The sequence below is a fragment of the Faecousia sp. genome (assembly GCF_048519415.1).
Taxonomy (GTDB): domain Bacteria; phylum Bacillota; class Clostridia; order Oscillospirales; family Oscillospiraceae; genus JAZOXB01.
Window position 1 is genome coordinate 1 of sequence record NZ_DBFZUT010000015.1, and the last position, 49,139, is coordinate 49,139.

Here is a 49,139-nt window from a genome sequence, read left to right on the forward strand (position 1 = left end):
ATATAGACTCTGAAACCTGTCATTTTTGTCCTGCTGCGGCGGCGCGAGATCGCGTCCGCCGGGAATGCGCTATGCGGCAAGTGAGGGGTTCACTTGCCGTTTTTTGATCTTTCCGGGGAAATGGGGGAGCTTCCATGGAGAATAAGCTGAAGCTTTATGGGTTCAATAACCTGACAAAGGCGCTGAGCTTTAACATTTACGACGTCTGCTATGCCAAGACCGAGCGCGAGCAGCAGAAGTATATTGCCTATATCGATGAGCAGTATAATTCCGACCGCCTCGTGAAGATCCTGACGAACGTCTCGCAGATGATCGGCGCAGAGGTTCTGAATATTTCCAAGCAGGATTATGATCCGCAGGGCGCTTCCGTCACGCTGCTTCTGGCCGAGGATGCCGCCATCAAGCGCGCAGACAGCCGACTTGTGCTTGGCCATCTGGATAAAAGCCATGTGACAGCGCACACCTACCCAGAATACCACCCCGAGACCTGCATCGCTACGTTCCGCGTGGACATCGATGTGGAGACCTGCGGGGAGATCACGCCGCTTTCTACTCTGGATTATCTAATCGGCAGCTTCGATTCCGACATCATCACGCTGGATTACCGCGTGCGTGGCTTTACGCGTGACGTGTCCGGAAAAAAGCTGTTTATCGACCATGACATCACGTCGATCCAGGACTATATCGACGCCAAAATTCTGGCACGTTACGATGCCATCGACATCAACGTCTATCAGGCGAACCTCTTCCACACGAACATGCTCATCAAAGAGCTGGATCTGCAGAACTACCTGTTCAACGTGGATGCCAACGAGCTTCCGCCTCAGACCCGGCTGGACATCAGCTCCAGTCTGCGGCGCGAAATGATCGAGATCTTCAGCGGAAGGAACATCTATTGATATGGAAAACCAGCTTTCTCAGGCACGCGCGCCGATCTTCGAGGCTTTGCGTGCCTTTTCCAAAGAGCGCGTCGTTCCGTTCGATGTGCCGGGCCACAAGCACGGGAAGGGGAATCCGGAGCTGACAGAGTTCCTCGGGCAGGCCACAATGGATGCCGACGTCAACTCCATGAAGCCGCTCGACAACCTCTGCCACCCGGTGTCCGTCATCCACGACGCCGAGGTGCTGGCTGCGCAAGCCTTCGGTGCAGCACATGCTTTCTTCATGGTCAGCGGAACGACCGGCTCCGTGCAGGCCATGATCCTGAGCGTGTGCAAAAGGGGCGACAAGATCATCATGCCGCGCAATGTGCACCGCAGTGCCATCAATGCGCTCGTGCTGTGCGGTGCCGTGCCGGTCTATGTTAATCCGGGCGTCGATCCGCAGCTCGGCATCGCGCTGGGCATGTCGCTTGCCGACGTGGAGCGCGCCATCGAGGCCAATCCGGACGCGAAGGCTGTCCTCGTGAACAATCCGACGTATTACGGCGTCTGCTCTGATCTGCGAAGCATCGTGAAGCTGGCCCACGCACACGGCATGCGCGTGCTGGCGGACGAAGCTCACGGTACGCATTTCTCGTTTTCGGACGCGCTGCCCGTTTCCGCCATGGCGGCGGGGGCGGATATGGCGGCCGTCAGCATGCACAAGTCCGGCGGCAGCCTGACGCAGAGCTCCATGCTGCTCATCGGTCCTGCCATGAGCGAGGGCTATGTCCGCGCCGTGATCAACCTGACACAGACGACAAGCGCGTCGTACCTGCTGCTGGCAAGCCTGGACATTTCGCGCCGGAATCTGGCCCTGCGCGGGCAGGAGACCATGGCGCGCGTCGCTGCGCTGGCGGAATATGCCCGCGCGGAGATCAACGCCATCGGCGATTACGATGCGTTCTCCAAAGAGCGCATCAACGGAACGAGCTTTTTCGACTTCGACATCACGAAGCTGTCCGTCCACACGCTCGGGCTCGGCCTGGCCGGGATCGAAGTCTATGATCTGCTGCGCGACGAATACGGCATCCAGATCGAGTTCGGCGACATCGGCAATATTCTGGCCTATGTGTCCGTCGGCGACCGCGAGCGCGAGATCGAGCGCCTCGTCAGCGCCATGGCCGATCTGCGCCGCCGCTTCAGGCGCACCGGTACGGCCGGTATGCTGACACAGGAATACATTCCGCCGCAGGTCGTGCTTTCCCCGCAGGACGCGTTCTACGGCCGGAAGGTCCGTCTGCCGCTGGAGCAATGCGAGGGCCGCGTCTGCGGCGAGTTCGTCATGTGCTATCCGCCCGGCATCCCCATCCTTGCGCCGGGCGAGCGCATCACGCGCGACGTACTGGACTATATCACCTATGCCAAGGCCAAGGGCTGCAACCTGACCGGCCCGGAGGACCTGCACACCGAATACCTGAACGTGCTGACAAAGGAGTGAGACAATGGAGCTTTGGTTTACGGAGCGGCATACGCCGTATGTGAATTTTTCCATCAAGGTCGAGCGCCAGCTCTATACGGCGCAGAGCGAATTCCAGCGGATCGACGTGTTCGAGTCGCGGGAATTCGGCCGCTTCCTGACGCTTGACGGCTATATGATGCTGACGGAGAAGGACGAGTTCATCTATCATGAGATGATCACGCACATCCCCATGGCCGTCCACCCGAATCCCGAGAACATCCTCGTCATCGGCGCGGGCGACGGCGGCGTCGTGCGCGAGCTGACGCGCTATCAGTCGCCGAAGTGCATCGACCTCGTCGAGATCGACGAGCTGGTCATCGAGGTCTGCCGCAAGTATCTGCCGAAGACGGCCTGCCGTCTCGACGACCCGCGCGTGCATATCCATATTGCGGACGGGCTGAAGTTCATCCGCTCCTGCGAGAACAAATACGACCTCATCATCGTGGACTCCACGGACCCGTTCGGCCCCGGTGAGGGCCTGTTCACAAAGGAATTCTACGGCAGCTGCTATAATGCCCTGCGCGAGGACGGCATCATGGTCAATCAGCACGAAAGCCCGTTCTATGCCGCCGATGCGGCCGCCATGCAGCGTGCGCACAAGCGCATCGTGGAATGCTTCCCCATCAGCCGCGTCTATCAGGCGCATATCCCGACGTATCCGTCCGGCCATTGGCTGTTCGGCTTTGCCTCGAAGAAATACCATCCCGTCACGGACTTCAATCCGACGGCCTGGACGCTTCTTGGCCTTTCTACCCGCTATTACAATGCGAAGCTGCACCGCAGCGCCTTCTCCCTGCCGACGTATGTCGAGGAGCTGCTGCGCGATGTGGAGCCGCAATAAGGAGAGATCATTATGGCAAAATTACTGGTCATTGGCTGCGGCGGCGTTGCACAGGTCGCCATTCAGAAGTGCTGTCAGAATGACGGCCTGTTTACGGAGCTCGTGCTCGCCAGCCGCACAAAGGCGAAGTGCGACGCCCTCAAGGAAAAGCTCGCCGGGAAGACGAAGACCGTCATCTCCACGGCCGAGGTCGACGCCGATAACGTCGCCGCGCTGTGTGTGCTCATCCGCGACGTCCGCCCGGATGCCGTGCTGAATCTGGCCCTGCCGTATCAGGACCTTTCCGTGATGGAGGCCTGCCTCGAGTGCGGCGTGGACTATATCGACACCGCGAACTACGAGCCGGAAAACACCGACGATCCCGCATGGCGCGAGATCTACGAAAAGCGCTGCAAGGAGCTGGGCTTCTCCGCCTACTTTGACTATTCGTGGCAGTGGGCCTATGACGAGCGCTTCCGCAAGGCCGGTCTGACGGGCCTGCTCGGCACCGGCTTTGACCCGGGCGTCACGTCCGTGTTCGTCGCCTATGCCAAGAAGCACTATTTTGACGAGATCCACACCATCGACATCCTCGACTGCAACGGCGGCGACCACGGCTATCCCTTCGCCACGAACTTCAACCCGGAGGTCAACCTCCGCGAGGTCTCTGCGCCCGGCTCCTACTGGGAGGACGGCCATTGGATCGAGATTCCCGCCATGTCCATCCACCGCGAGTATGATTTCCCACAGGTCGGCAGGAAGGACATGTATCTGCTGCACCACGAGGAGATCGAGGCGCTGGCCCGCAACCTGCCGGAGGTCAAGCGCATCCGCTTCTTCATGACATTCGGTCAGAGCTATCTGACGCATATGAAGTGCCTTGAGAACGTCGGCATGCTCTCGACGACGCCGGTCGAATTCAACGGTCAGCAGATCGTCCCCATCCAGTTCCTCAAGACGCTGCTGCCGGACCCGGCTTCGCTCGGCCCGCGCACCGTCGGCAAGACGAACATCGGCTGCATCATCACCGGCGTCAAGGATGGCAAGGAGAAGACCATCTATATCTACAATGTCTGCGATCATCAGGAGTGCTATAAGGAGCTCGGCTGCCAGGCTGTTGCCTATACGACGGGCGTTCCGGCCATGATCGGCGCCGCCATGGTGCTCTCCGGGCAGTGGAGCAAGAAGGGCGTCTACACGACCGACGAGTTCGACCCCGATCCCTATATGCAGATGCTGAATGAATACGGCCTGCCCTGGGTCGTGGAGGAGAACCCCGAGACCGTCGCATGAACACGCCGTATTACCTGATCGACGAGGCCGCTCTGCGCCGGAACCTTGAAATTCTCCGCGGTGTGCGCGAGCGCACAGGCTGCAAAATTCTGCTGGCGCAGAAGGCGTTCTCCATGTTCGCCGTCTATCCGATCATCGCGGAATATCTCGACGGCGCGACGGCCAGCGGCCTTTTTGAGGCCCGGCTGGCGGCCGAGGAGCTGCAGGGCGAAAACCATGTGTTCTCCGCCGCCTACCGCGCCGAGGATATCCCGGAGCTGGCCCGCCTGTGCGACCATGTCGTGTTCAACTCCTGCGCCCAGCTTCGCGCCTACGCGCCGCAGGTCCTCGCTGCCGGGAAGCAGGCCGGTCTGCGCATCAATCCCGAGTGCTCCACACAGGAGGGCCACGCGATCTATGACCCCTGCGGCGAAAAGTCCCGCCTCGGCGTTACCCGGGCGCAGTTCGACCCCGAGGTGCTGCCGCTGCTCAGCGGTCTACACTTCCACACGCTCTGCGAGCAGGATTCCGATGCGCTGGAGACGACGCTGGACGCCGTCGAGGCACGCTTCGGCGAGTTTTTCCCCGGACTGCGCTGGCTGAATTTCGGCGGCGGGCACCACATCACCCGGCCGGGCTATGACATTCCGCGGCTCGAGCGCTGCATCGACCGCATCCAGCAGCGCTATGGGCTGCAGGTCTATCTGGAGCCGGGCGAGGCCGTCGCGCTGAACGCAGGCATCCTGCGCTGCACCGTGCTCGATATCGTTGAAAACGGCGGAAAGATCGCCATTCTGGATACGTCCGCCGCCTGCCATATGCCGGATGTGCTGGAGATGCCATACCGTCCGCCGCTGCGCGGCAGCGGCCTGCCGGGGGAAAAGGCCTATTCCTACCGCCTCGGCGGACCGACGTGTCTGGCAGGGGACATCATCGGGGATTATTCCTTTGACCGTCCGCTGGCCGTCGGCTATGTGCTGGAATTCGGCGACATGGCCATTTATTCCATGGTGAAGAACAACACATTCAACGGCATGCCGCTCCCGTCCATCGCGCTTCGCACTTTGGACGGCACGGAGCGCTGCATCCGCAGCTTCGGCTACGAGGATTTCAAGCAGCGCCTGTCATAAATTTTCCGCACCCGCATAGAGTCGAATGGGGGTGTTCGGAATGAAGAACTGGATCAAACCCGCCGGGCTCTATGCGCTGGTCTGCGCGGCGGCACTGCTGTCTGCGATGGCGCTCTCCCGCGTGGGGAGCGCCGTTGCCGTATTTTCCCGGGAAACCGGGACGACCGTCGTTGTGGATGCCGGGCACGGTGGAGAGGACGGCGGGACGCTGTCCTGCACCGGCGTGCGGGAGAGCGGCCTCAATCTGGAGATCGCGCTGCGCGTGAACGACCTGTTTGCCCTCCTCGGGCAGAGGACGCGTATGCTGCGCACACAGGATGTATCGCTGCACGACACAGACGCTGCGACGATCGCGGCGCGCAAGGCGTCCGATATCCGGGCGCGCGTCCGCCTGACGGAGGAAACGTCGAAGGCCGTGCTCCTGAGCATCCATCAGAATCATTTTCCGGAGTCAAAATACCGCGGCGCGCAGGTGTTTTATGCCGCCGCAGACGGCAGCCGCGCACTGGCGGAACGGCTGCAGACCTTACTTGGCACGCAGCTTGATCCGGGCAATCACCGGGCCTGCAAAAAAGCGGGGGAGATCTACCTTCTGAAGCATGTGAGCTGCCCTGCTGTGCTCGTGGAGTGCGGTTTCCTGTCCAACCCGGCGGAGGAGGCCCTGCTGCGCACGCCGGAATATCAGAAGAAGCTTGCGGCAGTTCTGTGCTGCGGCATGCTGGAATTTCTGGAGGAACCCTATGAAAGCTGCTAAGACCGTTTTTCTCTGCTCGAACTGCGGCAACGAGACGCCGCGGTGGCAGGGCCGCTGCCCGTCCTGCGGGCAGTGGAACACGCTGGAGGAATATACCCCGCCGCAGGCCGCCGCGCCGTCCCGCAGCAGTCTCTCCAACCGAACGTCCGCCGCGCGCGGTGTCGGCGTGCAGCCGAAGCGCCTGAACGAGGTGACGAGCGGGGAGGAGCTGCGCTTCGGGACCGGCCTGTCCGAGCTGGACCGGGTGCTGGGCGGCGGCGCGGTGCGCGGGTCGCTCGTGCTCGTGAGCGGCGCACCGGGCATCGGCAAATCCACACTGCTGCTGCAGATCTGTGCGCAGATCTGCCGGGAGCAGACGATCCTCTATGTCTCCGGCGAGGAGAGCGAGAACCAGCTCAAGCTCCGCGCCGAGCGCCTCGGCGTGCAGTCCGACGCGCTGTGGCTGCTGTGCGAGACGAGTCTGGACGAAATTCTGGCCGCGGCCGAACGTATGCAGCCCGGCCTTCTCATCGTTGACTCCATCCAGACGCTCTACACGGAGGACAAGACGTCCTCGCCCGGCAGCATCGCGCAGGTGCGCGACTGCACCATGCGCCTGATGCAGTATTCCAAGCGCTGCGGCGTGACGGTGTTCGTCGTCGGCCACATCAACAAGGAGGGCGCGATCGCCGGACCGAAGGTGCTCGAGCACATGGTCGACTGCGTCCTGTATTTCGAAGGCGAGGAGCACACGACCTACCGTCTGCTGCGCGCGGCGAAGAACCGCTTCGGCTCCACAAACGAGATCGGCGTGTTTGAAATGGATGACCGCGGCCTGCGCGAGGTCCCGAATCCCTCGGAGCTGCTGCTGGCCGGGCGGCCGCTTGGCACGCCGGGCACCTGCGTCGCCTGCGTGATGGAGGGCACGCGCCCGGTCCTTGCCGAGGTGCAGGCGCTCGTATGTCAGACAACCTACAACATGCCGCGCCGCACGAGCAACGGCTATGACTATAACCGTGCCGCCATGCTGCTGGCCGTGCTGGAAAAGCGCGGCGGCCTGCGGTTCGGCTCGGCGGACGTCTACCTGAACGTCATCGGCGGCCTGCGGCTGGACGAGCCTGCGGCCGATCTGGCCATCGCCATCGCCGTCGCCTCCGCCGCGCTGGACAAGCCTGCGCCCGACACGCTCGCCGCCATCGGCGAGGTCGGCCTGACCGGTGAGATCCGTGCCGTCAACCAGCTCAATCAGCGCCTGTCCGAGCTGCACCGGCTCGGCTTCACGCGCTGCCTCATCCCGCGCAGCGGCACGCAGAGCCTCCGCGCACCGGAGGGACTGGAGCTGCTGCGGGTGCGCAATATTCGCGAGGCCATGGCCGTCGCCCTCTAGACAAAACCGAATACGCCTGCGATCGCTCCGGCGGAACCGTCCTGCCGGAGCGATATTTTTGGGCAAAAACGCCGGGATATGCGCCGGGGCAGCCGGGAAACCGTCAAAATAACAGTAGATTTTTTCTGAGAATTATTGTATGATATTGCTTTGGAAAGAATACTGACGGGAGGGGAATCATATGCCCGGGATCAAATATATCACCCGCGTGCTGCGCGGCGTCCGCTTTGAAAAGCTGAACTACGTCATGGGCGTTGTCAAGCAGAAGAGCGGCCACAGCAAGGCGCGCACATTCTGCGACATTCTCTGGTGCGCGGCGCGCTACGGCGCAGGGTACTATGACTATGTGATGTTCGGCTTCTACGACATGAACGGCAAGCAGCGCGACACCTATCTGACGCGCGTGCGAAACAAAAAGGTCTGCGAGCTGATGAATCAGCCCGGCTATGGTGATGAGTTCGATGATAAGCTCCGCTTCAATGTCCGCTTTGCCGATTTCCTCGGCCGCCGGACGCTGAATGCCGCCGCGGCAACGCCGGACGAGCTGTCCGCATTCCTGCAGGGGCTCGACTGCTTCTTCGCCAAGCCGAGCCGCGGCACCTGCGGCAACGGCATCGAGAAGCTCCGCACGGCGGACTGGCCGGATGCGGAGAAGCTGCTGGCCTATCTGAAGGAAAAGGGCCTCGACGTGCTGGAGGAGCCGCTTGCGCAGCATCCGGATATGGCGAAGCTGCACCCGCAATCCGTCAACACCATGCGCATCGTCACGGACCGTGTCGGCGACACCGTACACATTGCCTATATCGTGCTGAAGATCGGCAGGGGAGACGGCTTCTGCGACAACTCCGGGCAGGGCGGCGTCATCTGTCGCGTGGACGAGAAGACCGGTAAGATCTGCTCCGTCGCAACGGACGATTATTTCAACGTCTACGAGACGCATCCGGACACCGGCATCCGCTTCGAGGGCTATCAGCTCCCGATGGTACAGGAGGCCGTGGCTTTTGCCAGGAAGGCCGCGCTCGTCGTGCCGCAGATCTGCCACGTCGGCTGGGATGTTGCCGTCACGCCGGACGGCCCCGTGCTCATCGAGGGCAACGATTACCCCGGAACGGATCTGTGCCAGCTTGCGCCGCACTATCCGGAGAAGCAGGGCCTCTGGCCGTATTACAAGGAAATTCTGAATATCAAATAAATAGGGAGCATTCGTCATGGAACAAGAGCTGCACCCCAATGCGGGGAAAAACGACATCATTGAGGTCGACGGCGTGCGCTATCAGCGCCTGCCCATCAAGACCCACCTGATCACGGATAAGGACAACATCCTTGACGTGGCCGAGAAGTACGGCAAGCCCGTGCTGTCCAAGCCCGGCGACGTGCTGTTCATCTCGGAAAAGTGCGTGGCCTGCACGCAGCGCCGCGCCATTCCGCTTGCGGACATCAAGCCGCGCAAGCTGGCCTATAAGCTCAGCGCCCATGTCACCAAGACGCCGCACGGCATCGGCCTCGGCATGCCCGAGACGATGGAAATGGCCCTGCGCGAGGTCGGCTCGCTGCGCATCCTGTTTGCGGCCGCCATCTCTGTCATCGGCAAGAAGATTTTCCGCAAGAAGGGCTGGTTCTACGCCGTGGCCGGTTACCGCGCCCGCTCCATCGACGGCCCGTGCCACAACACGATCCCGCCGTACAACCACTATGTCGTCCTCGGTCCGCTGAAGCCGGATCAGGTCGCAAAGGACATTGCTGCGCGCGTCGGCTATGACGTCGCCATCGTCGATATCAACGACCTCGAGGGCCAGATCCTCGGCGCTTCCTCCAAGGCCGTGAACAAGAAGCTCTATGCCCGCATTCTGAAGGACAATCCGCTCGGTCAGGACGACCAGCAGACCCCGATGGGCATCATCCGCCGCGTGGACTGATCTCCCGCCTGCACGAAAAACAGCTCCGGCACATAGACTGTGTCGGAGCTGAAATTATGCGTGCGGAGGGGATCGGAATGGACTTTTCCCGGGAAAGGGCGCAGGCCTATGCGCACCGCTGGGCCTTTGGGCGGAATCCGGAGTATCTCGCCTTTGACCGGCTCGGCGGAGATTGCACGAGCTTTGTTTCGCAGTGCCTGCTGGCAGGCGGCGCGCCGGAGGACCCGACGCCGCTGTGGGGCTGGTATTACCGTTCCGGGAACGACAAGGCGCCTGCCTGGAGCGGCGTCGAGCCGTTCTGGCGCTTTTTCACGCGCTCCGACCGCAAAGACGGCCTGCGCGGCGTAGAATGCGGCCCGGAAGATCTGCAGCCGGGCGATGTCATCCAGCTCAGCTTCGATGGGCGGCGTTATGCGCACTGCCTGCTCGTTGTGGGAACGGGGCGGCAAATTCTCGTCTGCGCCCACGATGAGGACAGCGATTTCCGCCCATTATCCACCTATGAACGGCAGAAGACCCGCTTCCTTCACTGGATGCTGCCGTCCAGCAGCGCCTTGCCGAGCGCCTCCGGCGAGTGATAGATCGTCTGCGCCCCGGCTGCGCGCAGCTCGGCCTCCGTGCGGAAGCCCCAGCCGACCGTGGCGCAGGGGAGACCGGAATTCCTCGCAGTCTGCAGATCGACCTCGGAGTCGCCGAGATAGATCGCATCGTCCGCCGTGCTGCCGAGCCGCTGCAGTGCCGCGAGGACCATATCCGGCGCGGGCTTTTTGGAACAGGCAGGGGATTCGCCGACCGCAACGTCGATGATGCCGTCAAAATACAGCGTGCGGATGAGCTGCACGGCCGGATCGGCCTTGTTTGAGACGATGGCCATGCGGAAGCCCGCCTGCTGCAGGCGCTGCAGCAGCTCCGGAATGCCGGGATAGGGGACGGTCTTGTTGTGATAGTTTTCGCAGTAGTGCGCCTTCATGCACGCCAGCGCACGCTCGATCTCGGCCTCGGAGCTGCCCTGCGGTACGGCGCGGGTCAGCAGCATTTTCAGACCATTTCCGACAAACCGCCGGACCTCCTCCAGCGAGCGCTCCGGATAGCCATAGGTCCGCAGCGCAAAATTCGTGCTGTCGCGCAGGTCCTCCAGCGTGTTCAGCAGCGTGCCGTCGAGGTCAAATAACAGGGTCTTTCTCATGATGTGTCTCCTTCGGAGCCGGACGCGAGAGGGGATTGGCCTCTGCGGCGATCTTCAGCTCGGTATTTTCGATGTGGGTGTAAATCTCCGTCGTGTTCAGGTGCTCGTGGCCAAGCACCTCCTGCACCGTTCTGAGGTCCACGCCGTTTGCGACCATCAGCGTGGCGGCGGTGTGGCGCAGCTTGTGCGCGGAGTATTGCTCCGGGTCCAGCCCGGCCGCCAGCATGTGCTTTTTGACCAGACGGTGCACGGCCGTCACGCTCAGACGCCTGTGGTCACGGGAGCCGAACAGCGCCCGATCGTCATCCAGAACGATTTTGTTGCGTTCGGGAAGGTAGGAATCCAGCGCCTCACGCGTCGTTTCGCCGAAATAGACGAAGCGCTCCTTGTTTCCTTTGCCTGTTACGCGAATTCGATCGTTGTATACGTCATTTCGATTTAAGCCCACCAGCTCCGCGCGGCGGATGCCGCAGTTCAGAAACAGCATCAGGATCGCATAGTCGCGTGCCCGGTTCGGCCCGTCGACCGCAGCGAGCAGACGGCGGCTTTCCTCGAGCGTCAGATACTTCGGCAGCGCACGGCGCATACGCGGGTATTCGATGTCCTGCGCGGGATTCTCGTCGAGCAGCTTCGTGCGGGTGGTCAGATATTTGAAAAACGACTTGATGGCCGAAAGCTTCCGCGCGCGTGCCGACGCACCGAGGCCGGTGCCGTCCTGTGTCCTGCGTTCGCGGGCCAGATAGCTCAGGAAGTCGAAGATATCGTTCGTCGTCACGCTTCGCAGAAATTCGACATCGACGCACCGGACGGAGATCGTCTCCAGATCGGTGTCGATCGGCATTTCGCTACGCATGAGCACAAGGAACCGCAGGAACATCCGCAGGTCCAGATGATATTCGTCGATGGTCTTGGGCGACTGGCCCTTGATGGTCTCGTGGTACGCCAGAAATTGCCGCAGGATCTCCGGAGTATCCGGATCGATCATAATAACACCTCCAAACAGGCGCCGGGACCGGAAAACCGGCATTCGGCTTTGTATGCCTCTATTATAGCATATCTCTGTCTCAAACGCAACAAAATTTTTATTTTGTTGCGTTCGTTCATTTCAACTGTTCGCGAGAATTCGGGACAGCATTCCGGCCGCCTCCGGTTGCTGCCGCTCTCCCTTCCGGCTGCGGGATCGTGCCCGCTGCGGCGTGAGCCTGAGCAATTCCGGAATCCGTTCGACCGGCTATCCGCAAGCTCGCAGGCCTCTCCATGAGCGCCCGATTTGTGCTTGGGGCTTGACGCCCGAACCGCGCTCTGGTATACTATAGCTGCAGACAGCGTATGACCACCGGGGAATTGGACCCCGGCCCCCCAGCGCGGTCTCCCGGGAGGTCTTCGGAATGCGAATACTGATTTGCGCCATTCGGGTTGCAGGTATTCCGCTTATAGCCGGAGGCCTCCTTCTTTTACAGCGCAGATACCCCGGCGATGGCCGGACCGGTATCTGCGTTCTTTTTATGCATTTTATACAGGAATTATATTCAGTTTTGAGTCTTGTTTTGGCGGGAAATGGTGGAAAATCCCCGGATTCCCCTGCCGATTTCTTTCATTTCTCCGTTTCAAGGTTATTTTTATGTTAAATCTTTCCATCCCCTCTTGACAAAAGGACTACTTCCCTGCTAAACTAGGTCAATAACTAACTGATATTTCGCGCACGCGTAATACACGCGTAATATCAGGAAAAGAAAAAGGGAGGTAACCAAATGAAAGCAAGATTTCAACGCGCGCTGGCGCTCCTGCTGGTGCTGGTACTGACGCTGGGGTGCATCCCGGCCGTATCCGCCGTGCAGCCGGATGAGCCGGTCGTTAACCCGGAACCGGCTGAGGAAGCGGCACAGCTTCCGGAGGGCTCCGATCTCGGCGCGATCCTGCAGGGAAGCAAGGACGCAGAGCTCGAAGCGCTGCAGCCGGAGACCCCGAAGGACACCGATCTTGTCCGCGTCATCGTGGAGCTCGACGCTCCCGCCCTGACGGAGCAGAGCGGCATGTTCGCAGGAAAGGCTCTGACGGATGCGGGCCGCACAGCGCAGCAGAACGCCATTGCGGCACAGGAGCAGGTCGAAGCGAAGATTGCCGAGGCCGCACCGGAGGCTTCCGTGCGCTATTCCTATTCTCTCCTGCTCAACGGTATTGCGCTGGAATGCGCCTATGGCCATATCGCGGAACTGGAAGCTCTGCCGGGCGTCAAGGCAGTCCATATGGTGCAGACCTATGAGCTCCCTACGGAGCCGAAGGTTACCTCCGGCGGCGGCATGATCGGCGCGCCGACAGCCTGGAATCTCGGCATGGACGGCTCCGGCATGGTCGTCGCCGTGCTGGACACCGGTCTTGACACCGACCACGCGGCCTTTGCCGTCGATCCCAAGTCGCCTGCCGTCGTGCGGGGCGACATCGATGAGATTCTTTCCGCAGACACGCTGCAGGCGCAGCGCCTTGTTATGTGTTCGACTATGCCGATCACGACACGGACGTCAACCATCACGGCGGCTCCGACCACGGCACGCACGTTGCCGGTATCGTTGCAGCCAACCCCGCGGACGGCAGCGTCACCGGCGTTGCGCCGCAGGCTCAGCTCATGATCCTGAAGGTCTTCCCGGACAGCAGCACCGGCGCAAACTCCGATGATATCCTTGCCGCGCTGGAAGACTGCGTCACGCTCGGCGTCGACGTCGTGAACCTCTCGCTCGGCTCCCCCGCCGGCTTTACTTACCGCAGCGACCTGCTGAGCACGATGGAGGTCTATGACCGTTTGGCCAAGGCCGGCATCATCGTTGCGGCGGCCGCAGGCAACGAATACTCCGCCGCCTATAAGAACCTGTGGGGCACGGACCTGTCGCTGACGTCCAACCCGGACTACGGCATCGTCGGCTCCCCGAGCTCCTATTCCCAGACCCTGTCCGTGGCGAGCGCCGACAACGTGACCGTCCGCAGTGCCTACTTTGAAGCGGCCGGACGCAAGATCACGTTCACGGATACGGCCACGACGAACAACCCCGAGGGCGGCTTCATCCGCGTGCTCGGCGGCAAGACGCTTGACTATGTCGTCGTGCCAGGCAGCGGCGAGGAGGCGGATTACGCCAACCTGAATGTCAAGGGCAAGGTCGTGCTCGTCAGCCGCGGCGTTACGACGTTTGCGGAAAAGCACGAAATGGCCCACGCCAAGGGTGCGGCAGCCTGCATCGTCTATAACACCGAGGCGGGCATGATCAACATGAGCATCGACTCGTTCCCGATCCCTGCGATCTTTATCTCGCAGGCAGACGGTCAGGCAATGGTCGCAGCCGCCAAGGACGGCGTCGGGACGCTGACCGTTTCCAACTCGACCTATGACGCTCCCTCCGAGACGGGCGGCCAGCCCTCCTCGTTCTCGTCCTGGGGCTCGACGTCCCAGCTGGAGATCACGCCGGACATCATGGCTCCCGGCGGCAACATCTATTCTTCCCGCGACAACAATTCCTATGGCCTGATGTCCGGCACGTCCATGGCGACGCCGCATCTGGCGGGTGCCAGCGCACTGATGCTGGAGTACCTCCGCACGGCGGGCATCGAGGGCGACGCCATGACGCTGGCCTACGCGCTGATGATGAGCACGGCCGTCCCGGCCAAGGGCAGCAACGGCGTGACGGCGTCCCCGCGCAAGCAGGGCGCAGGTCTTGTGAACCTTGCCTCCGCTATGGCGACGAAGGCCTATCTGCAGGTCGAGGGCAAGGAGCGCCCGAAGCTGGAGCTCGGCGACGATCCCGACAAGACCGGTGAATATCAGATGACGTTCCGCGTGGTGAACTTCGGCACGGAGCCGCTGCAGTACGCCATCACCCCGACCGTCCTGACGGAAAACGCCGAAACGAAGGGCGATTACGGCAACGTACAGGTCTATTTTGCCACGCAGACCTCGCGCGATATCACGGCGCAGACGACGTGGACGACGAACTGCGCAAACAACGTTGTGACCGTTCCCGCCAAGGGCACGGCAGATGTGACCGTGACGGTCAAGCTCTCCGATGCGCTGCGCAAGGAGCTTACGGACACGTTTGAAAACGGCATTTACATTGAGGGCTACATTACCCTGAAGCAGCAGGCAACGGCCGAGGGCGTCACGGGCTGCGACCTTTCTATCCCCTACCTTGCCTTCTACGGCGACTGGGATCAGGCCCCGGTCATCGACATCGGCTACTACTGGCAGAAGCTGCAGGGCGAGCCGAACTGGGCCAGCCAGTATCTGAACTACGGCGGCAGCATGCTCTCCGGAACGGGCAGCTTCTATGTGTTCGGCGGCAACCCCTATGCGCCGGAGCTGGCCTACTATCCGGAGCACAATACGCTCTCTCCCCTGCGCACGGACGGCTATTATGACAAGGTCGACCTGATCTACACCGCTCTGCTTCGTAATGCAAAGTCCCTGACCTATCGCATTACGGACGCCAAAACTGGTGAGACCTATTACCGCAAGACGGTCGATTATGTCGGCAAGTCCGTCTATAATGCGAATTACGACACAATCCTCCCCGCGGGCTCCTTCACCTCGACGGCCATCGACCCGTGGTACGGCGTGGATTCGGCCGGTGAGATGCTGAAGGATGACACGACTGTCATCGTCTCCATTGACGCCGAGCTCGATCACGACGGCTTCACGGCGGCGCAGAACAAAAATGCCCACTGGGAGTTCCCCGTCACCATCGACAATACGCCCCCGCAGATCCTGTCTTCGACGTCCGACGGCGAGACGCTGACGCTCGAGGTCGCGGATTCCCGTTACCTTGCTTATGTGGAGGTCTATGACGTAGAGCACATGAACGTGTTCTCCGAGCCGGTCTTCAGCCAGGGCTACAGCAGCAAGACCCCCGGCGAGACCGCGACGGTCCGCGTGAACGTATCGAGCCTCAACAAGGTCTATGTCTGCCTTGCGGACTACGGACGCAATGAAAAGGTCGTCACGCTCGATGCCAAGACCGGCAAGCTCATCGAATCCTCGCAGTTTGAGTATTTTGAGAGCAATGGCGAGATCACCATCACTGGCTACACCGGCTCGGAGCTGGACGTCGTTATCCCGGACGAGATCGGCGGCTACCCCGTCACTGCCATTGCGGAGAAGGCCTTCCAGCTCAACAAGACCGTCCGCAGCTTCACGATTGGCAGCAAGATCCGCTCCATCGGCTCGTGTGCCTTTGCTCGCTGCGCTTCGCTGACAAACATTTACGTTGACCGCGCCAACCCGTACTACCAGTCCATTGACGGCGTGCTCTACAGCGGCGACGGCAAGACGCTCCTGTCGTATCCGACCGCCAAGGCCTACAGCAGCTATCCCGTGGCCAGCGGCACGGAGACCATCGGCGAGTATGCCTTCTTCCACAGCAAGGTGCAGACGATCTTCCTGCCGGATACCGTCAGCACCATCGGTGATTACGCCTTCTACTATGCAGGCGAGCTTTCGTCCATCAATTTCCCCACCGCTCTGACGAGCATCGGCGATTCCGCGTTCTTCGCCTGCCAGAGCCTGACGGCGGTGGATATTCCCGCTACGATCACGCAAATCGGCGAGTCCGCCTGGGCGGCCTGCACGAGCCTGCCCGCCATCACCGTTGCGGCAGAGAACCCGAACTACACCGCCGTAGACGGCGTGCTCTACACGAAGGATATGACCGTTCTGAAGGTCTATCCCTTCGCCAAGTCCGGCGTCACGTTCACCGTTCCGGACAGCGTCGTGGAGCTGGAGGCTTATGCCTTTGCCTACACCGGCATGCAGTCCATTGACGGCTGCGCAAGCCTGCGCGCGATCGGCGACAGTGCCTTCTATTCCTGCACTGCGCTCAAGTCCCTGCCGGATGCCCCGAAGCTTGAGACCATCGGCGAGCGTGCCTTCTATTCCTGCAAGGCTCTGACGAGCCTGTCCTTCCCGGACAGCATGCGTTCCATCGGCGAATACGCCTTTGCATGGTGCACCGCCGTCAAGACGTTCGACTCCGGTAACGGTCTGCAGGATACCGGCAAATACTCCGTCTATTACTGCACCGCGCTGACCACCGTTCGCCTCGGCAGCGGCATGAAGACGATTGGCGAGTATGCGTTCTATAAGTGCAGCAGGCTCGCCAATGTCGACTTCGGTACCTCGGTCCGTGAAATTGGTTCCTGCGCCTTCGGCGGCTGCTCGAAGATCACGGAAATCGTCCTGCCGGACAGCGTGGAGCTGGTCGAATCCGCTGCGTTCAACAGCTGCTCCACGGCGAAAACGCTCGTGCTGAGTCAGAACCTCCGCGAGATCGGTGCACGCGCCTTCATGGGTCTGAAGGGCATCAGCACCCTGACCATTCCGGACAGCGTGCAGAAGATCGGCAACTCCGCCTTCAACGGCCTGTCCAACCTGCTGGAGCTGCACCTGTCCGCCAAAACGCAGGAATACGGCAGCGGCGTGTTCAGCTCCGCCTCGAAGCTCCCGCGCGTGGAGCTGCCTGAGGGCATGACCGCCATCCCGGAGGAAATGTTCTCCAGCTGCAATGCGCTGACTGAGGTCGTCATCCCCTCTACCGTTACCCGCATCGAAAAGGGTGCGTTCCGCTCCTGCAAGAAGCTCGGCAATACGGAGCTGCCCGCCGGTCTGACCTACATCGGCGAATCGGCATTCTATTATGCCGCCATGACATCCGTGACCCTGCCCGCAGGCGTGACGGAAATTGGCGAGCGCAGCTTCTACAACATCACCGCGCTGACGGAATTCAATTTCAGCGAATCCCTCAAGACCATCGGCGATTTTGCCTTCTATGGCTGCGGAAAGCTGACCCGCATCGTCCTGCCGGATTCCGTGGAGTCCATCGGCACGTCCGCCTTTAACCGCTGCAGCTCCCTGCAGGAGGTTGTGTTCGGCAAGGGCCTTGCCTCCATCGGCAGCATGTGCTTTAACTACTGCCACAAGCTCGAGCGCTTTGTCGTGGACGAGGCGAACCCGAACTTCAAGGGCGTGGACGGCGTGCTCTACAACAAGAACGTCGATACGCTGGTCCTCTATCCGCAGGGCCGTCCGGATGCCTCCTTTACCATGCCGGAGACCGTGAAGCACATCGGCCCCTACGGCATCTATGAGCCGCAGCTGCTGCAGGCCGTCACCGTCTCCCCCATCCTTGAGACCATCGATGAGTTCGGTATGGCGGGCATCGCACTGACCGGCGTACTGAAGCTTCCCGCAACGATCACGAGCATCCACTTCAAGGCCTTCCAGTATGACGACGGCGTCACCGCCTTCGAGCTGCCGGAGAGCTGCGCGGCCTATGCCACGGTCGACGGCGTGCTCTATGACAAGGCTGTCACGCACCTGCTTGTCTACCCGGCAGGCCGCCCGGACGTCAGCTATGAGACGCCGGACACCGTCCGCACCGTCGGCAGCTACGCCTTCCACTCCTGCAAGTACCTCGAGAATATCCGCCTGACGGGCGTTGAAAAGCTCGAGGAGCGCGCATTCTCCACTGCGAAGGCACTGAAGCATATCGACCTGGCCAATTCCGTCCAGCTTATCGATACCTACGCCTGCGCCAATCTCAGCACGCTGACGTACCTCACCGGCACCGGCGCGCTGCGAGCCATCGGCGCAAACGCCTTCTCCAGCACGGGTCTGGAATTCGTGACTCTGCCCGCCATCGAGCTGCTCGGCCAGTATGCCTTCAGCTTCTGCAAGGACATGAAGCGCTGCGTCATCGGCAGCACGGTGCAGTCGATCTATGCCAGCGCGTTCAACTACTGCAAGGGCATGCATGAGGCCTACTTCCTCGGCGACCGTCCGGACAGCGTCGGCGCGAACATCTTTGCCAAGACTGCCAGCGATTTTACCATCTACTATGACGCAGCCAAGGCTGCGACGTGGGCGCCGTCCGGCGAGATCAAGTGGGGCGAATACCCCATCGCCCCGGCCACGTTCCACACCGTGCGCTTCCTCGATGTCGATCACAGCGTCCTGCTGGAGCAGCCCGTTGCCGAAGGTCATGCCGCCATGCTGCCGCCCGAGCCGCAGCGCGAGGAAGCCGCCTTCACCGGCTGGTCCGCAGACACGTCGAACGTGCAGCAGGATATGGACGTTCTGGCCCTGTATGACGGCCTGTCCGACAAGCTGACGGTCAACGTCATCGCCGGAGAGAACGGTACCGTCGATCCGCTCGGCGAGACGGCCTGCTTCTACGACGGCGAGCTGAAGCTCACGATCCAGCCGAACGAGGGCTATCACACCGACCGTGTGCTCGTAAACGGTGAGATCACCGCCTGCGAGGACAACACGCTCACGCTTGAGCACATCCGCAGCAATACGACGGTCACTGTCCTGTTCGCGCGCAACACCTACACCGTCAGCCTTGCAGACGGTCTGACCGGCAATGTCTTTACCGCGCTGCCCGTGGAATACGGCGAGGACGCCGTCCTGCCGGAGGTCACGCCGTGGCACGAGGGTTACCACTTCACCGGCTGGAGCGCAGACGGCAGAAACATCACCGCCGACTGCACCATTACGGCAAATTACGAGCAGAATTCCTACACCGTCCGCTTTGTGGACTATGACGGCACGGAGCTCTCCGTCCAGACCGTCCTGCATGGCGAGGCTGCGGAGCTGCCCGCTTCCCCGGCACGCGAGGGCTACACCTTCGTCGGCTGGAGCGGTGATGTCTCCGCCGTTACCTGTGATATGACCGTCACGGCCCTGTATGCGGTCAAGACCTGCACCGTCTTCTTCACGGATTGGAACGGCACGGTCCTGAAGACGCAGGAGGTCAGCTACGGCGAGGACGCCGAAGCGCCGCAGGCGCCGGCGCGTGAGGGCTACACCTTCACCGGCTGGAGCGGCGACTACACGAACGTCACCGAGAGCCGCATCCTCATGGCGCAGTATGAACGCCTGTCGTTCACGGTCCGCTTCGTGGACTACGACGGCACGGAGCTGTCTTCTCAGTCCGTATTCTGGGGCGAGGCTGCCGCAGCACCGGAGGCCCCGGCGCGCGAGGGCTACACCTTCACCGGCTGGGATGCCGACTTCTCGAACATCCGCAAGGACCTCACCGTCACGGCGCAGTACCGCTTCGTGCTGAGCTTCGCCGACGTGTCCGAGACGGACTGGTTCTGTGAGGACGTCCGCTGGGCCGTGGAGAACGGCATCTTCCAGGGCGTCGGAAACGGCCTGTTCGCACCGGAGCAGGCACTCACCCGCGGTCAGCTCGTCACGGTCCTGTACCGCATGGTCGGTTCTCCGGAGCCGAAGGCAGAGGCGAACTTCCGCGATGTCGCGGCTGACAGCTACTATGCCAAGGCTGTTGCCTGGGCCAACGAGAACGGCATCGTGCTCGGCATGGGCGACGGGACGTTTGATCCGGATTCCGCCGTCACGCGCGAGCAGATGGTCACGATCTTCTTCCGCTATGCCAAGTTCTGCGGCGTGAAGACCGAGGCCGGAACGCTCGATGCCTTCCGCGATGCTGCCAGCGTCAGCGATTATGCCCGCGAGGCCATGGGCTGGGCCGTGAAGGCCGGGCTCGTCAAGGGCGACGGACAGGATCTCATGCCGAAGGCAACGGCAAGCCGCGCACAGGCTGCCGCTATCCTGCATCGCTTCGCGGCTGTCGTGGAGAAATAAACGTGGCATTTCCCGCAAGCATATGATATAATGGGCACATAAACACATAGAGCCCCCGGCATTGCCGGGGGCTCTGCTTGCTAAACATCTGCCCAGCCGAAAGTTTCGGAGGGAAGAAAAGTGTGAAAGGAGAATGCATCATGAAGCAGATCGTTTTACGCTCCCCTGTAGTGCTGTATGAGACCGTCGAGGCCCTGTATCAGCACGTAAACGGCCTGTCCGTCGAGGGGCGCAAGCGGGATCTGCTCCAGAAATTCGGTTCCAAGCTCACCCGCACGGAGCGGGAGCAGATCGAGCAGAGCTGCACGCTTGCCGCGAAGGTGGCAGAGGCAGCCTGCACCGGACTGGAGGACGGCCCGGCTCTGGAGACGTTCTTCCGCAAGTGGGAGACGGAGAGCAAGTGGCAGAATACCTGCCTTGCCAAGCTGATGATCTTCAGCTTCCTCGATATCCGGACGACCGATCTGGAGCAGTCGCTGCAGCGCACCCGGCAGTCCGCCGAGGAGCGGCTGAACGGCCCCTATCTCCTGCGGGACATCAATTCCGGCGGCATCAGCTTCTATGCGGCGGAGCCGGGGCAGACGATCCCGCCGCTGTCCGAGCAGCTGGACGGCCTGATGATCGAGGAGCAGTACCGCTGGCGGCTTTATAAGCTGCTGACGAACTATTCTGCGATGTTTGACGAGCTTTCCGCCCTTCTGCGCCCTGCCGCGCAGCGGGTGCAGGATATTCTGCCGCGGATCCTGCCGCAGCTGCAGCCGGTCTACGACCACTGGGAGCAGTATTTTGCGAAACACGCCTTTTCGGAGCTGCTGGAGCGATTTACGAACCAGAGCATGCAGCTGGCCGAAATGGACACCTATATCAACCTCAGCCTCGTGGCAGGCGGCGATATGATCTATACCTATGACGAGCTGGCGTGCAGTGACTGCCGTCAGGTCTACCTCGGCGTGCTGCTGCACGAGAACTTCCGCGTCGACCGCCTGCAGATGACGGACGACGGCATCTGCAGTCTGCTCAAGCTCGTCGCGGACCGGAGCAAGTTCGAGCTGCTGCGCCGCTGCGCGCGTCAGCCGTCCTACTGCCAGCAGCTTTCCCGGGAAATGGGACTGACGACCGCTACCATCTCGCGCCATATGAGCCTGCTGCTCGAGGCAGGCCTCGTCCGCGCCCGCAAGGGCGAGAGCCGCATTTACTACACCATCGACCGTGAGGCCGTGGCTGCCCTCTGCGACGCCGTATATACGACGCTCCTGCCGGAGCAGCTTCACTGACAGGGTGATCTTTTTGCCTGCTTTTGGACAATCGTAAGAATTTCCCTATTGCGGCTTTTTGAAAAATACGGTAAAATAGGGTCGATAATTCGTGCCGCGTCAGCGGCAGACTGGTGGTAATCGTATGAGTGAAACCAAGAAAAATGCAGTGAAGCGCATCGGCGTGCTCACGAGCGGCGGCGACGCCCCCGGTATGAATGCGGCCGTTCGTTCCGTTGTCCGTGCCGCCGTGTACCGCGGCATCGAGGTCGTAGGCATCCGCCGCGGCTGGAACGGTCTGATCAACGGCGACATTGTCCGTCTGGACGAGCGCAGCGTGGCACATATCATCGACCGCGGCGGCACGATCCTCTACACCGCCCGCAGCGAGGAATTCCGCACGGAGGAGGGCCAGAAGAAGGCCGTCAGCACCTGCAAGCTCCTCGGGCTGGACGGCATTGTCGCCATCGGTGGCGACGGCACGTTCCGCGGCGCGCTGGCCCTGTCGAAATACGGCATCTCCGTCGTCGGTCTCCCCGGCACGATCGACAACGACATCGCCTGCACGGATTACTGCATCGGCTTTGACACGGCAGCCAACACGGCCATTGAGTGCATCGATAAGCTGCGCGACACCATGCAGTCGCACGAGCGCTGCTCCGTCGTGGAAGTCATGGGCCGCAACGCCGGTCATCTGGCGCTGTATGTCGGCCTTGCCGTCGGCGCGACGGCCGTCCTCGTGCCGGAGAGCAAGGAGAGCTTCGACACCGAGATCATCGAAAAGATCCGCAATGCCCGTCTGAACGGCTTTACGCACTATATGGTCGTCGTTGCGGAGGGCGCAGGCAGCGCCTTCGACGTCGCCAACCGCATCCGCGATGAGATCGCGCTCGATCCGCGCGTGACCGTCCTCGGCCATGTGCAGCGCGGTGGTTCCCCCACAGCCCGCGACCGCGTCATGGCAACGCGTATGGGCTATCGCGCCGTGGAGATCCTTGCGGCGGGCAGCACGAACCGCATCGTCGGCGTACATCAGGGCAAGATCTTCGACATCGATATCGATGAGGCGCTCAGCATGAGCAAGGGCCTTGATATGGAAGAATGGGCCGTTCTGGAAGCCATGACGGGCCTTTAAACCGACTGTTGGAAAAGTCTTTCGGCTTTTCCAACAAAAAGATTTCAGTCCGCTGCGCGCACGAATCGCCCGCCAAAAGCGGGCGATTCGCACACTAACGGACTGATTTGTATTTTCTCCGACGTACACGCCGCCGGAGAAAATGATCCTATTGGATTCGCCGCCTGCGGGCGGCGAACTCTGCGAGGCTTTTCAGGGCGCATGATGCGCCCTGATTTTTCGTGTCAGAGCTTTTTGCGGAACTGGATGAGCTTGCGCTGCATGCCCTGCGCTTCATAAAAGGCCAGTGCCGACGTATTGCGGCTGTCACAGGCCAGCTGCAGGTCCGTACAGCCCAGCGCGCGGCCACGGCGGCACAGCTCCTCGAGCATGGCATGTGCGATGCCCTGCCTGCGGCACGGGCCGTCGACACACAGCGCGTCGAGCATCATCACGCGGCGCGGCAGGATCGACGCGCCATCAAAGTCCCGCACGGCAAAGGCGGCATAGGCCACGATGTGCTCCCCGCGGCAGGCCACCACGAGCTGATCCCGCTCCACCATCTCCCGGAATTCCTCACAGGAGATGGGATGCTTGACGGAGCGATAGAGATCGGGGTGCAGCGAGACGTGCAGCTCGTGCACCTGCCGGGCCAGCCGGTTCACATGCTCAAAGTCGGGCTCCGCCGCAGTGCGAAACGTCAGCATGCAAGAACAGCCTTGTGGAAGACCTTCTTGCCCTTGCGGAGCTTGACGCCGTTCTTGAGCTGCTCGCCCGTGAAGACAACGTCGATGGATGCAACCTTCTCGTCATCAGCGAACACGCCGCCCTGCTGGACGAGACGGCGCGCCTCGGACTTCGTGGGCGCGAGCTTGCAGGCGAGCATCAGGTCCAGAATGCCGATTCTGCCATCCGTGAGCTGGCTCTCCGTCAGCTCCGTTGTCGGCATATTGGCATCGTTCGCGCCGCTGAGGAACAGAGCCTTCGCCGCATCACGGGCCTTATTGGCCTCTTCCTCGCCGTGGACGAGCTTCGTCAGCTCATAGGCGAGAATTTCCTTGGCCTTGTTGAGCTGGCTGCCTTCCCAGCCCTCCATGGCGTTGATCTCCTCGAGCGGGAGGAAGGTCAGCATGCGCAGGCACTTCATGACGTCGGCATCGTCGATATTGCGCCAGTACTGGAAAAAGTCGAAAGGCGTCGTCTTGTTCGGATCGAGCCAGACTGCGCCCTTGGCTGTCTTGCCCATCTTCTTGCCCTCGGAGTTGAGCAGCAGCGTGATGGTCATGGCGTGGGCGTCCTTGCCGAGCTTGCGGCGGATGAGCTCCGTGCCACCAAGCATGTTGCTCCACTGATCGTTGCCGCCGAATTCCATGTTGCAGCCGTAGTGCTGGAACATGTAGTAGAAGTCGTAGCTCTGCATGATCATGTAGTTGAATTCAAGGAAGGACAGGCCCTTCTCCATGCGCTGCTTGTAGCACTCGGCGCGCAGCATGTTGTTGACGGAGAAGCAGGCGCCGACCTCGCGCAGCAGCTCGATATAGTTCAGCGGCTTCAGCCAGGCAGAGTTGCGCAGCATAATCGCCTTGCCGTCGGAGAAGTCGATGAATTTCTCCATCTGGCGCTTGAAGCACTCCGCATTATACGCAATGGTCTCCTCAGTGAGCATCTGGCGCATGTCGGTGCGGCCCGACGGGTCGCCGATCATCGTCGTGCCGTCGCCGATGAGGGCGATGGGCTTATTGCCCGCCATCTGCAGGCGCTTCATCAGGCACAGGGCCATGAAATGGCCGACATGCAGGGAGTCTGCCGTGCAGTCAAAGCCGATATAGAACGTGGCCTTGCCGTTGTCGATCATTTCGCGGATCGCTTCTTCATTCGTCACCTGCGCGATCAAGCCGCGGGCGACCAGTTCGTCATAAAGTTTCATAAGTTCCTCCTGTTATTGTCATAAAAAACGCCCTCTGTCCAATGGACAGAGGGCGTAAAACTACGCGGTACCACCTCGTCATCCCCGGCACTTCGCAGCGGCGGGCTCGGGGAGTGCAGCCACACTCCTGCGCGATATCGGGCGCACCCGTCCGGCCCTACTGCAGGTTCAGGCCGGCCGCTCCGGAAGGTATTTCGCCCCGCTTCCCTGCCGCCTTACACCGACCGGCGGCTCTCTGCGCGTGGAGCACGGGGGTACTTCATTCCATCACAGCGTTTTCCTATGGGTATCCTAACAGAAAACCGGTGCTTTGTCAAGTCCGACTTTCCAGCATTTCCGCCGCGCTCTGCAGCGTGGTCGGCGTGATGCTCGCGCCGCCGATGATGCGGGCCAGCTCTGCCTTGCGCCCCTCAAAGTCGAGCGGCGTCACGCTCGTGAACGTGCGGCCGTCGTGCTCTGCCTTGGCGATGCGGAAATGCGTGTCCGCCAGCGCAGCGATCTGCGGCAGATGCGTTACGCACAGGATCTGCTTCGTGCGGGACAGGGCGCGGAGCTTTTCCGCTACACGCTGAGCGGCCCGGCCGGAGACACCGGTGTCGACCTCGTCGAAGATCAGCGTCGGCACATGGTCTCTCTCGGCCAGCACGTTTTTCAGCGCCAGCATGATGCGCGCCAACTCGCCGCCCGAGGCGACCTTGCTCAGCGGCTTGAGCGCTTCGCCGAGGTTGGCGGACATGTAGAACGAAACGGCGTCCATGCCGTCCTGCGTCAGATCCGTCTCCGTGAAGCGGCAGGCAAATTGTACTTTCTTCATATCCAGCTGGGAAAGCTCGTCCAGCACGCGCGCCGTCAGGGCCTCTGAGGCCGCTTTCCGGCATTCGCGCAGGCGAAGGGCCGTTTCCCGTGCCTGCTTTTCCGCCGCGGCGACCTGCTTTTCCAGCTGCTGCAGGCGCTCGTCGGAGAACTCGATCTCCTCCAGCTCCGCTTTTGCCCTGGCAAGGTAGTCCAGAATGGCCGCGCAGTCCGCGCCGTATTTCCGGCGCAGGCGGTGCAGCAGGTCGAGGCGCTCCTCAAGCTGCTCCAGCTCGTCTGCGGAGTACGACAGGCGGTACAGACGGTCACGGAGCTGCTCGGCGGCGTCCTGCGCCTGATACATCAGGTCTGCGATCGTGTCGTGCAGTGGCTGCAGCGATTCATCAAAGCGCGCACTGTGCGCCAGATCGCGCTCTGCCTGCGTCAGGAGAGCCGCCGCGCCCTGCGCCTCGTCCCCGCCGTCCAGACAGGCGGCAGCGTCGCGCAGGCCGTCCGAGAGCTTTTCGGCGTTCTGCAGCAGACGGCGGCGGGCCTCGAGCTGCGTATCCTCATCCGGCTTCAGAGCCGCACGCTCGATCTCATCGATCTGATAGCGCAGCGTCTCCGTGCGGCGAAGCTTCTCGCTCTCGTCCATGCGCAGGTGCGCCATTTCGTGCTGCAGGCTCTGCATGGCGGAAAACTGCGCGCGGTACTGCTCCAGCAGCGGCGCATCGGCAGCGAAGCTGTCCAGAAATGTCAGATGGTAGTTCTCATCGAACAGCGCTGCGGAGTCGTGCTGGCCGTGGATGTTGATGAGCTGAAGGCCGAGCCTCCGCAGAATGCCGACCGTGACGGCCACGCCGTTCACGCGGCAGAGATTCTTTCCGTCCAGATAGATCTCACGCTGTACGACGACCTCCGTGTCATAGGGCACACTGTTCTCGGCAAACCACGCAAGCTCCGGCACATCGTCAAAAATGGCGCGAACAGCGGCGCGCGCCGCGCCCGTGCGGATCATATCGCGGTAGGCGCGCTCGCCGAGAATGGCGGAGATCGCGTCGATGACGATGGATTTGCCCGCGCCGGTCTCGCCGGTCATGACGTTAAAGCCGCGCTCAAACAGGATATCCGCCTGCTCGATCACGGCGATATTCTCAATGTGCAGCAGGCGAAGCATGGCGGCTCCTTACTCGAGCATGCGGTGCAGCTCGCGGCAGAACTCCGCGGCAGATTCCTTGTCGCGCATGATGACGAGCGTCGTATCGTCGCCGGACAGCGAGCCGACCATGTTCGGCATCTTTAGCGAGTCGATGTTCGCACCCGCGGCTGCGCCGAGACCGGGCATGGTCTTGATGACGATGATATTCTGGGCGTAGTCGATGTTCGTGACGCATTCGCGGAAGATCACGCGGAAGCGCGCGCCAAACTTCTCGCCCTCCACGCGGTGCGGCAGGCAATAGCGATAGCCTCCCATGCCGTCGAGGGATTTTACGATCTGCAGCTCCTTGATATCGCGGGAAACGGTGGCCTGGGTGCTGTGGAAGCCGCACTGGCGGAGCTGATCGAGCAGCTGCTCCTGCGTCTCGATACACCGGTTCTCCACAAGCTCGATGATTTTTTTCTGACGATCGTTTTTCATGGTTCCCACCTACCTGAATTTATTTTGTATGATCTCGAAAAAGCTGCGTCCGGTCAGGCGGAGCAGCCGTGTGACATGCTCAGAGCGGCGTATGGTAATGCGATCGCCGCTGCTCAGGCGGACAGCCTTGCCGCCGTCCACGGAAAGAAAGGCGTTTTTGCGGCCGGTGCGGGCAAGCTGCACCGTGATCTCGCGGTCTGCAGACGTAACGATGGCACGTGTCTGCATATCGTGGGCGCAGATCGGCGTGAGCACAATATTCTGTGCAGCAGGCTCGACCAGCGGGCCGCCAGCCGACATGGAATAGGCCGTGGAACCGGTCGGCGTGCAGACGATCAGCCCGTCGCCGCTGAAGGACATCATATCCACGCCGTCGCCCTGCACGGACATCTGCACCACGCGGGCGACCGCGCCCTTCGTGATGACGGCGTCGTTCAGCGCGTCCTCCTCCAGAATGACGCGTCCCTCGTGCTCCGCGCGGACATGGAGCATCATGCGCGGCTCGACGGAGAAATCGTCATCCGCAAGGCGTCGCAGCTCCTTGAGCTCGCTGCTCTCCAGCTCCGCCATGAAGCCCATGGTGCCGATGTTCACGCCGAGGACCGGGATTCCGGCCTTTGTTGCGGCCTTGGAGGCATGGAGGATCGTGCCGTCGCCGCCGAAGCAGACGAGTAGATCGGCATCGCGCAGCTCATGGTTCAGCTCCGTCAGAACAACATTGTCCGGCAGCTCGAAGCTGCGGTCCACATCGAAGGCGAGGCAGATGCGCGTTTCCAGCCCAGCCTCGCGCAGGAGCTTATCGGCGAGCGTGACATATTTGAAGTTCCGGTCCCGGTAGGGATTCGGCGTCAAGACGATCTTTTTCATAGCTTATCCCCTGAGTTCTGCGTGCGCCTGTGCAACGAGCGCAGGAACATCCGGCGTGATGCCGCCCTGCGGCTCCATGCTCAGATGGCCAAGAAATTCAATGTTGCCCTCGGGGCCGCGCACCGGGGAAAACGTCAGGTTGCGGACGGTCAGCTCCAGCTCCGCAGCCAGCGCCAGAAAATTCTGCAGGACCTCCTCATGGACGGCCGGGTCGCGGACGACGCCCTTCTTGCCGACCTTCTCCCGGCCGGCCTCGAACTGCGGCTTGATGAGGCAGAGGATCTGCCCCGTCGGCTTCAGCAGTGCACGGATGGCGGGCAGGACGATCCGCAGGGAAATGAAGGAAACATCCACAACGGACAGGTCCAGCGGCTCTCCGAGCTGCTCCGGCGTGACATAGCGGATGTTCGTCCGCTCCATGCACACCACGCGCGGGTCCTGCCGGATGCTCCAGGCAAGCTGGCCATAGCCGACATCGATGGCGAAGACCTTCTTCGCGCCCTTCTGCAGCAGGCAGTCCGTAAAGCCGCCCGTCGAGGCGCCCGAGTCGCTGCAGACGAAGCCGGTCGGATCGACGCCGAAGTCGCGCAGCGCCTTTTCAAGCTTCAGGCCGCCGCGGCTGACGTAGGGGCAGGGATTGCCCCGCAGCTCTACAACGGCCTCGTCCTCGACCGGCGTACCGGCCTTGTCCGATTTCTGCCCGTTGACATAGACCTCGCCGGACATGATGAGCGCCTGCGCCTTGCTTCGGCTGTCGCACAGGCCGCGCTCCACGAGAACGACATCCAATCGTTCCTTATGCTTCATTCTGACATACCTCCCAGGCAGCGTCAGCAAGAGATTTTGCGTCCAACCCCGCCAGGCGGTACAGCTCCGGCACCGCGCCGTGGGGAATAAAGCGGTCGCCGAGATTGCACAGCCGCACAGGCCCGCCCACTCCGCGAGCACGGAGCGACGCCAACAGCTCCTTGCCGACGCAGCCGATGCACACGGACTCCTCTGCCACGAGCAGGCGGCCCGTCTTCCGCATGGAGGCGGCGACGGTGCGGACATCGAGCGGCTTGATGGAGGGCAGCTTCAGGACCTCGGCGGAAATACCGCGCGCTTCGAGCAGCTTTGCCGCGGCAAGCACCTCGTTGACGAGCGTCCCGTAGGTGACGAGGGTAATGTCGCTCCCCTCGCGCAGGCACGGCTGCTCTGCGATGCCGGTAAACGTGCCGTCGCACCCGCGGGGATAGCGCACGGCAACCGGGCCGGTCATCTCCAGCACAGCGCGGCGCAGCATCTGACCCAGCTCCGCCTGACTGGCGGGGCACAGGACCTGCATGCCGGGCACAGAGCGCAGATAATTCACGTCGAACACGCCGTGGTGCGTCTCGCCATCCCCGCCGACAAGGCCGGCGCGGTCTACGGCAAATACGACATGCAGTCCGAGCATGGCAACATCCTGCAGCAGCATGTCATAAGCGCGCTGCAGGAATGTGGAATAGATCGCAACAACGGGGATCATCCCCTGCTTGGCAAGGCCGCCCGCCATGGAGACGGCGTGTCCCTCTGCAATGCCGACATCGAAGCAGCGCTCCGGATAGTGGGCTGCAAAGGCATCGAGGCCGGTCCCGCGCAGCATGGCAGCTGTAATGGCGCAGATGCGCGGCTCCTGTGCGCCGAGCGCGTCAATCGTTTCGCTGAATGTGTCGGAAAATGTCGGAAGATGGCCGCAGCGCGGCTCCATCCCCTTTTCGGGGTCGAAATGGCCGATGCCGTGGAACACATCGGGGTTCTCCTCAGCAGGCGCGTAGCCCTTGCCCTTCTGCGTGATGACGTGCAGCAGGACCGGATGCCGGCGGTCCTTGACGAGCCGGAGCATATATTCCAGCCGTTTCAGATCATGCCCATCTACAGGGCCATAATATTCAAAGCCCATCTCCTCAAAGAACGTCGTGCCGAAGAGCATACGCTTCCAGTGCTCCTTGAGCCGGTGCGTCAGGCGGTAGAGGCACTTTCCGCCGGGCACCTTTGCCGTGACGGCGCGATAGGCCTTTTTGATGCGGTAATAGCCCGGCCGCGTGCGGATGAGCGCAAGATGCTGGGCAATGCCGCCGACGTTCGGCGTGATGGACATGCCGTTGTCATTCAGGATAACGATGAGCTGCTCGCTGCTCTCCCCGGCATCGTTCATGGCCTCATAGGCCAGGCCGCCGGTCATTGCGCCGTCGCCCATCAGGGCCACGACGTGATAGTCCTCATGCTGCAGCGTGCGGGCACGCGCCATGCCGAGGGCGGTGGAGACGGAGCTGGAGGCGTGACCGGCCACAAACGGGTCCGTCACGCTCTCCGACGGCTTTGGGAAGCCCGCAAGGCCGCCGAACATACGCAGTGTGCGGAATTCGTCCCGCCGGCCGGTCAGGATCTTGTGGACATAGGACTGATGCCCCACGTCGAACAGGAGCCGGTCACGGCTCGTATCGAATACCCGCTCCAGCGCAACACTCAGCTCGACAACGCCGAGGTTCGAGGCCAGATGACCGCCCGTCCGGGCGACATTCAGCACCAGAAACTGTCGAATCTCGTCGCAAAGCTGGCGCAGCTGCGCGTCATTCAGCGCGCACAGCGCCTCGCGGGAATTGATGGTATCTAATAAAGTCAAAAATGACACACCCTCAGACTGTCACTTTTTCTTTTTCTTCGGGAGCTTGCCGGTAAAGAGTGACTTGATGTAGTAGATCAGCTTGGAGGTCGTATGCACGATCTGCGTCGCCTTGCCGGTGGCGATATTCTTGCCGCAGGCCTTGCCGGCGATTGTTACACCGGACACCAGCGCGGACATGATCAGCTGTGCCACCGTTTCGGAATTGAGCATGGTAAGAGCGCGCACGGCCACAACGGCGGAAGCCGAGCCGGATACGACGCCGCAGATATCGCCCACGACGTCATTGCAGAAGCTCGAGACCTTTTCCGCATTGCGCAGCAGGTGCAGAGCCTCGGCAGCGCCGGGGACCTTTTTGGCCGCCATGGCATGGAAGGGCTTCTCCTCGGCCGACATCACAGCCACGCCGATGATATCGAACACGATGCCTAGCGCCACGATCAGCAAAAGTACAAGAAATGCCTCGACAAGCCCTGCCCCCTCCAGCACTGTGGAGGAAAAGAACGAGATCGTCGAGGAAATTACGACTGCCACAAAAAAGACTGTGACGATCCAGCGAATATGACTGTTTTTCTTTTTTCGCTTCCCTTTTGAGGGAGGCTCCGTATGGTTTGCGCTCAAAAATATCTCCTCCGGAAACACTGAAGTCTGTGGGCCGGGCCCACAAGCCAAGAATTTCTAAAGAATGGTGGCAGCAGACAGAGTAAAGCCTGCGGCTTAGGTCGGGTTGGATTTCCCCAGTCGCTGCCGCCCGTCGCCGGACGGCTGTTTCCATTTAAAGCCAAAGCCGGAGCGTTGCCGCATCCGGTACCCGATTGCCACTTAGTCCGCACTGTAATCCTCTGCATGCCCTGAATGAACAGTCAGCCTAGGTGTTTTCCACAGCATTACGCACCGGCTCTATCCTCTTTTGCAGGCATGGTTTCAAGGGGCAATATCGCCAATCGCCGCGGCCACGGCGGCTGACGCGTCGCTCCCCTATTCCCGCATACCCACGCAAGGCAGGCTACGCTACACACAGCACACGATTCTGTGCACCGCAATGCAGGTTCAATCCTGCTTCGTACGCAGTCCGGGTACCCGCAGATACGGAACGGCTGTCGCACAAGAGCAGGTCTCCACGGAAACCGGGTCGGTCGGTATATGCCGTTACACCTCGCCCGGAGACCTTAACCCCCAGCACCCACCCTGATCTGGGCGAAAAAAGCAAGCACCAGGGACTTCATCGATATGCCCTTAAAAGGATTTTTAGGCCCTTCTTCGAAACCGGCGCGCTTTGACTAGGATACTGCGCCACCAATAACATCATACCATAACGACGGGAAATATACAAGTATCCTTTGTCGGTTTTTCCAAAAAATATCCCGCGATTTTCTACCGGTACAATGGTTTTTCCAATGTTTTCCTCATTAGCAAGCGAAAATATCGGAAATATTTCAAAATAATGAATATTCAGCCCGCCGAAATAGTTCCATCCGTTCCTGTTCCGCCGGGCCGATCCTGCGCAGCCGGCCGGGCGTGATATACGGCGAATCGGCCCGCGGAAAGGCGAAACAGCGCTTGACAAGGCCGCTCTGCCGTGCTAAACTTGTAGTTGCACAGCGGACAAACGGGCAAAGAATGCCCGCGCTGTAATGACAGGCTGATTGCCGCAGGAGTGACAGCTATGCATTCTTTTGAGAGCGATTATACTGCGGGCGCGCGGGTAGAGATCCTGCGCCGTCTGAACGAGACGAATCTGGAGCAGCTCCCCGGCTACGGCAGCGACAAATACTGCGAGAGCGCAAAGGAAAAGATCCGCGCGGCCTGTGACTGTCCCGGCGCCGACGTTTTCTTCATGGTCGGCGGCACGCAGACGAACGCCGTCGTCATCGACTCCATGCTGCCGTCCTACGGCGGCGTGATCGCCGCGCAGACCGGCCACATCAGCGACCACGAGGCCGGCGCCATCGAATTCACGGGCCACAAGGTCATCGCCCTGCCCGTCTACGACGGCAAGCTCCGCGCCGAAGATGTCTGGATGTATATGAAGGACTACTGGCAGGATGCGAGTCACCAGCATTTTGTCTATCCCGGCATGGTCTACATCTCCTACCCGACGGAGTTCGGCACGCTCTACACCAAGCGTGAGCTCGTCGAGCTGGCCAGCGTCTGCCGCTGGTACAATATCCCACTCTACATCGACGGCGCGCGCCTCGGCTACGGTCTGATGAGCCCGAAGTGCGACATTACCCTGCCGGAGCTGGCCCAGCTGTGCGACGTGTTCTACATCGGCGGCACGAAGGTCGGCGCGCTGTTCGGCGAGGCCGCAGTCTTTACAAAGCACAACATGCCGCGATATTTCTCCACCATTGCCAAACAGCACGGCGCGCTGCTGGCCAAGGGCCGCCTGCTCGGCCTGCAGTTCGACACGCTGTTTACGGACGACCTGTATTTCCGCATCAGCAAGCACGCCATCAACATGGCCATGCAGATCCGCGATGCCTTCGATGCGCGTGGCCTGCAGTTCTATCTTCATTCGCCGACGAACCTGCAGTTCCTCATCATGGAGAACAAGGCCGTCCGTGCCCTGCAGCAGAAGATTGCCTTCCACACCTGGGGCAAGGTCGACGAGGAGCACAGCGTTGCCCGCTTCGCCACGAGCTGGTCCACAACGCAGGAGGATGTCGACGCGCTGATCGACGCCATCAAAACACTGTAAGGCAGAAAAATTTCGGAGCGCTTTCCGGCTGGAAAGCGCTCCGTTTTTTTAGCGTTTCTGTGCCGCCTCGGCACGGCAGCGGATCATTTCGCCCGCAATGCTGATGGCGATCTCCGCCGGGGTCTGCGCCAGGATCGGCAGGCCGATGGGCAGATGGACAGACGCAATGGCCTCTTCGGAGAAGCCCTCCTGCCGCAGCAGGTCGCGCGTCTTGGCCGCCTTGTTCCGGCTGCCGATGCAGCCGATGTAGGACAGCGGATGGCGCAGGATGCGGTGCAGGACCTCAAAGTCCGCCATGTGGCCCGGCGTCATGACGACGACGCTGTCATACGGCGTGAGCGTGACATGATCCTCCAGCTCTGCATACGGCGCGCAGATCACATCGGAGAATCTCTCGGCCAGCTCCTGCCGCGGGTCATAGACCGTCACGGCAAAGCCGACATATTCCAGCACCGGCACGAGCGCCTGCCCGACATGGCCCGCGCCGAAGAGGTAGACGCGCCCCGGCTGCGTGAGCGGCTCGGTATAAACAGCAGGCGTTCCCGGCATCCAGACCGGCTGGGCCGCGCACAGGGAACGGTCCGCCCCGTTCGAAAGCGAAACGTCCGTTCTGCCGTCTTCGGCAATGACGAGCTTCAGCCAGCAGGGCGCCGTGGCGTCGAACGCAGCCGCCATGGCGCGCACGAAGTCCGCCTGCTCCGGGCCGAGATAGAGATACGACACGATGACATTGCCGCCGCAGGCCATGCCGATGCCGCCCTCGCGCTCCGAGAGGTCATAGGCCCGCAGGGCCGAGGTCTGCCGCTGCAGAAGCGACAGGCCCTCCTTTGCGGCGAGCAGCTCCAGGCGGCCGCCGCCGACGGTGCCGCGGGTACTGCCGTCGGCGAACACGGCCATATGCGCGCCTGCGCTGCGCGGTGCGGAGCCGCCGGAATGCACGACGGTGCAGAGGACGACCGGTCTGCCAAGGGTAGCGGCCTCCAGAAGGCTGTGAAGCAGTGCTTTCATGGTTTTTCTCCTCAGTGATCGCGACTCGTCAGGCGCTGCGCCAGCTCCGTCAGGAACTCCGCCTGACCGAACGGCGCGAGCGCAGCGACCGCGCGCTGCGTTTCTTCCGTGATGCGGGCACGGCAGGCTTCCACGCCGTGCAGCCGGACGAATGTATTTTTGTTCTGGTCCATGCCGGTCGCCTTGCCGAGCTTTGCGGCATCGCCGACGACATCCAGAATATCATCCTCGATCTGGAAGGCCAGCCCGAGGCTTGCAGCGTAATCCGCCGCTGCCTGCTGCTGGGCCGGGCTGCCGCCGGCTGCGATGACGCCGAGCTGGCAGGCAGCCGAGATGAGCGCGCCCGTTTTGCGCGACTGGATGGCGAGGACCTCCTCCTCCGTGCAGACGCGGTGCTCGGCCTCCATGTCCAGCACCTGCCCGCCGACCATACCGAGCTCGCCCGCGCACAGCGAGAGCACCCGCGTGGCCTTAACGACGCGGGACGCGGGCAGCGGGGCTGCGGCAAGATGGCCGAATGCGGCCGTCAGCAGGGCGTCGCCCGCCAGAACGGCCGTCGCCTCGCCGTAGACCTTGTGGTTCGTCAGGCGGCCGCGGCGGTAATCGTCATTGTCCATGCACGGCAGATCATCGTGGATGAGGCTGTAGGTATGCACCATCTCTACGGCGGCAGCAAACGGCAGGGCGTCCATGGCGCTGCCGCCGCACAGCTCGCAGAAGGCCTGCGCCAGCACAGGGCGAAGGCGCTTTCCCCCGGCAAGCAGGCTGTAGCGCATGGCGTCAAACAGGACCTGCTGCGGCTCGTCCGCATCCGTAAAGCAGGAGTGGAGATAGCCCTCCACGCGGTCGGCATAGCTGCGCAGCAGCGCTTCAAATTCCAGCATCGGCAAGCTCCGTTTCCTGCGGGGCGCCGTCTGCGCCCTTGGTGAGCTGAACGACCTTCAGCTCCGCTTCGTCCAGCAGGCGGCTGCAGGAGCCTGCCAGCCGCGTGCCCTCCTCAAACAGCGAGAGGGCCTCCTCCAGCGGGACGTCGCCCTTTTCCATGCGGCGGACGATCTCATCGAGCCGCTGCAGAGATTGTTCAAATGTGATCGATTCCGTGCTCATGTTGCATCCTCCTGTATTTCCCGCACCTCGGCAGAGGCGCGGCCGTCCGCGAGCCGGACGGTGATCCGGTCGCCGCAGGACAGCGTGCGGACGCTCCGCACCACATGGCCCTGCGCGTCAAATGTCATAGAATAGCCGCGCGAGAGGACCTTCAGCGGGCTCATCGCGTCGAGCTTCGACGTCAGCCGGACAAAGCGCTCGCGCTGCTGCGCCACGAGCCGCTGCAAGGCGGCAATCAGGCGGCGCTGCGTATAGTCGAGCTGCATGCGGCGGTCGTCGATATAGTTTTTCGGGTCGCGCAGGGCGCGCGCTCCGGTCAGCTGGGCCACACGCTGGCGTTCCTGCTTCAGGCGGCGCGTCATCAGCGTGAGCAGCATGGCGCGCTGGGCGGCCAGATGCTGGCGCAGCTCCGTCTGGTCCGGCACGGCCAGCTCGGCTGCGTTCGACGGCGTCGCTGCGCGCAGATCGGCCACGAAGTCCGAGATCGTCACATCCGGCTCATGGCCGACGGCCGAGATGACCGGAATATGCGAATCGGCAATGGCGCGGGCCACGCGTTCGTCGTTGAAGGCCCAAAGGTCCTCCATGGAGCCGCCGCCGCGTCCGGTGATGATGAGGTCGGCCAGCTCCCAGCGGTTGGCGTAGCGGATCGCCCCGGCGATCTCCGCCGGAGCCTCGGCCCCCTGCACACGGACGCCGAGCAGCTTGACCTCCGTCAGCGGGTAGCGCTTGCGCAGGATGCGCAGCATGTCGTGCAGAGCCGCGCCCGCGGAGGACGTGATGATGGCGATGCGGTGCGGGAAGCGCGGCAGGGCCTGCTTGCGCTCGCGGGCGAACAGGCCCTCAGCCTGCAGCTTCAGCTTGAGCTGCTCAAAGGCGACATGCAGATCGCCGACGCCCTCCGGCGTGAGCGACGTGCAGTAGAGCTGGTAGGCTCCGTCACGCGGGAACACGGCAATGCGCCCGCCCGCAATGACCTTCATACCCGTCTCCGGCCGGAAACGCAGGCGCATGGCGCTGCCCTTGAACATGACGCAGCGGATGGCGCTCTGGCTGTCCTTCAGCGTGAAATAGTGATGGCCGGAGGGGTAAATTTTATAGTTGCTCAGCTCACCGCGGATGAGCAGCGAGCCGAGAAATTCGTCTGCTTCAAAGCGCTGTCGCAGATACTCGTTGATCTGCGATACCTCAAAGATCTCAGCCATGCAGCGCCCTCCAGGTCAGAACGGCAACGCCGAGGGCGTTGTCCGTGGCGAACTGCGGCGGACAGAAAATGGCCGGAAGTGCCGCGCAGCTGCTGCGCAGCAGCGTGTTCGATGCAACACCGCCTGCAAACACGACGCTGCTGCCGGGATACTCCAGCAGCGCGTTCTCCGTCGCGCGGACGATGGCGCCGATGAGGCAGCGCAGCGCATAGCCCGCCGTCTCCTCCGGGGAATTTCCGGCCGCGTGATACTGTTCGACCTTGTTCTGCACGCCGGAAAGGGAGAATGTGGTCCCCTGCACCTTGACGCGGAAGACCTGCCGGTCCTGCGCGGACCGGCTCAGGGCGTCGATGTGCTTGCCGGACGGAAACGGCAGGCCGAGCAGCTTGCCGGTCCGGTCGATGAGCTGACCGGCGGAGATGTCCGTCGTGCCGCCGATCCTCTCGGCATGCACGCTGCCCTTCCCCTCCGGCGTGACGCGCAGAAGCTCCGTCGTACCGCCGGAAAGATGCCAGGCCAGATGCGGCTCGTCCATCAGCTCCATATGGCCGGAGCCCCACAGTGAGGCCGCGATGTGCCCCTGCTGATGCGAAAACGGCAGGACGGGCACGCCGAGCGCCGCACCGAGCACCCGGGCCTGCGATTCGCCCGCGAGGAAGCAGGGCATGTACGAACCCTCTACGGCGCGCGGCCGCGTGCTGACACCGACTGCTTCAAAGCCTGCGTCCGTGCCGATATCCGAAAACAGCCTGTCGGCAAGCTCCGGCAGGCGTTTTACATGGGCGAACAGCGCATCACTCTGGCGCAGTCCGAGTGCGCCCTGCTCCACATCGAGCAGGCGCGAGATATTGTGACCGGCCGTGCCGTCGAACGACGCGACCGAGGTCGTATAGTTGCTGGTGTCGAAGGCGAGCACCCTCATGGCTGCTGCGCCTCCTCCGGAGCATGCTGCGTCTCTTTGGGCGGAGTCTCCTCCGGCTGTGCTTCCTCAGGCTGCGGGTCCGCAGGGGCCTCGGTGTTCGGCTTTGCGCCGCGCGCCACGGAGCCGAGGATGCCGTTCACAAAGGAAACGACCTGCGCGTCCTCATATTTCCGCGTCAGCTCCACGCACTCGTTGATGGCAACGCCGTTCGGCACATCGTCGACATAGCGCATTTCATAAATGGCAAGCCGCATCGCCGCCTTCGTCAGGCGGGAGATCCGGTGCAGATTCCAGCGCACGGCATACTGGGCGATCAGGGCGTCCAGCTCCTCTGCGTGCTCGCAGACACCCGTCACGCAGGTGCGGATATAGTCCATCTGCTTTTTGCTGGGGCGCTCTGCATAGACGTCGTTCTCCGCAGAAAGGCCGCTGTAATAGCTGCGGTCCATGCGGGTCTCGATGGCCTGGGCAGGGTCTTCGCCGGTATAGTCGATCTCATAAATGAGATGCACGGCGACCTCTCTGGCGTTTGAGCGTGTCATGTCATGTCTCCTTGGTATGTAAAGTGAAAGTGAAGGACTGCCGCTCTGCGGCGGGGGGCTGCAGAGCGGCATAGCCTCAGGCCTGCTCCGCCTTCGGCGCGGCAACGCCGCAGACGTTGACATTGACATGAGCCGGGCGGACGCCTGCCATGGACTCCACGGCGTTGGCGATGCTCTCCTGCACGTTCTTGGCAACAGTCATCACGGGCTGGCCCATCCGGACGACAAGGTTGCAGGCAATGTCAATGACGTTGTCCTGCAGCGTCACGCGGATGCCGCTGCTCAGGTTCTTCTTGCCGAGGATCGCCGTTAGATCAAGCGTCTGCGTGGCGCTCAGGCCATAGACACCCTCGACCTCACGCACGGCCAGCGAGGCGATGGAGGCGATGACGTCCTCCGAAATCAGAATGTTCCCGCCCTCCTGGGGCTGAACGATGTAATTTTTGCTTTCTGCCATGGTATTGACCACCCTTTCTCCGAAGCCGCCGCAGGGCATGCTTCGCGATTGTCCTATCTATTTTATCACATTTTACGGAAAATACAATAGCGGCGTTGCGAAAATCGGATCGTCAAATGCGGAAAGCCGGGCACTCAGGCCTCACTGCCCCTTTTCCGGCTCAACGCCGATGACACGGATGTCCGAAAGCTTGCAGCTCGTCTGCGAGAGCACGATATCCGACAGCAGGGCGACGTCCGACTGCGTCAGGCCGTCCTCCGGCGCGGCGACGGCGACGGAGATGCCGTCCTCACTGATATAGGCCACGCAGTCCTGATAGCCCTTGGCCACGATGAGGCTCTCGATCTGGGATTCGGCCAGCGCGTCCGAGATGATGCCCTCGAGCTTGGCGCTGCTGGCGGCATCGCCGTCGGCATAGGCAATGGTCTCCTGCAGCAGCTCCACGGCCTCGTCCCGCGCCGTCTGACGGGAGAGCCGCATCTGGGCGAAATACTCCGCCTGCGTCCCGGTCTGCTGCACCGGCGTCGCCAGCGCGTCGCCCTGCTCCTGCTGCAGAACGAGCGTCGTGTCGTCGAGGATCTTGCCTGCGTCAAGCGTTTCCGTCAGGTCCGCGGCGCTGTGCCCGGCATACCAGTTCAGATAGATCCCGGCGCATACCACAAGCAGCACACCGGCGGCGATCAGATTGCGTTTCCAAGTCTTTTTCATTGCCATTCCTCCATTATGATCTCATTTTCACGACGGTGATCCGGTCCGTGCTCAGTCCGGTGACGGCGGAGACCGCTTCGAGCAGCCGAAGCCGCACCGCAGCGCTGTCCGCCCCCTCGCAGACGATGAGCGCGCCCTGAAAACGCGGATAGGTCGTCGCGGCTACAGCCGCTTTATCATATGAGCTTCCCTCGGACAAAATGACGGTTTTCCGGGACTCGGAGCTCTGCGCCCCGTCCGAGCTTGCCTGCACGTCCGTCTGGTATTCCACGCGCTCCCCGGTCTCCAGCGTCAGCATCACACTGACCTGCCCTGCGCCCGCGATCTGCTGCAGCATCTGCGTCAGCCGCCGCTCCGTCTCCGCCGCATAGTCCGTCTCCGCCGCCGAAGCAGCCGCGTTGGACTTCTGCGTCGTCTTTTTCCCGCCCGGCAGCAGCAGGAGCGCCAGACCGAGCAGCAGGACCAGCGCGGCATAGCGGTATTTTTTCAGCCCCTGCCAGAGCTTTTTCGGATCGATCTTCCCCAAAGCCATTCCTCCTGCTCACCCATAGGTCTTCCACGTCTGCCGTTCAGTCGGGATGCCGAGCGACTGCGACAGAAATTCCGACAGCGCCCGGACCTGCTCCGGGTCGAGCGTCCCCGTCAGCGTGGCGGACCACGGCTGCGGATATTCCTCCTCCGTCAGCGTGACGTCGGCCCGGACGAGCATGCCCAGCGCCTCCGCCTGCTTTTCAATGGTCCGCTCCGTATTCTCCCGGATGAGATCGCGGAGCATGTCCTGCCGCGTCCGGTCCGTTCCGGAGGCATCATAGTCGAGCGCACGCTCGGCCTGCTCCAGCACGTCCGTGAGCGTCCGCGCATCGAGCCGCAGCAGCGGCGTAACGCAGACGAGCAGGGCCAGAAGACCCGCCGCAAAGCGCACGACGCGCTCCATCCGGCTGCCGTGGGAAAGCGCAGAGGCCAGCACGGCGATCATGCTCACCGCCACAACGGCGGTCAGATAGCTCCGGATCGCCTCCATCATCCCACCACCTTCAGAAAGCACACAACGGAGATAAGCAGCATGAGCGCGCAGGCCCCCGTCATGGCGAGCAGATAGCCCATGGCCGTGGCGGCATGCTTCACGAGCTTCACCTGCTGCGGCATGCCGATCGTCCCGCTGACGGCCGCCGTCCCCTTCAGGAGCAGATACTGCGCGCCGATCTTCAGAAACGGTGTCAGGCAGATGGCGAGGACTGCCAGCATACCGAACACGCCCATGGAGCTTTTCAGGGCCGAGGCGCTTGCCAGCAGCGTCTCGGACGCGTCGGACAGAATGCTGCCGACCACGGGCACCATGCCGGACACGGCCGCCTTCGTCGCGCGCACGGCGGCGGCATCCGCACTGCCGGAGATGACGCCCGTCACGGTCAGGTAGCCCGTGAACACGAACAGCACGACACGCAGGCTCTTGGAGATCAGCCAGCCCACGAATTCCCGCAGCTCGGAGAGCAGGCTGTCCGCGAGCGCGGCCTCTGCCGCAGCCACGACAAGATAGACGCTCACGCCCGGCAGGAGCAGCCGCGCGATCAGGCGCGACAGCAGGCCGGAGAACAGGGCCGTTCCGGCGTAAAGCGTCCCGGCTGATACCGTCCCCCCGCTCATGGCCATGGCGGACGCCATGACCGGCAGCAGGCAGGCGCTGTAGTCCGAAAGACGCGTGACCGTCTCCGAGGCCAGCGAGATCATGGACTGCATCCCGCCAAGGCAGGCCGCACAGATGCCCAGCGCACCGACGGCCGAGACGGCGTTCACAGGGTCCTTCTGCGCGCTCATGCGCACGACGGCGCACAGCGTAACCATGGCCAGCAGCACCGCGCACAGGCGAAGGCCGCTGCGCAGCGCGCCGCCGCTCCCGCCGGCCGCCGCGCGCAGGATGCTCCGTACTCCGCTGCGGAAGTCCGGCATACCGTCCGGCGAAAGCCCGTCCAGCACCTCTGCGGCTTCATCCGGAAGGCTCTGCGTCAGCTCGTCCGTGCCGATCACATCGCGCAGCGCCTCCGTCGGCTCCGCGGCCAGCACGGGGACCGCCAGCAGGAGCAGGACAGCCAGAAATATGGCGAGTTTTTTCACATCATCCCTCCAGCATAGTCCGCAGCAGCGACAGCACGGCCTCCAGCAGCGGCAGGGCCGTGTAAATGCCGAGCACGCTCCCGCACAGCTCAATGAGCCGCGCCACGGTGCTCTCACCCGCATCGGCGCAGACCGAGGCCGTCAGCTGTGTCAGAAGGCCGATGCCGACCGTACGCAGCAACGGCTGCAGCAGTGCAGGCTCCAGTCCTGCCAGCTGGCGAAGCTCCGACAGAAACGATACGACCGGCTCTGCCAGACGCACAATGCTCACAGTCATGGCGGCGCAGGCGGCCAGCGTCAGCAGGAGCGCCAGTACGCCGTTCCCCTTTTTCAGGACCAGCCCGAGCAGCACGGCGATCAGCCCAAGCCCGGCAACCTGCAGCAGTGTGTCCATCTAAAACCGGAACAGCGACTGCACGAGGTCGAACAGCTGCGCGATCTTCTGCGCCACGATCATCAGCACCACGACGAGCCCGGCCAGCGTCGTCATGGTCGCCTGCTCCTCGCGCCCCGAGCGCACGAGGACCTGATTCAGAATGGTCACGATGATGCCGACCGCGGCGATCTTGAATATCAGCTGCACATCCATAGGCTACACCGCCAGGATCAGGAGCGCCAGCCCCGTGCAGAGGCCCAGCGCGGCATAGCACTTCGCGCGCGGGCGCTTTTCGGCCTCACAGCGGGCCAGCGCCGCCTGCAGGCGCTTTGCCGTCAGGTCCAGCATACGATTCTCCCCGTCGAGATCATAGCGCCCGAGGGCGCTGCACAGCTCCAGCACCGCCATGACCGCATCCTGCGGCAGCTGCAGCCCCCGCGCAGCCTCCAGGGCTGCGGCTGCGGCCCGGTCCCGGCTGACGGGCTCGCGGAGCTGCGCGGCAAAGCAGCGGAAAAACGCGGCGGGCGGCCCCGCCAGCCTGTCCGCCACGAGGGCGCAGACCTCCGGCAGCGGCTGCAGGGAATAATTGATCTCGCAGCGCAGCAGCTCTATGGCGCGGCAGAAGGCCTGCAGATGGCGCGCCGCGCGGTAATACCGCACCCCGGCCGTGATGCCGAAGCTGCCGCTTGCCAGCAGCACCAGCGCGCCCCCGAGCAGTCTAAGCATGATCCAGCCCCCTTTCGATGCGCACGGAACGATCCGGCAGCAGAAAGGCCGCCATGCGGAAAAAGCCGTCCTGCAGCAGCGCGCGGTACAGCGGGCGGCTCTCCAGCTCGCGCCGGTCGGCCGCATGCGCCGTGGCAAGAAAGCGCACGCCGCAGTAGGACGCGCGCCGGATCGCAGCAATGTCCGCCTCGGCCGTGATCTCGTCCACGGCGATCCACTCCGGATTCATCGTGCGCAGCAGCAGCTCGATGCCCGCCGCCTTCGGTGCACCGGACAGCACGTCCGTGTGCGCGCCAAGGCGGAATTGCGGCACGCCGGAGGCACAGGCCGCCAGCTCCAGCCGCTCGTCCACAACGCAGATGCGCCAGCCGAACCGGTCGGAGAGCTGCCGGATGAGGTCGCGCAGCAGCGTCGTCTTGCCGCTGCCCGGCGCGCCGCACAGGAGCACGGACTGTGGCCGCGCCCAGAGCGCATCACGCAGGCGGTCGGCAATGCCGTCCGGCTGGCGGGCGATGCGCAGGTTCAGGGAAGACGGCTCGCGCAGGGCCGTGATCGTGCCGTTCTGCACGACGGCCGTTCCGCAGATGCCGAGGCGGTGTCCGCCCGGCAGCGTGACAAAGCCGCAGCGGGTCATTTCCTGCATGGCATAGGCGGAGCGCTGCGTTGCCTGCTCCAGCATACCGCGCAGCAGCTCCGGCGTGACCGGAGCAAGCGGCAGCGCCCGCTCCTTACCCGCGATCCGGCAGGCAGGCGGCTGCCCGCAGCGCAGGCGCAGCTCCTCCATGGCCCCGGCATCCGGCAGCCGGTCAATGGCCTGCCGCAGCCCGGGCGGGCAGATGCGCAGGGCCTGTCTCACTTCTTCCGTCATGCTCGTCCCCTCCTGCCCTTACTCTATGCGTCCGGTGCAGATGGTAGGACAAAAAATAAGCCGCCCCGGAAAACCGGGGCGGCAAGGTTCGTGCAAGGAAGAACCGATGATCGGAGCTGAGAAACATCTGAATGAAATCTGCAAGAGTGGATGGTGAGAGATTTTTTGCTAAGCCGATGTTTGGGAAACGCAGGAATACTTTGTGTATTTCAAGTTTCCCGAACAGATGGATCAGCGAAAAAGATCCGGCATCCACCGAAGCCGATTTATTCAGAGGTTTCTAACTTAATTGTGCGTCTTGCGGATGGCGCGGATGAGTGTCGAAACGGCCGGGCTCAGCACAAGATTGAGGCCGAGCTCGACGAGGAAGTTCACACCCGTCAGGGTGAAGAGCACATACGTCAGCAGCGCGGAGCCTGCGGCCCATGCACGGAGCGTCTCCTGGAAGAACAGCACCATGCCGAGCAGGAACACACCCGTGTTCACGACCGGCGCGGTGATGGCAGCCAGCAGAACGGCGACGGCATTGCGGCCAAGCGCGGCATCCTTCCGGGCGACGAGCCGGTAGACAAGGCCGGCGCACCAGCCGGACAGCGTGCCCTTGCCGATGCAGACGACGGCGCAGAGGAACGGATTGGCCAGAAAGACCAGGTTTCCGCCGTAATCCGCACCGGTAGCGGAGTTGATGTAGACAACAAGGCCGAACACCGTGCCGAGGATCGCGCCCGCTCCCGGGCCGTAGAAGGCTGCGCCGACCACGATGGGGATCAGCGTCAGCGTGATAGAGACCGTGCCGATCTTGATGACACTGCTGAGAAGCTGCAGCACCACGACGAGCGCGGCCAGGACGGCAATGCCGACCATACGGTTGATTTTCTGATGATTCAAGGGAATACCTCCTGCTGTCGCTCCGGACGACCCGGATGCAACGCATACAATTTATTTTGCAGCCGGGCACGCCTTGCCGTGCTCCGGCATACAAGCAGATCAGGGAAGCTCGTCTTCGACGGGCGGCGCGGGCGGGGCATAAGTGCCGTTCTGCATCTGCTCCCACTGCTCGCGGGTGATGAGGAGCTGGCGCGGCTTTGCGCCCTCATACGGGCCGATGATGCCGCGTTCCTCCATCTCGTCCACGATGCGGGCCGCACGGGCATAGCCGAGCTTCAGCCTGCGCTGCAGGAACGAAACGGAGGCCTGCCCCGTCTCCAGAATAACGTCGACCGCCGCTGGGAGCAGCTCATCTCCCTCACCGGTGTCCTGCGCGGCTGCGCCGCTGTCGGGCTTGCCGCTCTGCTCGGCGCGTCGTTCGATCTGCTCCATGACCTCGGCGGAGTAGTCGCTCTGCGACTGGGCCTTGACCGCGTTCACGACGGCCTGCACCTCTTCATCCGAGATGAAGCAGCCCTGCACGCGCTTCGGCTTTCCCTGCCCAAGCGGCGCAAAGAGCATATCGCCCTTGCCGACGAGCTTTTCCGCGCCCGGCGTGTCGAGAATGATGCGCGATTCCATGGCGGACGAGACCGCAAAGGCAATGCGCGACGGGATATTGGCCTTCATCAGGCCGGTGATGACGTCCGCGGACGGACGCTGGGTGGCAATGACGAGGTGGATGCCGGAGGCGCGGCCCATCTGCGCGATGCGGCAGATCGACTCCTCGACCTCCTTGGCGGCCACGAGCATGAGGTCGGCCAGCTCGTCGATCACAACGACGATCTGCGGCAGCTTCTGCCGCTCCGGGTCGCCTGCGATTGCCTTGTTATAGGAGTCGAGGTCGCGCACGCCCTCCTCGGACATCAGGCGGTAGCGGCGCATCATTTCCGTTACGGTCCACTGCAGGGCGCCTGCGGCCTTCTTCGGATCGGTGACGACCGGGATGAGCAGCTGCGGAATGCCGTTATACACGCCGAGCTCGACCATTTTCGGGTCGACCATGATGAGGCGCACCTCATCCGGCTTGGCCTTATACAGCAGCGAGACGATGAGCGTGTTCATGCACACGGACTTGCCGGAGCCGGTCGTACCGGCGATGAGCATGTGCGGCAGCTTGGCGATGTCGCCGACGATGCAGTTGCCGCTGATGTCCTTGCCGACGGCGAACGAAATTTTGGACTTGCTGCTGCGGAAGGCCGGAGAATCGATGACCTCGCGGGCGTAGACGGTATTGACGATCTTGTTCGGCACCTCAATGCCGACGACGGAGACCTTATCGGGAATGGCCGAAATGCGCACACCGGCTGCGCCAAGCGCCAGCGCGATGTCGTCGGCCAGATTCGTGATCTTCGAGAGCTTCACGCCGCGGTCCAGCTCCAGCTCGTAGCGCGTGACGGACGGGCCGCGGATGACGTCGACGATGTGCGGCTCGATGCCGAAGCTCTTGAGCGTGTCAGCAAGGCGCTGGGAATTCTCGCGCATCTCGGACGTGGCATCCACGCTGCCCTCACGGCGCGGCGTCAGCAGGGAGACCGGCGGGAAAACATACTCGGCCTGCCCGGACTGCTCCGGCTGCGGGATGACAAGTTCCTCTGCGTCCTCCTGCTTTGCAGGCGCAGGACGGACCGCCGGCTCGTCGTGCTGCGGCGCGGGCGCTTCGTCCCACGGCGCGGCAGGCTCCTGCTCCGCGGCGGGCTCCGGCCGGTCCTCCGGCTCCTCCGGAAGCTCCTGCACCGGGACCGGCTCAAAAGCAGGCTCGGGAACAGGCTCCTCCGGGAGCGCAGCCTCCGGTACGACCGTCACGGGATGCTCTGCCGCGTGAAGCGGCTCCTCCGGGACATCGTCACAGGTCACAGAGACCGGTCTCGCAGCCGGGCGTTCCTCCTGCTGCTTTTCCAAATATTCATCCGGCGAGGGAACGCGGGACTTTTTCTTCCGCTTTTCCGCCTTTTCCAGCGGGGGATCGTCCACTGGCAGGTCAAATTCCGCCGCACGGCGCTTTTCCACGCGGGCGATATGGCGGTTGGCCATATGGTTGACGATGCGTTCGGCCGTGTCCTGCTCGGGCTCCGGCTCCTCGTCGGGCTTCTGCAGGCGCGGGCGGTTCTTGATGGCCGTGATGATGCTGTTGACCGTCATATTCATGATGGTGATGATCTGCACAAGCATCAAGAGGATCAGGACGATATACGCGCCGACGACGGTGATTCCCGTCTTCAGCAGCATGGCCAGCAGACCGCCCAGCAGGCCGCCCGTCGTTCCGGCAATGCCGCCCTTGAACAGTGCGGGCACGACCTTCCACTCCCACACAAGGGCCTCGCCCTGAATGAGATGGTATACTGCCGAGACGGTCAGAATGAGCGTGAACACGCTGACGATGCGCAGGCGCACCGGCTTGCCGCGGCTCGTAAACAGGATGACGACCGTGGCGATGAGGGCCAGCGGCAGTATGTAGCGCCCGGACTGTCCGAACAGGCCCGCGATAAGCGAGGCGAACGGCCTGATCAGAAAGGCAGTCGTGTTGAAGCAGCAGATAATGGAGAAGATCGCCAGAAAAATGCAGACGAGCGCCCAGATCTCGCGGCGGTTCTGCGTCTGGCGCTTCTGCGCGGCGGTCTGCTTTGCAGTCGGCTTTTTAACGGGTTGCGATTTCCTTGCCATGATTCCCCTCCGTTCAGGCATTGATAAGCGCCAGGATCAGCGCGATAACGGCTGCATCCCAACAATAATAGGAAAAAACACGCAGCTTTCCCCGGTGCAGCAGATATTTGAGATACTGCAGGGCAAAATATCCGGCCACGGTCGAGGCGACGAGCGCGACGAGCATCGGCAGCCACAGCGACGCGGAAAACGTCCCCACAATGACTGCACGCAGCAGGCGGTAGACGAATTCACACAGCGAAAAGCCGAGCGTCAGCATCGCCGTAAAGCGCAGGGCAAAATCCGTCCGCAGGTCTCGCAGACGGCAGACAGCCAGCGTCAGACCGAGCGGCGACAGGCCGGGCAGCACGGCGGCCAGACGAGTCGCGCCTGCCAGCAGCGCATCCGGGAGCATGAGCGCTCGGGCATCCTTCTGTCCGCCGGGCCGTCCCGCAGCAAACAGGATAAGGCCGTTCAGGCAGAAGAACGCGGCGATGAGCGACAGGCGCGTGATGCGCTCTGCCGCTGCGCACCAGATCAGGCTCAGCAGACCGATCGGGAGAGCAAGCAGGCCCATCAGGACGGCGCGGCGGCGTGGAGACGGCTGCCGGGCGCGTTTTCCGCGCTGCGGGCGGCGCGCAAGCTCCCCGCAGGTCAGCTGCAGCTCTCCGGGGAAAGCCAGCACGAGCGCAGCGCTGAGCCCGAGCGTGATGGCCGCCCGGACGTACAGTCCCCCGCCCTGCGTGAGCGGCGAGAGCGCAAATGCGTCCTGCAGCACGGCCGCATGCCCGCTGAACGAGACCGGCAGCAGGCCGGTCAACCCCGCGACAAGGCCATAGATCAATGCTTCCCAAATCTTCAAACCAAGAATCTCCTGTAATTTTGCTTTGAAGATTATTATAGCACAGGAATGTTAAAATTGCTATCCCTTGTTTCCCTGTTTTCGGGAGATCATCCGGTGCAGGCACTCCAGGGCATCGTGCAGGCCGCCCAGACGGTCAATGAGGCCGCTTTCCACGGCCTCGCGCCCATAGACGATCGTGCCGACGTCCGTGGCGATCTGCCCGGTCGCCATCATATAGTCCGAGAACTGCTCGCGCGTGATGCGGGAATTCGCCGTGACAAAATCCGTGATCTGCTCCTGAATGCGCTGAAAATAGTGATAGGTCGCCGGTGCGCCGACAACGACGCCGCTCATGCGCACAGGGTGGATCATCATGCTGGCCGTCGGGACGATCATGCTCTTCTTGGCCGAAACGGCCAGCGGGATGCCGATGGAGTGCCCGCCGCCCAGCACGAGCGACACGGAGGGCTTCCGCATCCCGGCGATCAGCTCCGCAATGGCAAGTCCCGCCTCGATGTCGCCGCCCACGGTGTTGAGCAGGAGCAGCAGGCCGTCGATGTCCTCGCTCTCCTCGATCGTGGCCAGCAGCGGCAGCACATGCTCGTATTTTGTTGTTTTGATCGTCTCGGGCTGTGCCTGATGGCCCTCGATCTGCCCGATGATCGTCAGGGTATAGATATTGCCGCGCTTCGTCTGCGTCAGCCCCGCGCCAAGCTCCTCCAGCCGCTCCTGCGCCCTGCTCTGTGTTTCGTCCATGCCGTTCCTCCCTGTTTTTTCTGCTCCTTAGTATGGTGGAACGGGAGGCAAATCATTCAAAGTGCTTGAAAAAACACGAAAAAATGTTATACTAGTCTAAAATGAAGCAAAGGAGCAATTACCATGGAATTTACTTATACGCCGCACGGCGTCTGCTCGCGCCAGATCCTGCTGGAGCTGGACGGCAATAAGGTCTCGAATGTTCGCTTTATCGGCGGCTGCAGTGGCAACACGCAGGGCGTCGCCCGGCTGGCCGAGGGCATGGATGTCGATGAGCTGATCTCCCGCCTGCAGGGCATCCGCTGCGGCTCGAAGCCCACGTCCTGCCCGGACCAGCTCGCCAAGGCGCTGCTGGCCGCCAAGGAGCAGCAGAACGGATAACAGAAAACCGAGTAGGAGGGACGTTTAGTCCCGTCCTCTCACACCACCGTGCGTACCGTTCGGTACACGGCGGTTCAATCGCATAAGTGCACAGACTCGTACCGGTCTAGGATACTGTAGTATCCTGCCCGTGCGAGTCTTTCTT

General features: G+C 62.4%; 44 protein-coding genes and 1 other annotated feature. Of the genes, 15 read left to right on the forward strand and 29 right to left on the reverse strand.

Annotation, left to right across the window (positions count from 1 at the left end; genetic code table 11):
• Nucleotides 1–134 precede the first annotated feature (134 nt).
• The 10 genes from speD (at nucleotide 135) to ACMKFF_RS01915 (ending at nucleotide 10,218) form a co-directional block, all read left to right on the forward strand.
• Nucleotides 135–899 (forward strand): adenosylmethionine decarboxylase, encoded by a 765-nt coding sequence (speD, locus tag ACMKFF_RS01870; protein WP_349135194.1) that lies wholly within the window; start codon nucleotides 135–137, stop codon nucleotides 897–899.
• A gap of 1 nt (nucleotide 900) precedes the next feature.
• On the forward strand, nucleotides 901–2,361 hold the full coding sequence (locus ACMKFF_RS01875; protein WP_417325337.1) for an aminotransferase class I/II-fold pyridoxal phosphate-dependent enzyme: 1,461 nt from the start codon (nucleotides 901–903) through the stop codon (nucleotides 2,359–2,361).
• A gap of 4 nt (nucleotides 2,362–2,365) precedes the next feature.
• Nucleotides 2,366–3,223 (forward strand): polyamine aminopropyltransferase, encoded by an 858-nt coding sequence (speE, locus tag ACMKFF_RS01880; protein WP_349135196.1) that lies wholly within the window; start codon nucleotides 2,366–2,368, stop codon nucleotides 3,221–3,223.
• A gap of 12 nt (nucleotides 3,224–3,235) precedes the next feature.
• The gene (locus ACMKFF_RS01885) at nucleotides 3,236–4,495 is read left to right on the forward strand and encodes a saccharopine dehydrogenase family protein (RefSeq protein ID WP_367927533.1); all 1,260 of its coding nucleotides are present in this window, start codon (nucleotides 3,236–3,238) and stop codon (nucleotides 4,493–4,495) included.
• Nucleotides 4,492–5,604 carry a carboxynorspermidine decarboxylase gene (nspC, locus tag ACMKFF_RS01890; protein ID WP_419495861.1) on the forward strand — a complete coding sequence of 371 codons (1,113 nt, stop codon included), beginning with the start codon at nucleotides 4,492–4,494 and terminating at the stop codon, nucleotides 5,602–5,604. Before ACMKFF_RS01885 ends, nspC begins: the two co-directional genes overlap by 4 nt.
• Nucleotides 5,605–5,644: 40 nt before the next feature.
• The gene (locus ACMKFF_RS01895; protein ID WP_419495862.1) at nucleotides 5,645–6,358 is read left to right on the forward strand and encodes an N-acetylmuramoyl-L-alanine amidase; all 714 of its coding nucleotides are present in this window, start codon (nucleotides 5,645–5,647) and stop codon (nucleotides 6,356–6,358) included.
• The gene (gene radA / locus ACMKFF_RS01900) at nucleotides 6,345–7,724 is read left to right on the forward strand and encodes a DNA repair protein RadA (protein ID WP_419495863.1); all 1,380 of its coding nucleotides are present in this window, start codon (nucleotides 6,345–6,347) and stop codon (nucleotides 7,722–7,724) included. Before ACMKFF_RS01895 ends, radA begins: the two co-directional genes overlap by 14 nt.
• A 181-nt stretch (nucleotides 7,725–7,905) precedes the next feature.
• Nucleotides 7,906–8,916: a sugar-transfer associated ATP-grasp domain-containing protein gene (locus ACMKFF_RS01905; RefSeq protein ID WP_419495864.1), complete on the forward strand. Its 1,011-nt coding sequence runs from the start codon at nucleotides 7,906–7,908 to the stop codon at nucleotides 8,914–8,916.
• A gap of 16 nt (nucleotides 8,917–8,932) precedes the next feature.
• Nucleotides 8,933–9,640, forward strand: a complete 708-nt coding sequence (locus ACMKFF_RS01910; RefSeq protein ID WP_349135202.1) for a coenzyme F420-0:L-glutamate ligase — start codon at nucleotides 8,933–8,935, stop codon at nucleotides 9,638–9,640.
• Nucleotides 9,641–9,717: 77 nt separating this feature from the next.
• Nucleotides 9,718–10,218: an amidase domain-containing protein gene (locus ACMKFF_RS01915; protein ID WP_419495865.1), complete on the forward strand. Its 501-nt coding sequence runs from the start codon at nucleotides 9,718–9,720 to the stop codon at nucleotides 10,216–10,218.
• On the opposite strand, the gene ACMKFF_RS01920 is transcribed toward ACMKFF_RS01915, so the two are convergent.
• Nucleotides 10,167–10,826 (reverse strand): HAD family hydrolase, encoded by a 660-nt coding sequence (locus ACMKFF_RS01920; RefSeq protein WP_419495866.1) that lies wholly within the window; start codon nucleotides 10,824–10,826, stop codon nucleotides 10,167–10,169. The two genes, ACMKFF_RS01915 and ACMKFF_RS01920, sit on opposite strands and share 52 nt — an antisense overlap.
• Entirely contained in the window at nucleotides 10,804–11,811 is a 1,008-nt protein-coding gene (locus ACMKFF_RS01925; protein WP_419495867.1) for a tyrosine recombinase XerC, read from the reverse strand. The genes ACMKFF_RS01920 and ACMKFF_RS01925 overlap by 23 nt, the downstream gene beginning before the upstream one ends.
• A 1,503-nt stretch (nucleotides 11,812–13,314) precedes the next feature.
• Between ACMKFF_RS01925 and ACMKFF_RS01930 the strand changes: the two genes are divergently transcribed.
• The 3 genes from ACMKFF_RS01930 (at nucleotide 13,315) to pfkA (ending at nucleotide 22,860) form a co-directional block, all read left to right on the forward strand.
• On the forward strand, nucleotides 13,315–20,472 hold the full coding sequence (locus tag ACMKFF_RS01930) for a leucine-rich repeat protein (RefSeq protein ID WP_419495868.1): 7,158 nt from the start codon (nucleotides 13,315–13,317) through the stop codon (nucleotides 20,470–20,472).
• A gap of 140 nt (nucleotides 20,473–20,612) precedes the next feature.
• Nucleotides 20,613–21,746 (forward strand): ArsR/SmtB family transcription factor, encoded by a 1,134-nt coding sequence (locus ACMKFF_RS01935; RefSeq protein ID WP_419495869.1) that lies wholly within the window; start codon nucleotides 20,613–20,615, stop codon nucleotides 21,744–21,746.
• A gap of 124 nt (nucleotides 21,747–21,870) precedes the next feature.
• A complete protein-coding gene (pfkA, locus tag ACMKFF_RS01940) occupies nucleotides 21,871–22,860 on the forward strand; it encodes a 6-phosphofructokinase (RefSeq protein ID WP_419495870.1) in 990 nt (329 codons plus the stop codon).
• 224 nt (nucleotides 22,861–23,084) lie between these two features.
• Here the strand turns inward: pfkA and ACMKFF_RS01945 are convergent, their stop codons facing one another.
• From ACMKFF_RS01945 to ACMKFF_RS01980, 8 genes are all read right to left on the reverse strand, one after another.
• Nucleotides 23,085–23,546: a GNAT family N-acetyltransferase gene (locus tag ACMKFF_RS01945; protein ID WP_417325317.1), complete on the reverse strand. Its 462-nt coding sequence runs from the start codon at nucleotides 23,544–23,546 to the stop codon at nucleotides 23,085–23,087.
• Nucleotides 23,540–24,766: a tyrosine--tRNA ligase gene (tyrS, locus tag ACMKFF_RS01950; protein WP_419495871.1), complete on the reverse strand. Its 1,227-nt coding sequence runs from the start codon at nucleotides 24,764–24,766 to the stop codon at nucleotides 23,540–23,542. The genes ACMKFF_RS01945 and tyrS overlap by 7 nt, the downstream gene beginning before the upstream one ends.
• A 45-nt stretch (nucleotides 24,767–24,811) precedes the next feature.
• Nucleotides 24,812–25,046 (reverse strand) — a binding site (T-box leader).
• Nucleotides 25,047–25,079: 33 nt separating this feature from the next.
• Complete coding sequence (recN, locus tag ACMKFF_RS01955; protein ID WP_419495872.1) at nucleotides 25,080–26,735, reverse strand: DNA repair protein RecN; 1,656 nt, start codon at nucleotides 26,733–26,735, stop codon at nucleotides 25,080–25,082.
• 9 nt (nucleotides 26,736–26,744) lie between these two features.
• Entirely contained in the window at nucleotides 26,745–27,197 is a 453-nt protein-coding gene (locus tag ACMKFF_RS01960) for an arginine repressor (protein WP_349135353.1), read from the reverse strand.
• Nucleotides 27,198–27,206: 9 nt separating this feature from the next.
• The gene (locus ACMKFF_RS01965; protein ID WP_349135354.1) at nucleotides 27,207–28,064 is read right to left on the reverse strand and encodes an NAD(+)/NADH kinase; all 858 of its coding nucleotides are present in this window, start codon (nucleotides 28,062–28,064) and stop codon (nucleotides 27,207–27,209) included.
• A gap of 3 nt (nucleotides 28,065–28,067) precedes the next feature.
• Entirely contained in the window at nucleotides 28,068–28,871 is an 804-nt protein-coding gene (locus ACMKFF_RS01970; RefSeq protein ID WP_349135355.1) for a TlyA family RNA methyltransferase, read from the reverse strand.
• Nucleotides 28,861–30,711 (reverse strand): 1-deoxy-D-xylulose-5-phosphate synthase, encoded by a 1,851-nt coding sequence (gene dxs, locus ACMKFF_RS01975; RefSeq protein ID WP_419495873.1) that lies wholly within the window; start codon nucleotides 30,709–30,711, stop codon nucleotides 28,861–28,863. Before dxs ends, ACMKFF_RS01970 begins: the two co-directional genes overlap by 11 nt.
• A 21-nt stretch (nucleotides 30,712–30,732) precedes the next feature.
• The gene (locus ACMKFF_RS01980) at nucleotides 30,733–31,245 is read right to left on the reverse strand and encodes a hypothetical protein (protein ID WP_367927698.1); all 513 of its coding nucleotides are present in this window, start codon (nucleotides 31,243–31,245) and stop codon (nucleotides 30,733–30,735) included.
• 1,132 nt (nucleotides 31,246–32,377) lie between these two features.
• Here ACMKFF_RS01980 and ACMKFF_RS01985 point away from each other — a divergent pair.
• Nucleotides 32,378–33,412, forward strand: coding sequence for a threonine aldolase family protein (locus ACMKFF_RS01985; RefSeq protein WP_419495874.1), 1,035 nt, complete (start codon nucleotides 32,378–32,380; stop codon nucleotides 33,410–33,412).
• Between the two features lie 48 nt (nucleotides 33,413–33,460).
• Here the strand turns inward: ACMKFF_RS01985 and xdhC are convergent, their stop codons facing one another.
• The 19 genes from xdhC to ACMKFF_RS02080 all read right to left on the reverse strand — a co-directional run bounded on the left by xdhC (nucleotide 33,461) and on the right by ACMKFF_RS02080 (nucleotide 48,613).
• Nucleotides 33,461–34,420 (reverse strand): xanthine dehydrogenase accessory protein XdhC, encoded by a 960-nt coding sequence (xdhC, locus tag ACMKFF_RS01990; protein WP_419495875.1) that lies wholly within the window; start codon nucleotides 34,418–34,420, stop codon nucleotides 33,461–33,463.
• A gap of 11 nt (nucleotides 34,421–34,431) precedes the next feature.
• Nucleotides 34,432–35,304, reverse strand: a complete 873-nt coding sequence (locus ACMKFF_RS01995; protein ID WP_367927695.1) for a polyprenyl synthetase family protein — start codon at nucleotides 35,302–35,304, stop codon at nucleotides 34,432–34,434.
• Nucleotides 35,291–35,527, reverse strand: a complete 237-nt coding sequence (gene xseB / locus ACMKFF_RS02000; RefSeq protein WP_349135361.1) for an exodeoxyribonuclease VII small subunit — start codon at nucleotides 35,525–35,527, stop codon at nucleotides 35,291–35,293. Before xseB ends, ACMKFF_RS01995 begins: the two co-directional genes overlap by 14 nt.
• Nucleotides 35,524–36,732, reverse strand: a complete 1,209-nt coding sequence (xseA, locus tag ACMKFF_RS02005) for an exodeoxyribonuclease VII large subunit (protein ID WP_419495876.1) — start codon at nucleotides 36,730–36,732, stop codon at nucleotides 35,524–35,526. The genes xseB and xseA overlap by 4 nt, the downstream gene beginning before the upstream one ends.
• Nucleotides 36,725–37,654 (reverse strand): DNA-binding protein, encoded by a 930-nt coding sequence (locus ACMKFF_RS02010; protein WP_419495877.1) that lies wholly within the window; start codon nucleotides 37,652–37,654, stop codon nucleotides 36,725–36,727. The genes xseA and ACMKFF_RS02010 overlap by 8 nt, the downstream gene beginning before the upstream one ends.
• A complete protein-coding gene (gene nusB / locus ACMKFF_RS02015) occupies nucleotides 37,651–38,196 on the reverse strand; it encodes a transcription antitermination factor NusB (protein WP_419495878.1) in 546 nt (181 codons plus the stop codon). Before nusB ends, ACMKFF_RS02010 begins: the two co-directional genes overlap by 4 nt.
• 76 nt (nucleotides 38,197–38,272) lie before the next feature.
• Nucleotides 38,273–38,653: an Asp23/Gls24 family envelope stress response protein gene (locus tag ACMKFF_RS02020; protein ID WP_419495879.1), complete on the reverse strand. Its 381-nt coding sequence runs from the start codon at nucleotides 38,651–38,653 to the stop codon at nucleotides 38,273–38,275.
• 141 nt (nucleotides 38,654–38,794) lie between these two features.
• Entirely contained in the window at nucleotides 38,795–39,361 is a 567-nt protein-coding gene (locus tag ACMKFF_RS02025) for a SpoIIIAH-like family protein (RefSeq protein ID WP_418487333.1), read from the reverse strand.
• Between the two features lie 13 nt (nucleotides 39,362–39,374).
• Complete coding sequence (locus tag ACMKFF_RS02030; protein WP_418487334.1) at nucleotides 39,375–39,887, reverse strand: stage III sporulation protein AG; 513 nt, start codon at nucleotides 39,885–39,887, stop codon at nucleotides 39,375–39,377.
• Between the two features lie 15 nt (nucleotides 39,888–39,902).
• Nucleotides 39,903–40,382 carry a hypothetical protein gene (locus ACMKFF_RS02035; RefSeq protein ID WP_419495880.1) on the reverse strand — a complete coding sequence of 160 codons (480 nt, stop codon included), beginning with the start codon at nucleotides 40,380–40,382 and terminating at the stop codon, nucleotides 39,903–39,905.
• The gene (locus ACMKFF_RS02040; RefSeq protein WP_418487336.1) at nucleotides 40,382–41,473 is read right to left on the reverse strand and encodes a stage III sporulation protein AE; all 1,092 of its coding nucleotides are present in this window, start codon (nucleotides 41,471–41,473) and stop codon (nucleotides 40,382–40,384) included. The genes ACMKFF_RS02035 and ACMKFF_RS02040 overlap by 1 nt, the downstream gene beginning before the upstream one ends.
• Nucleotide 41,474: 1 nt before the next feature.
• Nucleotides 41,475–41,867 (reverse strand): stage III sporulation AC/AD family protein, encoded by a 393-nt coding sequence (locus tag ACMKFF_RS02045; protein ID WP_349135370.1) that lies wholly within the window; start codon nucleotides 41,865–41,867, stop codon nucleotides 41,475–41,477.
• A complete protein-coding gene (gene spoIIIAC / locus ACMKFF_RS02050; protein WP_349135371.1) occupies nucleotides 41,868–42,062 on the reverse strand; it encodes a stage III sporulation protein AC in 195 nt (64 codons plus the stop codon).
• 3 nt (nucleotides 42,063–42,065) lie between these two features.
• A complete protein-coding gene (locus tag ACMKFF_RS02055; protein ID WP_418487337.1) occupies nucleotides 42,066–42,575 on the reverse strand; it encodes a stage III sporulation protein AB in 510 nt (169 codons plus the stop codon).
• Entirely contained in the window at nucleotides 42,568–43,443 is an 876-nt protein-coding gene (locus ACMKFF_RS02060; protein WP_419495881.1) for an ATPase, T2SS/T4P/T4SS family, read from the reverse strand. The genes ACMKFF_RS02055 and ACMKFF_RS02060 overlap by 8 nt, the downstream gene beginning before the upstream one ends.
• Before the next feature lie 285 nt (nucleotides 43,444–43,728).
• Entirely contained in the window at nucleotides 43,729–44,331 is a 603-nt protein-coding gene (locus tag ACMKFF_RS02065; protein ID WP_419495882.1) for an ECF transporter S component, read from the reverse strand.
• Nucleotides 44,332–44,430: 99 nt separating this feature from the next.
• Nucleotides 44,431–47,034 carry a DNA translocase FtsK 4TM domain-containing protein gene (locus ACMKFF_RS02070; RefSeq protein ID WP_419495883.1) on the reverse strand — a complete coding sequence of 868 codons (2,604 nt, stop codon included), beginning with the start codon at nucleotides 47,032–47,034 and terminating at the stop codon, nucleotides 44,431–44,433.
• A 13-nt stretch (nucleotides 47,035–47,047) separates the two neighbouring features.
• Nucleotides 47,048–47,875 (reverse strand): undecaprenyl-diphosphate phosphatase, encoded by an 828-nt coding sequence (locus tag ACMKFF_RS02075; RefSeq protein ID WP_419495884.1) that lies wholly within the window; start codon nucleotides 47,873–47,875, stop codon nucleotides 47,048–47,050.
• A 60-nt stretch (nucleotides 47,876–47,935) separates the two neighbouring features.
• On the reverse strand, nucleotides 47,936–48,613 hold the full coding sequence (locus ACMKFF_RS02080; RefSeq protein WP_419495885.1) for a ClpP family protease: 678 nt from the start codon (nucleotides 48,611–48,613) through the stop codon (nucleotides 47,936–47,938).
• A gap of 123 nt (nucleotides 48,614–48,736) precedes the next feature.
• Between ACMKFF_RS02080 and ACMKFF_RS02085 the strand changes: the two genes are divergently transcribed.
• Nucleotides 48,737–48,994, forward strand: coding sequence for a TIGR03905 family TSCPD domain-containing protein (locus tag ACMKFF_RS02085; RefSeq protein ID WP_349135573.1), 258 nt, complete (start codon nucleotides 48,737–48,739; stop codon nucleotides 48,992–48,994).
• Nucleotides 48,995–49,139: the final 145 nt, after the last annotated feature.

What these genes read in the sequence shown, in the direction of transcription:
- speD (WP_349135194.1), top strand. Translation starts at nt 135, where the DNA reads ATGGAGAATAAGCTGAAGCTTTATGGGTTCAATAACCTGACAAAGGCG.
- ACMKFF_RS01875 (WP_417325337.1), top strand. Translation starts at nt 901, where the DNA reads ATGGAAAACCAGCTTTCTCAGGCACGCGCGCCGATCTTCGAGGCTTTG.
- speE (WP_349135196.1), top strand. Translation starts at nt 2,366, where the DNA reads ATGGAGCTTTGGTTTACGGAGCGGCATACGCCGTATGTGAATTTTTCC.
- ACMKFF_RS01885 (WP_367927533.1), top strand. Translation starts at nt 3,236, where the DNA reads ATGGCAAAATTACTGGTCATTGGCTGCGGCGGCGTTGCACAGGTCGCC.
- nspC (WP_419495861.1), top strand. Translation starts at nt 4,492, where the DNA reads ATGAACACGCCGTATTACCTGATCGACGAGGCCGCTCTGCGCCGGAAC.
- ACMKFF_RS01895 (WP_419495862.1), top strand. Translation starts at nt 5,645, where the DNA reads ATGAAGAACTGGATCAAACCCGCCGGGCTCTATGCGCTGGTCTGCGCG.
- radA (WP_419495863.1), top strand. Translation starts at nt 6,345, where the DNA reads ATGAAAGCTGCTAAGACCGTTTTTCTCTGCTCGAACTGCGGCAACGAG.
- ACMKFF_RS01905 (WP_419495864.1), top strand. Translation starts at nt 7,906, where the DNA reads ATGCCCGGGATCAAATATATCACCCGCGTGCTGCGCGGCGTCCGCTTT.
- ACMKFF_RS01910 (WP_349135202.1), top strand. Translation starts at nt 8,933, where the DNA reads ATGGAACAAGAGCTGCACCCCAATGCGGGGAAAAACGACATCATTGAG.
- ACMKFF_RS01915 (WP_419495865.1), top strand. Translation starts at nt 9,718, where the DNA reads ATGGACTTTTCCCGGGAAAGGGCGCAGGCCTATGCGCACCGCTGGGCC.
- ACMKFF_RS01920 (WP_419495866.1), bottom strand. Translation starts at nt 10,826, where the DNA reads ATGAGAAAGACCCTGTTATTTGACCTCGACGGCACGCTGCTGAACACG.
- ACMKFF_RS01925 (WP_419495867.1), bottom strand. Translation starts at nt 11,811, where the DNA reads ATGATCGATCCGGATACTCCGGAGATCCTGCGGCAATTTCTGGCGTAC.
- ACMKFF_RS01935 (WP_419495869.1), top strand. Translation starts at nt 20,613, where the DNA reads ATGAAGCAGATCGTTTTACGCTCCCCTGTAGTGCTGTATGAGACCGTC.
- pfkA (WP_419495870.1), top strand. Translation starts at nt 21,871, where the DNA reads ATGAGTGAAACCAAGAAAAATGCAGTGAAGCGCATCGGCGTGCTCACG.
- ACMKFF_RS01945 (WP_417325317.1), bottom strand. Translation starts at nt 23,546, where the DNA reads ATGCTGACGTTTCGCACTGCGGCGGAGCCCGACTTTGAGCATGTGAAC.
- tyrS (WP_419495871.1), bottom strand. Translation starts at nt 24,766, where the DNA reads ATGAAACTTTATGACGAACTGGTCGCCCGCGGCTTGATCGCGCAGGTG.
- recN (WP_419495872.1), bottom strand. Translation starts at nt 26,735, where the DNA reads ATGCTTCGCCTGCTGCACATTGAGAATATCGCCGTGATCGAGCAGGCG.
- ACMKFF_RS01960 (WP_349135353.1), bottom strand. Translation starts at nt 27,197, where the DNA reads ATGAAAAACGATCGTCAGAAAAAAATCATCGAGCTTGTGGAGAACCGG.
- ACMKFF_RS01965 (WP_349135354.1), bottom strand. Translation starts at nt 28,064, where the DNA reads ATGAAAAAGATCGTCTTGACGCCGAATCCCTACCGGGACCGGAACTTC.
- ACMKFF_RS01970 (WP_349135355.1), bottom strand. Translation starts at nt 28,871, where the DNA reads ATGAAGCATAAGGAACGATTGGATGTCGTTCTCGTGGAGCGCGGCCTG.
- ACMKFF_RS01985 (WP_419495874.1), top strand. Translation starts at nt 32,378, where the DNA reads ATGCATTCTTTTGAGAGCGATTATACTGCGGGCGCGCGGGTAGAGATC.
- xdhC (WP_419495875.1), bottom strand. Translation starts at nt 34,420, where the DNA reads ATGAAAGCACTGCTTCACAGCCTTCTGGAGGCCGCTACCCTTGGCAGA.
- ACMKFF_RS01995 (WP_367927695.1), bottom strand. Translation starts at nt 35,304, where the DNA reads ATGCTGGAATTTGAAGCGCTGCTGCGCAGCTATGCCGACCGCGTGGAG.
- xseB (WP_349135361.1), bottom strand. Translation starts at nt 35,527, where the DNA reads ATGAGCACGGAATCGATCACATTTGAACAATCTCTGCAGCGGCTCGAT.
- xseA (WP_419495876.1), bottom strand. Translation starts at nt 36,732, where the DNA reads ATGGCTGAGATCTTTGAGGTATCGCAGATCAACGAGTATCTGCGACAG.
- ACMKFF_RS02010 (WP_419495877.1), bottom strand. Translation starts at nt 37,654, where the DNA reads ATGAGGGTGCTCGCCTTCGACACCAGCAACTATACGACCTCGGTCGCG.
- nusB (WP_419495878.1), bottom strand. Translation starts at nt 38,196, where the DNA reads ATGACACGCTCAAACGCCAGAGAGGTCGCCGTGCATCTCATTTATGAG.
- ACMKFF_RS02020 (WP_419495879.1), bottom strand. Translation starts at nt 38,653, where the DNA reads ATGGCAGAAAGCAAAAATTACATCGTTCAGCCCCAGGAGGGCGGGAAC.
- ACMKFF_RS02025 (WP_418487333.1), bottom strand. Translation starts at nt 39,361, where the DNA reads ATGAAAAAGACTTGGAAACGCAATCTGATCGCCGCCGGTGTGCTGCTT.
- ACMKFF_RS02035 (WP_419495880.1), bottom strand. Translation starts at nt 40,382, where the DNA reads ATGGAGGCGATCCGGAGCTATCTGACCGCCGTTGTGGCGGTGAGCATG.
- ACMKFF_RS02045 (WP_349135370.1), bottom strand. Translation starts at nt 41,867, where the DNA reads ATGGACACACTGCTGCAGGTTGCCGGGCTTGGGCTGATCGCCGTGCTG.
- spoIIIAC (WP_349135371.1), bottom strand. Translation starts at nt 42,062, where the DNA reads ATGGATGTGCAGCTGATATTCAAGATCGCCGCGGTCGGCATCATCGTG.
- ACMKFF_RS02055 (WP_418487337.1), bottom strand. Translation starts at nt 42,575, where the DNA reads ATGCTTAGACTGCTCGGGGGCGCGCTGGTGCTGCTGGCAAGCGGCAGC.
- ACMKFF_RS02060 (WP_419495881.1), bottom strand. Translation starts at nt 43,443, where the DNA reads ATGACGGAAGAAGTGAGACAGGCCCTGCGCATCTGCCCGCCCGGGCTG.
- ACMKFF_RS02070 (WP_419495883.1), bottom strand. Translation starts at nt 47,034, where the DNA reads ATGGCAAGGAAATCGCAACCCGTTAAAAAGCCGACTGCAAAGCAGACC.
- ACMKFF_RS02080 (WP_419495885.1), bottom strand. Translation starts at nt 48,613, where the DNA reads ATGGACGAAACACAGAGCAGGGCGCAGGAGCGGCTGGAGGAGCTTGGC.
- ACMKFF_RS02085 (WP_349135573.1), top strand. Translation starts at nt 48,737, where the DNA reads ATGGAATTTACTTATACGCCGCACGGCGTCTGCTCGCGCCAGATCCTG.